Below are 56997 nucleotides of genomic sequence, written 5' to 3'. Positions count from 1 at the left end.
TGAAACAGCCTGCAGGCAGACAAGCACGAACGCAATGATCCATCCCCAGTAAATAACGCGCTGGTTTTGATAATGCCTTACCGCTTTAAAGGTGATATAAGCAATCCAGACAAAGATGAGGAGTGCCGCCGTCCGGTGCCCCATCTGCACCCATTCGAACCGGTTTGCGGGCAAGGAAGGGTCGCTGTTCACACAAAGCGGGAAATCCCGGCAAACAAGGCTTGCATTCATATGGCGGACAAGCGCGCCCGTATAGACGACGATAAAGCTGTAAACGGTCACGCCGATCGTATGCCATTTCATGCTTTTTTCAAGGACAAGCCGGCCTGCGTCAAATTTCTGGTCCCATTCAAAAACCATCAGCGTTAGCATCAGCACGGACGCAAACGAAATGAGCGAAACGCCGAAATGAAGCGCCATCACAAGATCGGATGAACCCCAGACGACTGCCGCCATACCGAGAAATGCCTGCAGAAGCAGAAAAATGACGGAAATAATGGATAAAAATTTCGTTTCTCTTTTATGGCCGATTGCAAACCATGACCAAATGGCAAGCGCAAAGACAAGAAACGATGCGATGCCCGTGCAAAACCTGTGCAGCCACTCGATCAGCGACTCGACAGTGAGCGGATCAGGAAAAATTTTGCCGTTACAAAGCGGCCATTGGCGGCCGCAGCCAAGGCTTGAACCGGTATTGGTGACAAGTGCCCCGCCGATTAAAACCACCATCATCGATAAAGTTGTCACTACTCCGAGCCATTTTAAAGTTGTGCGCAATTGTTCCACCTTCTTTAATCTCATTTGTAAACATGTATCACAAGCCACGAATGCAACATACAGTCCCGCATCATTGCAACCGTTCATATAGTAGAAAATCCGTTCGGCAAGGTGCTTCCAACTATCATCTTATCGTAAAACAGTCTGAAGGAAAAATATTTATTTCCCATGACACAAATTTGCCATAAAAATGTGTCGAAAATATCACACCTTCGCGGTAATTTATGATTAAATATAATATAGGCAGGTATATTTCGGAATTCCGCATATTTACATGTTGGGAAACTTATAAATGATCTTAGTATGACGATATCGTTACATACAGTTTTGATTAATAGCCAAAAAGGAAAAGATGGATTATAGTTGTAGTATACCGTTTTCCTTATTGGCAGCGTAAAAACATTTACAAAAGGAATCCGCCGACAACGTGTCAGGCCATTTTTTTTGAACGGTTTTGAAAAATTGGAAGGAGGGACTATCGTGGCAGATAGTCGGACGATGGATACAACAACAAGGGTAAAAGCTGCAGACGCCTCTGCGTTGAAAGATTTCTTATCCTTGATTAAAATTGGAATTGTAAACTCAAATTTAATTACGGCATTTACCGGAATGTGGCTTGCATTGGAACTGACAAACAGGCATTTTTTGCAGTCGCTGGACATTATGGTCCTTGCGATGGCGGGAACTGCGCTGATTGTCGCCGGGTCGTGCAGCCTGAACAACTGGTATGACCGGGATATTGATGTCATTATGAAAAGCAAAAACTTCAGGCCAACGGTTACAGGCAGATTTTCAAACGCGAAAGTGCTTACAATTGGCCTCGGATTTGTGGCACTCGGCACAATGCTATTGTTTATGACCACTCCAATGGCGGGGTTGATCGGGCTGTTTGGCGTATTCAGCTATGTCGTGCTGTATACAATGTGGTCAAAACGAACTCTTGTCAGCAATACCGTGATCGGCAGTTTTGCCGGCGCTGTTCCCCCGCTGATCGGCTGGGCGGCTGTTGACCCGCATCTCGGGATTGTGCCATGGATGCTATTTTTGCTTATGTTTATCTGGCAACCACCGCATTTTTATGCGATTGCGATGAAAAAATGCGATGAATACAAGGCAGCGGGCATTCCGATGCTTCCGGCTGTCAAAGGGTTTCAAATCACAAAATGGCATATGCTCATATGGGTGGCATTGCTTCTTCCGGTGCCGTTTTTCCTGAAACCGCTCGGCATTGGTTTTATTATCCTTGCGACATTGTTTAATCTGGGCTGGCTGGCATTAAGCCTGTCCGGTTTTAAAATGAAGAATGATTTAAAATGGGCGAAATGGATGTTCATTTATTCGCTGAACTATTTAACGATCTTGTTTGTAGCAATGGTAATCGCTACGCTTTTCTAAAGGGAGTTCTTTCTTGCAAAAGAAATCCAATAGATTGCATCCTTGTTCTGACAGAAAGATACAGGAAAGAGGGGATTGGTAGAGCGATGAAACAGCGGCTGCAAAAGGGGAGTTTGCTTTTTATTGTCACTTTGTTTATGGCCGCGCTTTCGGGCTGTGGCAAGCCATATTTGTCGGCACTTGATCCTGCCGGCGAAGTGGCCCGGAAGCAGTATGATTTGATGATGTGGAGCGTTTGGATTATGGTGTTCGTCATGGTTGTCGTATTCGCCGTTTTCCTTACCGTTCTCATACGGTTCAGGCGGAAAAAAGGGGACGAATCCATTCCAAAACAGGTGCCGGGGAATCATAAGCTTGAAATCTTATGGACCATTATTCCGATTGTTTTATTGATTTTAATTGCCATTCCGACCATCAGCCAGGTCTTCAGCCTCGGAGATACGAAAGCGATGGATAAGAAAAAGGATGCCAAGCAAGGGGCGCTTATCGTTAAAGTTCGCGCCAGCCTTTATTGGTGGGAATTTGAATACCCGGGTTACGGTGTGGTGACAAGCCAGGAACTCGTTGTCCCAACAAACCAGAAAGTTTACTTCCAAGTTAAAGCCTCAGATGTGAAACACTCATTTTGGATACCGTCCGTTGGCGGGAAAATGGATGCCAACACAGATAATATCAACAAATTCTGGCTTGAAATTGATGATCAGAAGGCAGAGGATGCCGGAAATGTGTTTTATGGAAAATGCGCCGAATTATGCGGCCCTTCCCATGCCTTAATGGACTTCCGCGTGAAAGCGGTGCCACGGGATGAGTTTAAGGCGTGGATCAGCAATATGAAAAATGCAAAAGAAACAAAACCGGCGTCCGCTCTCGCACAGGAAGGGCAGGATGTATTCAAAAAAAGCTGCATCAGCTGCCACGCGGTCACGCCGAATGACACACGGCCGGAACAGGCACGGACAGCTCCCAATCTGGCAACCTTTGGCGAAAGGGAAAAAGTCGCCGGCATTTTGGACCATAATGAGGCCAATCTCAAAAACTGGATAAAAGATCCGGAAAAATATAAACCGGGGTCAAAAATGCCCGCCTTCGGGGATAAGCTTTCCGACCGGCAAATCGATGCGCTTGCGGCTTATTTGATGCAATTGAAAGCTGGTGAATAAAACAAAGGGGATATTCGAAAGCAAAGGGGAGGTTAAAGTGAGCGTAGGAACAAAAAAGGCAGGTTTTGGCGCCACTGTCTATGAATATCTCACAACAGTGGATCATAAAAAAATCGGCATTTTGTATTTGATTACAGGGGGATTGTTTTTTGTCATCGGCGGGATTGAAGCGCTGATGATCCGCATACAGCTGGCGGTGCCGAACAATCATTTTGTCGGCGCGGATACGTACAATCAAGTCATGACAATGCACGGCACGACCATGATCTTTCTTGCGGCCATGCCGCTCTTGTTTGGTTTTATGAATGCGATTGTCCCGCTTCAGATCGGTGCCCGTGATGTGGCTTTTCCGTTTTTAAATGCATTGGGGTTCTGGTTGTTTTTCTTTGGCGGTATTTTCTTGAATTTATCCTGGTTTCTTGGGGGCGCGCCCGATGCGGGGTGGACTTCCTATGCTTCACTGTCCCTCGCATCTGGCGGACACGGGATTGATTTTTATTCACTCGGGCTGCAAGTTTCAGGTTTCGGTACGCTCATTGCTGGGGTGAATTTCCTTGTGACGATTATGAACATGCGGGCGCCGGGAATGACGTACATGCGCATGCCGATGTTCACATGGACGACTTTCGTTGTGTCCGCCCTTATTCTGTTTGCGTTTCCACCACTTACAGCCGGTTTGTTCTTGCTAACATTTGATCGGATGTTCGGTGCGAAATTTTTTGACGTGGCCTTCGGAGGAAATACCATCATTTGGGAACATCTTTTCTGGATTTTCGGGCATCCGGAAGTCTACATTTTAATTTTGCCGGCATTTGGCATTTTCTCTGAAATTTTTGCACATTTTTCTAAAAAGCGATTATTCGGATACTCTTCCATGGTATTCGCCGTTATTTTAATTGGGTTTTTAGGCTTTATGGTGTGGGCCCACCATATGTTTACAACCGGCCTGGGCAATGTAGCCAACGCCATTTTTGCCGTGTCTACAATGACCATTGCGGTGCCGACGGGCATTAAAATTTTCAACTGGCTGCTTACGATGTGGGGCGGGAGCATCCGGTTTACAACGCCGATGCTTTATGCGGCTGCTTTCATCCCGTCCTTTACATTGGGCGGTGTTACCGGGGTGATGCTCGCGGCTGCACCTGCTGACTACCAATATCATGACAGCTATTTTGTTGTAGCCCACTTCCACTATGTTATTGTCGGCGGTGTTGTTTTCGGGTTGCTTGCGGCACTGCATTATTACTGGCCGAAAATGTTCGGCACGATGCTGAATGAGACAATGGGGAAAATCACATTCTGGCTATTTTTCATTGGTTTCCATTTAACCTTTATGATCCAGCACTGGCTCGGATTGCTCGGGATGCCGAGAAGGCAGTGGACATATCTGCCGAATCAAGGCTGGGATACGGATAACCTCGTCAGTTCATCCGGCGCGGTGTTGATGGCGGCAGGTGTGCTAATCCTCGTGGCCAATATTGTTGTCACGGCCGTCCAGAACCGGAAAGTCGGAAACGATCCGTGGGAGTTTGGCAGGACGCTCGAATGGTCGATTTCCTCTCCGCCGCCGGAATACAACTTTGCACAAACACCGCTTGTCAGAGGAATTGACACCTGGTGGCTCGAAAAAATGGAAGGGAAAAAACAGGTGACACCAGCAGAGCCGATCAAAGACATCCATATGCCGAACTCGTCCATCTTGCCGTTTTTTATGGCATTCGGTTTATTTATTGCCGCGTTCGGCGCAATGTATCATGCAAACCATACCAAAGCCGGCATCACGATCCTTGTCATCGGCTTGGCGATTACCCTTGGATCGATGCTGATCCGGTCGGTAAAAGATGATACGGGATACCATATTAGGAAGGAAGCCTTAATGGAACGCGAAGAAAGGGGGGCCGGGGCGTAATGGAAATAGAACAAAATTTTACGGCGAAAACATGGCCAGAGTCCCCGGAGCGGGCGACGCTTGAAGGCAGGAATAAATTTCTCGGTTTTTGGCTGTTTTTAGGCGGCGAGACGGTCCTTTTTGCTTCCTTGTTTGCAACCTACCTGGCGCTGAAAGACAAGGGCCCGGCATCAATGGTGCATGCAAAAGACTTATTTGAACTGCCGCTAACCTTTTTGGCCACGGTTTTTCTGTTAACGAGTTCCATTACAAGTGTGTATGCCATTTATCATATGAAAAATTTTGCTTTTAAAAAAATGCAGGCCTGGTTTTTGATTACCGTTTTGCTTGGTGCTTGTTTTCTTGGGCTTGAAGTCTATGAATTCCATCATTATGTGACGGAATACCATCATACATTTACAAGCAGCGCATTCGGTTCCGCGTTTTATACGCTTGTCGGGTTCCACGGCGGCCACGTGGCGTTCGGGCTGTTATGGATTACGACACTGATGGTGCGGAACGCGAAACGGGGATTGAATTTGTACAATGCGCCGAAATTTTACGTGGCAAGCCTGTATTGGCACTTTATTGATGTCGTCTGGGTGTTTATCTTTACGGTTGTATATTTGATGGGGATGGTGGGATAAGATGGAACACAATGCACAAATGGACAGACGCCATGTTGAATACGAATACAGGCGCCGCAAAAGCGCGGAGGAAATGAAGTACCAGGTCGTCAGTTTTATTTTGATGATGTTTTTGACTATTGTTGCATTCTGGGCCGTCCATGCCCATTTGTCCAAATGGTTTACCATTCCGGTTATCCTGCTTTTGGCTGCGATCCAGGTCGTATTTCAGCTGTTTTATTTCATGCATATGAACCATAAGCACCATGAAGGCCCGAAACTTTTCATCTTTGGCGGCACACTCGTCGCATTTGTCACAGTACTGGCATTCCTCACCATCATCTGGTGGTGAAAAGAAAAGCGGAGGGCGTTTGCCCGTCGGCGTATGAATTTCATAGTCCCCGAACTGAGATAAAGGAAACACGGCGAGGAACGAGCCGATGTTGACTTATCGTAGGGGAGGGGACTGGAAATTCACTAGCCGACAGCGCCCGGAGCTAGACAAAGAAAAGCGGAGGCGACTGCTTAGCCCCGACAGGCGAATGTTCCGGCCGGGATGAAGCCTTGGCTTCAGGACGGACGGGTTATTCGACCCGAGGGGCTAGGAGCCGCAGCTAGACAAAGAAAAGCGGAGGGCGTTTGATTATCGGCTGCTAGGAGCCAGAGCTAAAAGTAAAGCGGAGGGCGCTTCTTGGGCGCCCCCGCTTTAAATCGATTTGCAATGGTGCGGAAAGGAGTGGTAATGGTGCCGCTTGAAATATTCGGATTTCGTGCACTGTGGAGCCCTTATTTTTTTATCACGATCTTACTGTTTGTTTTTCTTTATTTTCTGCTTGCGTCCTTATGCAAAAGGTCTTATTTGAACGCAATGCCGCCGAGTCCGGTGCAGTCTGTTTCTTTTTGTACAGCGATGGTATCGCTTTACATCGTCAAAGGCTCTCCTGTCGATCTTATCGGGCATATCCTGTTTTCCGTCCATATGCTGCAAATGTCTATCCTTTTTTTCATTGTCGCACCGCTGTTTTTGCGTGGGATGCCGGTGTGGATATTGGAAAAGGGGATGCAGCTTCCGGTTGTCGCGCCCGTTGTCCGGTTCTTTACAAATCCGGTGCTTGCCGTTATCACCTTTAATATCATTTTTTCCCTGTACCACATTCCGGCCGTTTTCGATCAGGTCAAGGTCACTCCGTTTCTCCACAGCATCTACACCATTGTGCTGTTTCTTTTAGCCATAGCGATGTGGTGGCCGATTTTGTCGCCATTGCCCGGGCAATATGCGCTGGGCGGCCTGAAAAAAATCGCTTATTTATTTGCAAGCGCCATGCTTTTAACCCCTGCATGCGCCTTAATCATGTTCGCCAATCATCCGGTTTACAGGAGCTTTTCCGACGGAACGATGTGGCTTTCGTCCATGCATTTATGTGTGCCTGCTGACATGCTCTCCGGAGTGGCGCGTTACGGCTCCCCGGCACTTTTCTCACCGCTTCCTGTACTGCAGGACCAGCAGCTTGGCGGTGTGGTGATGAAAATCATGCAGGAAATCGTCTACGGCATCATGCTTGCCCGCATTTTTTTCCAATGGGCAAGGACAGAACAGGAAGATGGCAGTACGGAAAAGAATCCGGTTGCCGGAGAACAGCGGAGGCTAATGGAACAGCATTAAAAAAAGGCCGCTCTCTATGGCCCACCGTTTTAAGGGGCCACAGGAGCGGCACATTTTATTCAGCAAATACAACCAAGTCTTCTTTAAGCGCTTCCAAAATTTTTCTGCAATACTTGACGAGATCATGCGGAAAATACTCGTCATCGCCGTATTCCACACCATGCGGATAATAATATTTTCCTAAAATAGGCGCCTTTAACTGAATCACGGCATCAAACGAATCCACATCCCCCTCGGTTGCAACTCCCTGCACGCGAAGATAATAGGTGCCTTCCTGAATCGTAAATTTTCTATCATATGTGACGCGTTCATAATCCCATTGCCCGGCACGTACCATCTTGTGCCGCTCCATTACATCATCCAGCCGCGTCAGATCCACTTTCATATTTTCCAAACCCGTGTCATCAAACCGCAAAAATACCCCTCCCGTCCGCGCAATTAAAATCTTTCAATTTTATCTTATCTGAATACAAACATTTATGCAATGCAAATGTTCATACCCGCAAAAAAACCGGCCGCACCGGCTGCCCTTCGAGGAGGTGATTGAAAAAATTGGTGCTTTTCTGCTTAAAACTGTAAAATATATAATAAAATGAATTAAAGGAGAAAAAATTTACGGAACATCAAGAGAGGTGAAGTCACCTGCGTACCTTTTTAAAAACAGCCGCGATCCTTGTGATCATATTTCTGATCGGACTTTATGTCCAGCTTCGTCCTGAAAACGGCGTACTGCAAAACCATTCCTCTAACAAGAAAATGGATAACAGTTCTGACATTCATGACCACAGCAAGGATCAAACGTACAGCCGTCCGGATCATGGCATGTCGGTATATATCGGGAAACCTGTGAAAACGTTGACCACACATTTCGGAAAACCACAAAGGGTGGATCCGTCTCCATATGGTTATGATTGGTGGATTTATAAGAAAAAATCGACCGGTTATTTTCAGGCCGGCGTGAAAAATGGCAAGGTTACGACCATTTACGCTGTCGGAACCCGTTTAGACGTAGCCCCGTTTGAGATTGGAGAAAATGTAGAAAAAATTTACAGTTCCATTTTAATGGATACGGATATGACGGTGCAAACAAATGAAGGCACATACCGCTTTGAATTGTCGGAAGAAGATTTGAATATCCGCCCGCTTGTCCGTCTTGGGGATATCTATGCCCAGCTGGCGCTTGATAAGTTCAGCGGCAAATTGCTGTTTATCCGTTTTATGGATAAAAACACACTGACGATGCTGCATCCATATGAAATGGTGTACCACGGAGAACTGCCCGAATCCGTTCCGGAGGATGATCCGAAATGGGTTGACGTAGAAAAGGCGAACGCCAGGCAAATTTTTGACCTTACAAACATTGTCAGGGCACGATTCGGTTTAAAAAAACTGGCCTGGAATACAGCTCTTTCCGAAGTGGCGTACAATCACAGCAAAGACATGGCTGACGACCATTATTTTTCGCATGTCTCCCCCAAATATGGAGACTTAAAAGAAAGATTAAAGAATGGGCATGTTTCTTATGCTGCGGCTGGGGAAAATATTGCCGCCCACTATACGGATGGTCCGGCTGCTGTGGAGGGATGGCTTAATTCAGAAGGCCACCGGAAAACATTGCTGGAGAAAGATTTCACCCATCTTGGCGTCGGGGTGTACCAGAAATACTATACCCAGGATTTCATGAAGGCACCATAGCCGGATACCGTTCCAGCCTAAGCTGGAGAGGGGTCCGGCTGATGTATGCATATAAGGCAGGCGGGCTGCCCGGGGCTTTTGAAAGGGTATTTCCGGCTTCTCATTTCAAAATGAAAAAAGAACCCGTGCAATGGGCGATCTTTGTCCCGTCATCCCGAAAGGCAGTTCCTTCCAGCACCATCGTTTGCGTGCCGCGGTGGATTACCTTTGCCTTCGCTTTTAAGCGGCTTCCCGTCCCCGGGGCAATATAATGAATGGTGAGATTGGATGTAACAGCCTGCTGACCCGCCGGCAACAGGCGATTTGCCATCACGCCCATTGCTGTATCAAGCAGGGTTGCCGTTACACCGCCGTGAACGATGGAAAAGTTATTGTAGAGTAACGGCGTAACTGGAATGGTCACCTCGCATTCTTCCCCATCGAAGTCCGCTTCCATCAAAAAGAGATCCTTGAAATATGTACGTTCGTTCCCGGCTTGTTTATTGGAAAGTCCATTTAACATTTGCTGCAATACGATTAAGTCTTCTTCCGTTGCCGCTTGGACCACTTTTTCAAAAGTATGGTGTATTTCTTCTTTCATCTCCTGATACCTCTTTTAACGCGTTTTTTTAAAAGCATACCCATATCGTATCAAAATTCACGGGAAATGAAAACCTTCACACCTGCTTACTGCCGGCATATGCTGGATATGAGGAAGGTATGTGAACGTAACAGAAAGCCAACGTTCGAAAAAAATGTCTTCTCGCGGGGTGAGCGGAAATGGGAACGAAAAAATTGCATCCTTCCGTAGAAAAGTTTAAAGCTTTTACAAAAACCCATCCTTTGATTTTAAAAGAAGTCCGGGGCGGAAAAAAGTCTTTACAGGATTTCTTTGAAGAATGGTATATACTGGGCGAAGACGACCCGGTCTGGGAAAAATACGCGGCAGAAGGCAGTGAAACGAAGGAAAAAACGGGCGGGAGAAGCAGCTGGCTGAACCAGCTCGGCGCGATGCTCGAGAACCTGGATCCAGCACAGGTTCAGGGCCACTTGCAGCATTTGACGGAAGCGATTGCCGCCGTCCAAAATGTGATCACGCAGTTTACAGGGGGGCAGACGCCACAATCCCAGGCTCCCCAGCCGAAGGGCCCGTTTTCATTCAGAAAAGACTAGAGAGGGGCTGCACATATGCGGAACGAAGTAATGGAAGTCATCCGGCAGTCGAACGAATGGAAAACTTTTTTAAGGGAGCAGCCGGCGTGGTACCGGAAATTGTCAAGGCATCCCGAGGAACTGGAGCAGTTTCAAATTGCCGCGCTCCATTATTACCAGAAAACGATCCCGCAGCGGGTTGAAAAGTTTGCAAACGGGTTGCAAATGGCACAAATGATGATGCATATGATGCAGTCCATCTATGAACAAGGATGATTTCCGAAAAAATTTGCGTTTTTTGAGTAAATCAGCGCTTTCTTGCGGAAAATAACCGCAAGGAGTGATCGAAATGAAAATGGCTGCAGGATTCCTTGCTGTATGTTTGCTGTTTGCCGGCTGCAGCGGGCATATGCCGCGTAAAGAGCAGCGGGAAGCGGATGCTGCTTCCGCGGCGGAAAATCAGGCATCAGTCCGGTATTTTGTAAAAGACCGGGATTTGTTCGTGGAATGTATGATTCCAAGCGTCACCTTTTCAGGCAGCCGGCATGCCAAACCGGCAAAAATCAAAGTTTATGTGGATGGTGTATGGAAAGGCGAGTACAATACGGCTGCATTTGTTGTAAAAGGGCTTGATAAAGGGGTACATGCCGTGCAGCTTGAAGTGGTGGACAAAAACACAGGCGCCCGCTTAGGCATTCACAGGCAGTTTTATATTTCTGTCAGCTGATCGGGCAAATTCGCAAAGCTTGCGGAAACATGGTAAAATCATCATGTGGAGGTGAGCTTTTTGCTTGCAACATTGGAAAGCGCGGAAATTTTGTCTGAAGCTGAAGCACTGGCGAAAATGGTCATTGCCTCGGATATTGCCGAAAATTACCGGGACTGCTATAACAGGATGTATCATGATCCAGCCACACAGCAGAAAATCCGGAAATTTGCACGCCTGAAAGAACAGTTTGAGGAAGTCCAGCGCTTTGGCAGGTATCACCCTGATTATAAACGCATCAACAAAGAAACAAGGGAAGCCAAGAGGGAAATGGATCTGGATGAGAACGTCGCAAGATTCAGGCGGGCGGAAAATGCCCTCCAGGATCTGCTCGACCAAATCAGCCTGATGATTGGCAAATCTGTTTCTGAACATATAAAAGTGCCGACCGGAAATCCGTTTTTTGATGCCTCTTGTTCCGGCGGCTGCGGAACCGGCGGCAGCTGCAGCTGTTCCGCATAAATCGTGATAAGGCCGCAATCCGCGGCCTTTCCTTATTGTTCCGTGAAAAAAGGTATGGTACACTCATTAAAAAAAGCACGAAGGGGAAACGCTATGTTATCAGATCGGCAGGGCCTCATCATTTGGCTGTATCAGATGAAGCATACGAAACATTTACGAAGATTTGGCAATGTCCATTATGCGTCAAAAAGGATGAAGTATGCCGTCCTTTATTGTGACCGCAAAGAGATAGAGCAGGTAAAAGCGAAAATTGAAAATCTTCCGTTTGTAAGGAAAGTGGATTATTCCATGAAGCCGTTTTTAAAAACGGAATATGAAAACGCAAAACCGGACAAAGCAAAAGAATACGACTATAAAATAGGGCTATAAAGGCGCCGGGTTTGCATGCTAGCATTCCCTGCGTGTGCATCACCGCAAATCCGCCGTGCCCAAAAAAGCGTTGCTGCCCGGAAGCTCCGTCCCGCGCATTTTAAATCAAGCACATCCGGCTGCACTCTGGCCGAAATATTTATTGCAGCGGCGGAATCAGCCGGTTCATTCTTAATATGCCGATTAAATATTGATAAAAAAGGTTTTTGTCGGAAAAAGACGAAGATGGCCGGACTTCGAGTTCCACAATGTCCGCTCCTAAAGCAGCTGCGGTTTCGGCAAACAGGCTGTACCGTTTGTTTGGCTGCACCCTCGGATCCGGAATCCCTTCAAGGCAAACGTATAACGCCTGAAATTCCCCCGGATCGGTCGGTTTTAAAATGAGCACGGGCGAAGTGACAGCTTGATCCGCAACGATGGTATGAAGGGCAAGCATGCCGTGCAGCCGGTGCCGGTTTGCTTTTGCCAGTTCGATCAGTTCAAATAAATCTGTATATCCGTTTCCTAGTTCAATAAATCTTTGTTGCATCTTCATTCCTCGCTTACAAACAAATTTGCTGCTTCTATTCTACTGCACTTCTTTTTATTCGGAAAGTATTTCTGCAAAATAAACCGGGGGAGATGCCGGCCGGCTTTTTGAAACGACGTGCCCGGCCAAGATGCGGAAAATAAAAAACCCTGCAGCCAATACTGCAGGGCCCTTCTATATCCTTATTCCGGACAGAAGGCAAAGGGAGAGGAGAAACCGGAGGAAGAACTTATGGGGAAACGTAAGTCTTCTCCGCGGTTGGCAGCAACATCTTTTGATGCTGCTGGTATCATTATGGCCAACTTTTCCTGAATTATACTTTTGCTTTAAATTTTGGTGAAAAACTTTTCCACCCGGCCGGAAAATATGGTAGGATAAGATGGAAATCTGATGATACGTGGTGACCAGCATGAGAGTCATTTCAGGAAGCCAAAAGGGCACTGTTTTAAAAGCCGTTCCGGGAATGGGAACGAGGCCTACGACAGATAAAGTAAAAGAAGCGATTTTTAATATGATCGGCCCGTATTTTGAAAAAGGCCTGGGCCTCGATTTATATGCAGGGAGCGGCGGGCTCGGGATCGAAGCCTTGAGCAGGGGTATGGAGAAAGTGATTTTCGTTGATAAGGAGATCCAGGCGCTGCAAACCGTCCGGGCCAACCTGGAAAAATGCGAATTTTTAGGCCGGAGTGAAGTATACCGGAATGATGCCGGCCGTGCATTGAAAGTGCTGGCGAAACGGGGGCTTGCCTTTGATACGGTATTTCTCGACCCGCCTTACAAAAAGCAAAAACTAACCGCGATGCTGAAATTTATCTCGGCAAACGGCCTTCTCCGTGAAAACGGTTACGCTGTTTGCGAGCACGACGCCGGACTGACCTTACCGGAAAAAGCGGGCAATCTTTTTACATATAAAACAGCACAGTACGGCATCACCGGCATCACGATTTACACGAAAAAGGGGGATGAAACCCGTGGGGAAGACCGCGATCTGCCCGGGCAGCTTTGATCCGATTACAAACGGGCATTTGGATATTATTAAAAGAGGGGCAAAAGTATTCGACAAAGTCTATGTGGCAGTGCTGAACAATATTTCAAAACAGCCGCTTTTCGATATTGAAGAAAGAAAAGCGCTGATCCGGGAAGTGACAAAAGAGATCCCGAATGTGGAAGTCGATTCCTTCCAGGGGCTTTTAATGGAATATGCAGAATCAAAAAAAGCGGATGTGATTATCCGGGGCTTACGGGCTGTTTCGGATTTTGAATATGAATTGCAGCTGACATCCATGAACCGTGTGCTGAATGACAGAATTGAAACCTTTTTTATCATGACAAACAACCAGTATTCTTTTCTCAGCTCAAGCATTGTGAAAGAAATCGCCAAATACCACGGCAATATTGCGGAACTGGTACCACCGGTTGTGCATGAGGCATTGAAAAAGAAATTTCAGGGGCAATAGAAAAGCGGGCGGAACCGGACATTCCGGAAGAGCTGGACGAACACAGAAGTGTTGATACAATAGAAAAAGCAATGGGAACCGGACATACCGGCCGTACATAAAGTGCCGGAAAATCCCGGGCTGGGCCGGATGTACATTTTAAACCGGCTCCCCAAAACCGGACATGCCGTTTATACACCGCACTAAAAACTTTAAAAACAGGCCCGGTTTATTTATTGAAAAATTTGCGAAGGCATCAGAAAAAGCGGGAATGCTCCCCGCTTTTTTGCGCTTTTTTCAGGCCCGGTCCGCCCGGCAGGCACGATAATAAAGAAAAATGTACAGTACAAGACAGGACAGGGTAAACAACGGCCCGTAGATTTCAAGCCAATCTGTCACACGCGCGTACAAGCTGCGGCCTCCACCTGGCATACCAAAAGCTTCCTGCCACGCGCTTTTTTCAGCAAAAAAGCGTAAGTAGACCGGATTCCAAACGAGCCGGATGATCACAGCCGACAGAAAACCGTGCAGCAGGCGGGCAAGAAAAAACGGCCGGAAACGGATATCCGTCTGGGCAAGAATACTGGCCACCTGTGCCTGGATGCTGAATCCGCCAAACCCGAGGATGAAGCTCGCGGCGATGGCCTGCTGAAGCAGCGAGGATTCCTGCACTTCACTGATCATTTGGATTCCGAGCGTTACTTCGAAAAGGCCGGAAATGAGCGGGATGCTCAGCTTTTCCGAAAAATGCGCAAGGTGAAGCAGCTGGGAGACAAACATGCCGAATACGGACGTGACATGCATATACAGAAGCAATTTATTAAAGACTGAAAACAGGATGATAAATCCGCCGATCATCAGAAGCGTCTGGATGGCGGACATGACAGCGTCCCCGAGCAGCTTCCCGATCGGCTTGCTGTTTTTAATTCTTGTCGCATGCAAAACGAGAAGCGCTTCTTTTAAAAGAAAAGTATGTTTCTTTTTCGGCCCTCTTGTATCCTCGCCGGTTCCGTAAAAACGCATCACCAGGCCGACAATAATATTGCCCGCATAATGCGCCGCGGCAAACAGAAGGCCGAGAGAAGGATTATGGAAAAAGCCGACAGCGACCGCCCCGAAAATAAAAAGGGGGCTGGAAGAACTGGTGAACGCTACAAGCCGTTCTGCTTCAACCCGGTCAATCTGTTTTTCCTGACGGAGACGGGCGGTCAACTTCGCCCCTGAAGGATTGCCGGAAGCAAGCCCCATGGCCCAAGTAAACCCGCCAACACCGGGAACACGGAATAATGGCCGCATCAACGGCTCCAAGAGAACACCGACGAAGCGGACCACTCCGAAGCCGATCAGCAGTTCAGAAATGACAAAAAAAGGAAAAAGTGAGGGGAAAACGACTTCCCACCACATATTTAAACCTTGAATGGAGGCTTTAAAAGATTCATCCGGCAATACAATCATGGAAATCGCCATTATCGAAACGCTGAAGGCCAAAATGGCGCTTTTGAGTTTAGACTGGTACAATCTGTGTTCCTCCCCTGTCTTTCAATCCGCAGCACTTGCTCGCTTGTCCCTATAAATCAAATATACTCATAGGTCTGTAAATTAGACCATAAACTGTACGAAAGAAGGACACGAGGAGGGGGACAATGGCGGGTCGCCCAAAAATCGGATTGGCGCTCGGATCGGGAGGCGCCAGAGGCTTTGCGCATATCGGCGTATTGAAAGTTTTTGAAGAGGAAGGCATTCCGGTGGATATGATTTCCGGCAGCAGCATTGGGGCGCTGGTTGCGGCGCTGTACGGGGCGGGGCGGACTGTCCGCGAGATGGAGCTGCTTTCCGGTGCATTTAAACGCAAATATTATTTGGACTTTAAAATTGGCAAGATGGGCCTGATTTCGGGGAAAAGAATTGAAGATCTGATCCGTTTGCTCGTTCATGGGAAAAAACTTGAAGAATTGAACCCACCTGTTGCCGTTGTCGCCGCAAATCTTTCAAACGGCGAAAAAACGGTGTTCAAAAAAGGGCCGGTTCAAGAAGCGGTGCGCGCCAGCATTTCCATCCCTGGCATTTTTGTCCCGAAAAAAATTGGCGGCCATCTTTTTGTGGACGGCGGTGTGGTGGACCGCGTCCCGGTGTCCGTTGTAAAGGAAATGGGGGCGGAGCTTTTGATCGGGGTGGATGTTTCCGTCATGAAAAAAGAAGCGGAAATCCGCCATATTTATGATGTGATTATGCAAAGCATCGATATCATGCAGATGGAACTGGCCGAAAGCCGGAAAACGGAAGCCCATGTTTTGATCCGCCCCGATGTCTCGATGTACAGTTCAATGGCTTTTACAAATGCCGGACAAATCATTAAGATAGGGGAAGAAGCAGCAAAACAATCCGTAACTGAAATACAGCAATTGCTGGAAAAATGGAAGGAGCCCGACAAATGAAACACCGAAACATCCGGCGGCGCATATTGATTGTGGCAGTGCTGATTCTTGCCCTCCTGTCCTTTGTGCCGCTGCCTTATTATATTGAAATGCCGGGGAGTGCCATGCAGCTTGCCCCGCTGATCAAAGTAAAGGGCGGCTATCCTGAAAAAGGCCAATTGATGCTGACGACTGTCCGTATGGGCCGCGCGAATCCGTATACGTATCTTTGGGCAAAAATGAGAAAACACGAGGATGTCGTACCGGTTCGTGAAATTATGGATAAAAATATGACGGACGAGGAATACAATGTCTATCAGCTTTATTTAATGGAATCAGCAAAACATAATGCCATCCAGGCTGCTTTTAAGAAGGCAAAAAGGCCGTTCAGCTCCTATTACGAAGGGATTTATGTCCTGAATGTATATGACGGGATGCCGGCCGCAAAAGTGCTCAAAGCCGGGGACAGAATTACAAAAGTGGACGGCCATGCATTCAAGTCTTCCAAACAGTTTATGAACTATGTCGCAAAGAAAAAAGCCGGGGACAAAGTGAAATTGGACTATATGCGTCATAAAAAGGCGAAGATGGCAACCGTTGCACTTGCAAAATTCAAGGAAAACCATCATAAAACGGGAATCGGGATCAGCCTTGTCGATGACCGGACCGTCAAATCCGACCCGGCTGTGAAAATGGATACCGAAAAAATCGGTGGCCCTTCCGCCGGGCTGATGTTCACATTGGAAATCTACAACCAGCTGACCAAACAGGACATCACAAAAGGCTATAAAATTGCCGGAACCGGAACCATTTCGCCAAACGGGGAGGTCGGCCGCATCGGCGGGATTGATAAAAAAGTGATTGCAGCGGACAAAGCAGGGGCGGACATTTTCTTTGCTCCAGATGATACGATTACACCTGAAATGAAAAAAGCCGAGCCTGGCATCAAGCCGAATTACGAAGAGGCAAAAGCGGCGGCGAAAGAAATCGGGACGAACATGAAAATTGTACCGGTCAAAACACTGGATGATGCACTCGCCTATTTAAACGGCCTGAAACAAAAATAACCGGAAAGCCGCTTGTTTTAGCGGCTTTTCCCTGTAAAGAAGGGGGAAGGCCGTCACGCATCCCGGGCTTTTGCCTGCAAGTCTGAAATGTAATGTGGGTTCCGGTTTTTCGCCTGCAAAAAGCTGAAAATCATGCGTTTCATCGGTTTTTCGCTTGCAAAAAGGAGAACAGCCTAAGTATGCGGCTTTCTCGTCTGCAAAAAGCCGTGCTCATACAATCATGCGTTTCATCCGGCTTTGCCCCAGCTGCATACGCGAAGCTTTCCGTCTGTAAAAAGGCAGAATCAAGCGTCACGCGCCATCCGTTTTTTCGTCTGCAAAAAAAGGTGGCTTGCTGAATTCCCGGATCATTAAGTGTTCCCGTTCGTTTGCCGGAAGCGGGAGGGCATATATCCGCGCGGCTCTTATGTCCGGTGCAAGCAACGGGGCAGTTTGCAGCGAAAATTTTGAAATAATAGGAACCGGTACCGTTTTTTTCACGCTGTTCAAATAGCGCCTTCCCGTTTCGTTCATGGCGAGCAGCCGGATATACGACGGTTTTGCCGCATGTTTTTTGATTTCTGCTTTTTTGGCATTGGTTAACAAATGGGTGCAAATTCGCTGCAGTCTTGTCCACGTGTATCGTTTTGTTTTCACTTTTTCCATGAAGTCGGGAAAACTGTTGGCAGATGCCGCGGCTTTTTTTAAACGGTATTCAATGCCTTCTTCCACTTCATAAATGGCGCGTAATTCTTCTTCAGATGAGGAAAGCAGCCGGTAGTGCAAAAAAGGCCAGTAAAGCGCCCAATGCAGGAAGTGCCCGTTGTTGTTGCGGTGCCGGCTCAGTACATGAAATGCTGGTTCCGGCAGCACCGGGCGGGCAGCGTGCAGATCTTCGGTTTGCAAGATGGTTTTTCTGATGGCGCTTGCACTTGCAATTTCACCGGTTATCGCGACGTCATGGTGCCCAGCCGCTTTTCTCTGGACGGTAAAAGCCTCCATCGCCGGGTTTTGCCTTGCTGCCGCGAGCATATAATGGAAGCCGAGAATATTATTGGGTGAGCTTAAATCGAGCGTACTGTCGCCTGGTGCGAGCTTCTGAAAGCTGTTTGATAGCGCTGCCGGATAGCTGATCCCTTTTTTGACCTCGCGCTTGACGGATGCGTTAAATGCCGCTTCGTTTTGAAGCAGGACGGCAGCCGCCTGGCGGAATGCTTCGATGTCGCCGGATTCGCTGCCGAAGCAGAAGCTTTTGCACTGCAAAGCGTCCAAAATGGCAATCCCGCCTGCCGCAAATTTTTCGGCGGGCTGGACGGCAAATGCATACGGCAGTTCGACAACGAGATCCGCGCCCGATAATACGGCCATCTCCGCCCGCGTCCATTTTGAAACAAGCGCCGGCTCGCCCCGCTGCATAAAATAGCCGCTCATTACGGCAATGATACACTCTGCGCCTGTCATCCGCCGCGTCTCGCGAAGATGGTGCAAATGGCCATTATGAAAAGGATTGTACTCCACAATGATGCCGGTACTTTTCAATTGTGATTCCCCTTTCCGGAAGATTTGGATGTTTAAAAGCACCCGTTTGGGATAAGTTATTTTTAACATAACCGGCAAAAAAAGCAATCCTGCCTGCTGCAAAATTTTTTTGAAAAAACGGGGAGTCTTGAAGATGAAAGCGTAAAAAGGACGCGTCTTAAACAAGCCCGGGCCGGTTTCTGGTTTGAAGAAAAATTTTCGTTTTGGACATCATGGTTGTAAAGCAAAAAATATTGACAAAAGGTATGAGGGAAGCTATAATTACCTTTGTTGTCTTGGGGTGATGAAAGTGAAATGGTCTGCCATTCAATTGCAAAAATTTCGGGACAAGCGCTTTGAGATAGATGAATCGGTTGATATTACAAAAGATTTAATGGAAACTGATTCCGAGATCCGCGGGGCTTCGCCTTTCCACGTAACGGGAACGGGGAGTGCTCAGCAGGGCAGGGTGACGTTTGATCTTCACATTGAAGGAACGCTTGTGCTGCCTTGTGCCCGGACGCTTGTTGATGTACATTACCCGGTAGACTTGAAATCGACAGAAACGTTTCTTCTCGAGCCTTCCGATTATGAAGGCACTGAAGATGAAGAAGTGCATGTTGCCGAAAATGAGGTCATTGATTTGATCCCGGTTATGAAAGAATTGATTTTGCTCGATATTCCCATGCAGGTTTTCAGTGAGGAAGCCAAAAAAGGAGAACTGCCGCATACGGACAACTGGCAGGTGCTGACGGAGGACGAGTATCTGGAAATGGAGCAGAAGGCGGAAAAAGCGGTAGACCCGCGTATGGCCGACCTTGCGAAATTTTTTGACCAGGATTCTGAATAACCGCCATCTTCGGCTAAATGATATGCTGATCTCTTATAAGGAGGTGGGAAGAATGGCTGTACCTTTTAGAAGAACTTCTAAAACGGCAAAAAGAAAACGCCGCACACATTTTAAATTGCAAGTTCCCGGCATGATTGAATGCCCGCGATGCGGTGAAATGAAAATGGCACACCGCGTATGCCCATCTTGCGGTTATTACAAAAACAAAGTTGTGGTAAATAAATAATAAAAGAGCACGGCGCAAACCCGTGCTTTTTTATTTGCCTTCAAAACGCCATCCCTTTCCGCCAAAAGCCTCTGTCTGTTCTTCCTTTTTTCCTCAAAATTTTGCAGCGTCTTTTCGTCTATCTTTTCTATCAACGGCATATGAATAGTATTAAAAAGGATGGGGGGAAAGATATGCCGGCAGTCAGACAGGATGCCTGGACACAGGAAGAAGATTTGCTGCTATCGGACATTGTGTTGCGCCATATCCGCGAAGGCAGCACGCAGCTCCGGGCGTTTGAAGAGGCAGGGAAGCGGATGAACCGGACCGCAGCGGCATGCGGGTTCAGGTGGAATTCTTATGTGAGAAAGCAGTACGCCTCAGAAATTGAAGCCGCAAAAAAAGAAAGAAAGGAAAAAAAGCAGCTCGTCCGAGATTCCGGGAGAGCACCGGCTGAAGAAGGGCAGCAGACAGAAGCAACGCTGTTTGATGCCATCCGTATCCTTCAGCAGCTTGCGGAAAAAAGCAGGCACGAGAGTGGGCAGTTGTCCGCATCCCGGCGCGGTACAGAGGAATGGAAAAGCAAATATGAGGCGCTGCTTCAAAAGTATCTTGAAGAAAAGGAAAAGCATGAGCAGCTGCAAAAAGAATACAGTGCGCTCCTTTCCATTATGGAAAAAGCACGGCAGTTGTCTGAACAAGATTAAAGCGGCGGCACATCCCCTGGACCTTAAAAGGCAGGGGACATTTTTTGTTCGTAAAAGGCAAAAAAAGAACCGGAATCCGGTTCTTTAAGAAGAGGTCGTTTTTTTGTCCTGTTTTGCGTCTTTCAGCTTCACGCCGTGCGGCAACCAGACAAACGGGTTTTCACTCAAATCGCGTTCGACATTATAAGGAACAGGTTTGAACCCCATTTTTTCCCAAAATCCTCGCGACTTCAGGCGGGCGTTTGTTTTAATCGGCAGCCCGAAGCTTTTGGCAAAATCAACAAGCGCCCGGCCGTAATTCTTATATTGATAGTTCGGGAGCACTTCCAGCTTCCAAAGTTCCAAAAATGTTTGCGGGGGGTCAAAATAGAGATCGTATTTTGCATCCCGTTCGTAAAGGCTCATGCGCGCAACGAGTTTATCGGCAAAATAAATGCCGTAAAATGGCGAGTCGGCGTTGTCTTCAATAATATTGTCCTGCAAATCTTCAAGCATGGACAGTTCCTGCTGCCCGTACTCTTTAAACTGCTTGAATTCTTCGAGCGTTTTGTAGTTCACTTTCAGCCTTTCCACTTGATAAGCCATATCAATTCCCCCATCCCTCTTTATATGCTGTGTCGCAGCAGCATGGCGGCGATTCTTACATAAAACCGGTTGATATTATCATTATATAACAAACAATTGGAAGAATGAAAGAAATACGTGTAAACGGTCGCACACCATTTGTCTGGAATTTTCTTTTCCATTCCCTTATTGCCTGTTAAAATGGAGCAAAGAAAATGGAAAGGGGCGGGCAAAATGAAAATTGGGGTGATTGGCGCTGGTGCGATCGGTTTATTATACGGGGGTTGGCTTGGTAAGTTGCATGAAGTGACCTTGTTTCCAAATACGAAGGCGCAGACCGTAGAGCTGAATGAAAAAGGGATTACCGTAAAAGACGGCGCATCTTCGTTCAGGACGATTGTCAAAGCGGATGACACGTTCTCTTCGCTTTCCTCCCAGGATCTAGTCATTGTTGCCGTCAAGCAATATGACCTTCCTGCTGTGACAACCGTTTTAAAAAACGAAGATGGCGGGGTGACGATCTTGTTTTTGCAAAACGGCATGGGCCATCTTGTTCTTCTTGAAGAATTGCCGCAAAAAACGATCCTTGTCGGTACGGTAGAGCACGGCGCATCCCGGCTTGACGGCACAACGGTGAAGCATAATGGGCACGGCAAAACGAATATCGCCGTCTACCGCGGGAAATGGGATGAAAGCGTGCATTTGCATACGGATGCTTTCCCGTTCACGGTGCAGCCGGATTATGAGCTGATGCTTTTGCGCAAATGTTTTGCCAATGCCGTCATCAATCCGCTCACAGCCGTTTTAAAGGCAAAGAACGGGGAACTGATCAAAAACCCGCATTATGCCCGTGTGTTCCGCGCCGTATTTGAAGAACTGGCGGCGCTTTTCCCAAAACTTTCGCGGGAAAAGATGTGGGAGGAAGTCACCGGCATTTGCAAAAATACGTGCGAAAATGAATCGTCCATGCTGAAAGATGTGAAAAAAGGAGCACGGACCGAGATTGACGCGATTCTCGGTTACATGCTGGAAACGGCTGCCCGTCAAAACAGCCAGGTTCCGCTTGCGTCCGCCCTTTATGAAATGGTGAAAGGGATGGAGGATAAGGGGTGAGGCACGTTCCGTGTGTTGCCGCCGTGCCCGCAGCGGCCGGAAACAAGGTTTCAGTTGTTGCAACGAGCAGGCAGGCTTTTTTTTTTTTTTTCACAAAAATGCTATACTCAATGAGAAAATCAATGAAAACGAGAAAGGAAGAATCATTTGATGGAACTGGAAAACTTTTCAATTCCAGCAACGAATCGGTTCGCTTCCCTCTATCTTGCGCAAAAATCTCCTGTAAAGGATTTTTTTCATTATGATATAACGGATGCTTCTGTTTTCCATAAAAGAGTGGAAGATTTAAAAAAACGGGCTTTTAACCGGGAAGGGCTGGCAGATTGTATCGGGCACTATATGGAAAAATTTGGAATCTCCCCGGAGACGGCCCATTCCTTGGAAAAATTAAGGCAGCCGAACGCTGCTGTTGTGATCGGTGGCCAGCAGGCAGGGCTATTAACAGGGCCGCTTTATACGATCCATAAACTGATTTCGATTATCCGGCTTGCCAGTGAGCAGGAAGAAGCCCTGCAAATTCCGGTTGTACCTGTTTTCTGGATCGCGGGCGAGGACCATGACTATTTGGAAGTGAACCATATTTATGCCGAACAGGAAAGGCGTTTAAAAAAATTTAGTTATGCTGAAGGGCCGCTTGAGAAAAAAATGATCTCTGATACCACACCGGATCCTGCCCATTTAAAAAAATGGATACATAAAGTTTTTGAAGCATTTGGCGAAACCGAACATACCAATGCCCTTCTTTCCAAGCTGGAGGCGTTTGCAGACAGGGCACAAAGCCTTTCTGACCTGTTTGCCTGCATGATTCACGATCTTTTCAAGGCATACGGGGTGCTGCTCATCGATTCGGCTGATGCACACTTGCGGAAGATCGAGGCGCCGTTTTTTGAACGGATGATCCAGGATTATGACAAGATTACGGAAGCGGTCCTCTGGCAGCAGCAGGAAATCGCGCAGTTTGAGTTTCCAAAAGCGATTGATATTTCCAGGCGGGCGCTGAATCTTTTTTATTATGACGGCAAGGAACGGATTTTGCTGGAGTACAGTCCGGAGCAAGGCGGATTTACCGGAAAAGGCGGCAGCCCCTTTTTTACAGAGGAAGCGTTGTGCGCGCTTTGTGCGAAAAGCCCTGAACGGCTGAGCAATAATGTTGTCACAAGGCCGCTTATGCAGGAATGGCTCTTCCCAACCCTTGCGTTTATCGGCGGGCCGGGCGAAATTGCGTACTGGGCCGAGCTGAAGCGGGTGTTTGAAGAAATGGGGATTCTGATGCCGCCTCTTGTGCCGCGACTCAATATCACGTTGCTTGAGAGAGCGGTCCAAAGGGATATCGAGGAACTGGAACTCGATATCGGGCATGTATTAAAATACGGGACCCGGAAAGAGCGGGAAAAATATTGGAATGACGCAAAAGATGAGAATATGGACGCGCTCATTGCAGAAACGGAAAACATGCTGAAAATGCAATACGATAAAATTTTTGCCGCAATTGGAAAGGGGTTGGAACCGCTTGCCCGCAAAAATCTCGATTTTCACCTGGGGCAGCTTGCGTTTTTGCAGCGGAAAGTGGATGAAGAGATTGCGGGAAAACATGAAAACATCCTTGAAAAATACGCGCGGGTCGAACGTGCCTTGCGCCCGGACGGCAATCCCCAGGAAAGGGTCTGGAACCTTTTTTATTTCCTTAACAAATATGGGGCGGACTTTATCCACACCCTTGCCGCCCTGCCGTTCACATTTGACGGCACCCATAAACTCGTCAAAATTTAACCGGCTGACAGCGGCCGGCTTTTTTTATGCAAAAAAACAGGGGGTTTTGGTTCACGATGCTTTGTTGGAAAAATGAATTGTAAAGACGCTTCCCGCACGATACCGACGTGGTTTTGGTTCATGATGCTTTTTTGAAAAAATAATTGCAAAGCGAAAAAGCGGGTTGCCGGGACTCACCATGTTGGAACAAGGCTTTACGGCAGGCAAGTTTTAAATTGATTTTTTCTTGCAAAAAGCAGGAAAACGGAGCTGCGAGGAGAATATAAAAATTAAAGTGGTGAAAGGTGGGGGATTGTGGTAAATTATTAATATGAAGTGGGAAGCGGGGGGCACGCGCCAATGTTCATGGGAGAATACCGGCACAATATCGATGTAAAAGGCCGTTTGATTGTACCGGCCAAATTCCGTGAACAGCTTGGCGATACGTTTGTCATTACCCGCGGGCTTGACCGTTGCATTTTCGGTTACCCTGCGGATGAATGGAAACAGGTGGAAGAAAAACTGAAGTCCCTTCCGTTAACGAAAAAAGATGCCCGCGCATTCACACGATTTTTCTTTTCGGGGGCGACCGAATGCGAGTGGGACAAGCAAGGGCGCATTCTTATTCCCGCACCGCTCCTTTCCTATGCGAAACTCGAAAAAGAATGCGTGGTGCTCGGCGTTTCCAATCGAATTGAGATTTGGAGCAAAGATTTATGGGAAGAATATTTTCAGGAATCGGAGGCTTCTTTTGCTGATATTGCGGAAAACCTCATCGATTTTGACCTTTAACATGTTCGATTGGATAGGAGATTCAGTATGTTTCAACACAAGACCGTTTTGCTGAAAGAAACCGTTGACGGGCTACATATTAAACCGGACGGGATTTATGTTGACTGCACGCTCGGTGGCGGGGGCCACAGCGCCTATTTGCTTCAGCAGCTTACCGGCGGGCATTTATACGCTTTTGACCAGGATGAAACGGCGATTCAGCATGCCAAAGAAAAGTTTGCCCATGACCAAAACAGGATCACTTTTATTAAAAGCAATTTCCGGTATTTAAAATCAGAATTGAACGCGCGCGGTGTGCAGGCTGTCGACGGCATCTTGTATGATTTGGGCGTTTCCTCCCCCCAGCTTGATACACCGGAACGGGGATTCAGCTATCAGCATGATGCACCGCTCGATATGCGGATGGACCTCGATACGCCGCTTACCGCTTATGAAGTCGTCAATGAATGGCCGTATGAAAAACTGGTCCGGATCTTTTTCCGGTACGGGGAAGAAAAATTTTCAAAACAAATTGCCCGCAAAATCGAGGCGTCCCGTGCCAAAAAACCGATCGAAACAACCGGTGAACTGGCCGATTTAATTAAAGAAGCGATTCCTGCACCCGCACGAAGAAAAGGCGGGCATCCGGCAAAAAGGGTCTTTCAGGCGATCCGGATTGCCGTGAACGATGAATTATCTGCTTTTGAAACGTCTTTAACGGATGCCATTTCGCTTTTAAAACCAGGCGGGCGGGTCTCTGTCATTACATTTCATTCCCTGGAAGACCGCATTTGTAAAAATATATTGAAAGAATACAGCAGTGCAGGAGATTTGCCGCATGGGCTGCCTGTCATCCCAAAAGAATACGAGCCCGTATTAAAACTCATTACGAGGAAACCCATTGTCCCGAATGATGAGGAAGTGGGCGAGAACAACCGGTCAAGGTCGGCTAAACTGCGCATTGCGGAAAAACGCTAAGAAAATAGAGGAGGGAGTTTTTTGAGTAATTTAGCAAGGCAGCCGAAACGTGCGCTGGAACAGCAACAACAGATTGAAAAAAGAGTAGCACCGGCCACAAGACGCGCGCAGATCACTTTAGGGGAAAAAATCATCGCAAGCCTTTTTGCTTTGTTCGTGTTGATTATGGCCGTGAAGATCGTATCGACGGAAGCTGCAATTTATAATGTCAACCGGTCGATTGAAGATACAAAAACCACGATCCAGAACAAAAACAAGGTGACCGATGATTTGAAAATGCAAGTAAGCGAATTGAGCCGCTACGACCGTATTTACGAAAAGGCAAAAAAACTCGGCTTGAAATTGGACGAGAATAATGTCAAGGTTGTTGAAAATAAATGAAGTCCAGAAAACTGAATACAAACAGGGGGGCAGCGATATTATTTATCATATTCGGTCTGTCCTTTTTTATTATCGCCGTAAGGTTTTTGACGATTGAAATCACAGGGCAGGCAGACGGGAAAGTGCTCGCGGCAAAAGCGGCGAAAAAATATTTGCGGACAAGCGCCATTCCCGCTTCCCGCGGCAATATTTACGATGCAAGCGGGGAAGTGATCGCCGAAAATGTTGTTTCGTACAATCTGGTCGCCGTTTTGGACCCGAAAGTCACGATTGATCCGGAACATCCGAAACATGTTGTCAACCCTCGAAAAACCGCCCAGGCCCTTGCGAAATATATTGACATGCCCGAATCAAAAATTTATTCGCTCCTGACACAAAAAGGGCGGTTTCAAGTGGAGTTCGGGAAGGCGGGGCAGGATATTCCGTATAACGTAAAAAATGAAATTCAAAAACAGAACTTGCCGGGCATCCAGTTCGAAGCCGTGCCGAAACGCACGTATCCGAACGGTTCGTTTGCCTCCCATCTGGTCGGCTATGCGCAGAAAAATGAGACAGGCGGCCAAATGGCAGGTGTAATGGGAATCGAAAAAAGCATGAATGCCGCTTTGGAAGGCAAAGACGGAAAAATCAGTTATGAAGGCGACTTTTGGGGATATATTTTGCCAAACGCGCATAAAAAAGTCACCAAACCGAAAAACGGGGAAAATGTCTATTTAACGATTGACAAGAAAATCCAGTCTTTCGTTGAAGATGCGCTTGGCAAAGTCCAGAAACAATACAATCCGAAAAAAGCGTTTGTTGTCGTGGCCGATCCGAAAACGGGCAAGATACTGGCAATGGGGCAGCGGCCGACATTTGATCCGGAAACGCGGAAAGGTTTGAGCGATGCTTGGCAGGACGATCCAGTCGAAACCGCTTATGAACCGGGCTCAACGATGAAAATTTTTACCTTGGCGGCGGCCGTCCAGGAAGGCGTTTTTCACCCGAATGCGACCTATAAGTCAGGAGAATTCCGGGTGAAAAATGTGCCAAACCCGATTAAAGACCATAATGGCGGGGTCGGCTGGGGCAGGATCACCTTTTTAGAAGGGCTGCAGCGTTCTTCTAATGTTGCATTTGCCACATTGCTGGATTATATTAAGCAGGATAAATTTAAGCAGTATTTGGAAGCGTTCGGGTTCGGGAAACAGACGAAAGTCGGCTTGCCGAATGAAGCTTCCGGCAAAATTTTATACGATTATCCGATTGAACGGTATACGTCGACATTCGGGCAGGGTACAACCGTTACCGCGATGCAGATGATTCAGGCGGCAACAGCTATTGCCAATGACGGGAAAATGATGAAACCGTATGTAGTCGAGAAAGTGGTCAATCCCGCAACCGGAAAAACGGAAAAAACAAAACCAACCGTTGCCGGCAACCCGATCAGCGCGGATACCGCGAAAAAAGTCCGGGATTATTTGCGGACGGTTGTGACGAATAAAAAAACCGGAACCGGCACGGCCTATAACATTCCGGGCTACGAGGTGACCGGCAAAACCGGTACCGCCCAGATCCCGAATCCGAACGGCGGCGGATATTTAACCGGTACCGATAATTATATCTTTTCTTTTCTCGGTATGGCGCCGAAAGACAATCCGAAACTAATCGTTTACGCCGTTGTCCAGCAGCCGCATTTAAAAGCCGGTGAGCTTGGCGGCGAACCGGTTAAAGCGCTGTTTAACCCGATTATGAAGAACAGCCTGCAATATTTAAACATTAAACCGGCAAAAGGGAAGACCGTACGCCTTGCCAAACTTCCTGATTTTACGGGTGACAGCCGGTCAGAAGCGACATCTGCCGTAAAAGCATTGGGGCTTTCCCCTGTTGTGCTCGGCGATGGCGATGCCGTAACGGCCCAGGAACCCGGGGCACAGGAACAACTGCTGCCGGGCGCAAAAGTATTTTTGAAAACAAATGGCAATAAAGTAATGCCGGATATACGCGGCTTTTCGAAACGCGACGTGGCGGGCGCTGCCAAACTGCTCGGCCTCCGCCTGACCATAAGCGGGGAAGGTTATGCCGTGTCCCAAAGCATTCCGGCAAAATCAAAGGTGAAATCCGGACAGGCCCTTACTGTAAAATTCAAGAATCCATAGGCGGGGGCCAGAAGGAATAGCGAAAAAAAGCAAGCATAAGGCTTGCTTTTTTTCATGCGCGTGAAAAGGTACTAGCCGGATGCGTACAAGCATATAAATGGGTGTAAAGGCAACAAAGGGCATTTTATGCGCCCGGAGCGGATTTTTCAGGGTTAAAGGAAACCAAGAGAAGGCTGAAATCTTTCATCTTTCCTGCACCAGGGATCTGCGGCTTTGAGATTTAAATGAAGGAGGCGCGCTCGTGAAACGTGTATCCAATGTTACGGTGAGAAAGCGGCTTGTTTTTATATTGCTTTGCGGGATTGTCATTTTCAGCATTATAGATGTGCGGCTCGGCTATGTCCAGTTCGGGCTCGGGGATATGTTGACGAACAGGGCAAAAGCGCTATGGAGCAGAAGCATCCCTTTTGAAGGGGAGCGGGGAAAAATCGAAGACAGAAACGGTGTGCCGATCGCCTCCAACCAAAGTGCCCCGACGATTTTTATCATTCCGAGGCAGGTGAAGGATCCGGCAAAAACGGCTGAAAAACTGGGGGACGCCCTTGATGCAGATAAAGAAAAGCTTTATAAAGAAATTACACAGGTCAGATCGATTGTCAGAATAAAAGAAGGGCGGAAAATCAGCAATGAAAAGGCAAATGCCGTACGCCGCCTTGGGCTTTTAGGGGTCTATATCGCGGAAGATTCCAAGCGGTATTATCCATTCGGCCGTTATCTTTCGCATGTACTCGGATTCACTGGTGCCGACAACCAGGGGCTGACCGGGCTCGAACTGTATTATGATGATGCGCTGAGCGGAAAAAAAGGGGCAGTCGAGTTTTATACGGACGCAAAAGGGAAGAAAAAGATGAAGGATATGGCAGATGAATATGAACCGCCAAAAAACGGGCTTGACCTGAAACTAACGGTTGATACAAAAGTCCAGACGATTATTGAACGTGAACTCGATAATGCTGAAAAAAAATATCATCCGGACGGGCTGATTGCGATTGCCATGGACCCGGGCACCGGGGAAATTCTCGGGATGTCCAGCAGGCCGAGCTATACGCCTGACAATTATAAAAATGTGCCACAGGAAGTGTATAACCGGAACCTGCCGATCTGGAGCACATACGAACCGGGCTCGACATTTAAAATTATCACACTTGCCGCCGCCCTTGAAGAAAAGAAAGTGAATTTGACAAAAGACAAATTTTACGATTCCGGCGCGGTTGAAGTCGGAGGCTCGACGCTGCACTGCTGGAAAAGGGGCGGGCACGGCAGCGAAACGTTCCTTGAAGTCGTCCAAAATTCATGCAACCCGGGCTTTGTCGAACTTGGCGAGAGGCTCGGAAAAAATACATTATTCAAATACATCCGCAATTTCGGGTTTGGCACAAAAACGGGTGTGGATCTATCCGGCGAAGCTTCCGGCATTTTGTTCAACCTTGACCGCGTCGGGCCGGTTGAACTGGCGACAACGGCTTTCGGGCAGGGGGTTTCTGTTACGCCGATCCAGCAGGTGGCAGCGGTCTCGGCTGCCGTAAACGGCGGGATTCTTTACAAACCGTATATTGCAAAGGAACTCGTTGACCCTAAAACAGGGGAAACGGTCATGCGGAAAAACCCGGTTGCCAAAAGAAGGGTGATCTCGGAAAACACATCGAAACAAATCCGCCATGCGCTTGAAACAGTTGTCACACAAGGGAGCGGAAAAAATGCTTATGTGGACGGTTATCCGGTCGGCGGGAAAACCGGGACGGCGCAAAAAGCCAAAAACGGCCGCTATCTCGAAAACAATTATGTTTTATCCTTTATCGGTTTCGCCCCGGCCAATGATCCGAAAATCGTCGTCTACTTGGCGGTCGATAATCCGAAAAATACGATCCAATTCGGCGGCCAGGTGGCAGCCCCGATCGCGGGCACGATCATCGGCGACAGCCTGCGTGCCATGGGCGTCAAGCCGGTGAAAAACCAGGCGGAAAAAGAAAAAAGTTATTTTGAAACGCCAACGGTAAAAGTGCCGAATTTAATCGGAGAGACGAAAAAAGAGATGATGAACGACCAATACAATCTCAAACTTGATGTCAGCGGATCCGGAAACAAGGTGATCCGGCAGTCCCCTGAAGCAGGCGTGAAAGTGGAAGAGGGCTCAACGATCCGGGTTTACATGCAGTAAAATAGATTCACCAATTCCGGAATGGGCCCCGCTAGGCTCAACAATCCGGATTTGCATGCAGAAAAACAGGGCGGCGCCGTATGTCCGGCCGCCCGTGTTTTTGTTTCAAGAGGCATAAACAAGCTCTTTCGGCGTACATTTTAAAAATCAACAGGACTTCATAGCTTAATGGCCGTTTTTTTTGTACAATAGAAAAGGACTGTATTTACATGTATACACAAAGAAGATGCAGCAACAAGGGTTTGGAACAGGAAGGGTTGGAAGCAAAATGAAGTTACATACATTGTTAGAGGCATTACCATTTGTGAAAATGCCTGCAGTGAATCCGGAAATTACGGAACTTGTCCAGGATAACCGGCTTGTCACGAAAAACAGTCTGTTTATTTGTATCAAGGGCTATACGGTTGACGGGCATAAGTTTGCCGTTGATGCGGCCAAACGGGGTGCAGCAGCCATTTTAGCCGAAAAGCCGGTCGATGTGGATATACCAGTTATTATCGTCCGCAATACAAAACGGGCAATGGCGCTCCTTGCAGACCGGTTTTACGGGCAGCCGTCCCGCAAGTTTCGCCTTGTCGGAATTACCGGCACAAACGGAAAAACAACTACGAGCCATATTATCGAAAAAATATACCGGGATGCAGGCAGAACGACCGGCCTGATTGGCACGATGTATATGAAAATCGGCGATGAAACACTGGAAACGAAAAACACAACGCCGGACAGTCTGACATTGCAAAAAACATTCCATGAAATGAACGCGCGCGGTGTCACCGATTGTGTGATGGAAGTTTCTTCGCATTCGCTTGTTGAAGGCCGGGTGCACGGCTGCGACTATGATATTGCCGTTTTCACAAATCTCACGCAGGATCATCTCGATTATCATAAAACGATGGCGGAATACCGGCGCGCCAAAAGTTTATTGTTTTCGCAGCTCGGGAACTCCTGCCCGCAAGATAAGCCGAAATATGCCATCTTAAATGCAGATGACGCCGCATCAAAGGAATTTGAACAAGTAACCGCGGTGCCTGTCATTACGTACGGGATCGACCATGATGCGGATTTTATGGCCGAAAACATTGACATGCACGCCCGCGGGACAACATTCACGCTTGTGACGCCTTTTGAGAAACGGGAAGTTCGGCTCAAGCTCGCCGGGAAGTTCAGCGTCTATAATATGCTTGCAGCGATCGCAGCCGGAGTTGTTTCCGGGGTGCCGCTTGATTCGGTCATTAAAACGGCGGAAGCGATGGAAGGCGTACGCGGCCGGTTTGAACTCGTAAACGGCGGCCAGGATTTTTCCGTGATTGTCGATTACGCGCACACGCCCGACAGTCTGGAAAATGTCCTGAAAACGATCCGGCAGTTTGCCCGCAAAAAAATCTTTGTCGTTGTCGGCTGCGGCGGCGACCGCGATAAAACAAAGCGGCCGGTGATGGCGCAAATTGCTTGCAAATATGCGCATTATCCGATTTTTACATCGGATAATCCGCGCAGTGAAGATCCGATTGCCATTTTGCGCGAGATGGAAAAAGGGGTAGAAGGTGAGCAATATGAATGCATCCCCGACCGGAGGGAAGCAATCAAAACAGCCATTTTCCGTGCAGAGGCGGGGGATGTTGTCCTGATTGCCGGAAAAGGCCATGAAACGTATCAAATCATTGGAAATGAAGTGCATCATTTTGATGACAGGGAAGTTGCACTGGAAATGATAAAGGAGCGGTGAAGCATATGTTATCATTCGGGGATACAGCCCGCCTTTTCAGTTTGGGCCGCGGCATGGAGATGGCGCTCGAATTTGCCACAGTCAGCGTGTTTGCGGATGTAAACCAGCCAAAGGGATTATACGTCCCTTTTTCTGAACCGGACATTAACCGGGCAATTGCACACGGGGCAATCGCGGCGCTTTGGAAAAACGATGCACCCGTGCCCCGCTATATACCGAATGATTTTCCGCTGTTTATGGCAGAGGATGTTTCTGTTGCTTTTACACAACTGGTACAGTTTTATCTAAAAAAAATGGAAAGCAAGGATTTGGATATGAAGACAACTTTTATTTTTTACGGACCGGAATTGCGGGAAAAAAACCCTCATACATATGATTTGGCGGATGCGGAAAACAGGAAGCGGCTGCTTTGTGCATGCAGGCGCCACGGGAGGGAAAAAGCATGATCGAGCAAGTGATTTTTTTTACAACGCTGATGGCTTTTTTGATTTCCGTGCTGCTTTCGCCCGTTTTTATCCCTTTTTTAAGGAGATTGAAATTCGGCCAGAGCATCCGGGAAGAAGGCCCGAAATCGCACCAGAAAAAATCCGGGACGCCGACAATGGGCGGCTTGATTATTTTGGTATCGATCATTGCATCCACACTGATCATGGCCGGTAAATTCGCAGAACCGACTGTAAGAATTTACCTTTTGCTGCTTGTGACGATCGGATTCGGGCTGCTCGGATTTTTGGACGACTTTATTAAAGTGGTGATGAAGCGGAATCTTGGCCTTACATCAAAGCAGAAACTGCTCGGCCAGATTCTCGTTGCCATCATTTTTTATGTCGTTTTCCGCCACTTCCATTTATCTTCGGAAGTCTCGATTCCGTTTACGGACAAATCGGTCGATTTCGGCTGGTTTTACTTTGTTATCATTCTTCTCTGGCTTGTCGGGTTTTCCAATGCGGTCAATCTGACGGATGGGCTTGACGGCCTTGTATCCGGGACGGCAGCGATTGCTTTCGGGGCATTCGCCGTTTTGGCATGGAACCAGTCACAGGCGGATGTCGCCCTGTTTTCGGTTGCCGTTGTCGGGGCCGTGCTCGGTTTTCTCGTCTTTAATGCCCATCCGGCAAAAGTTTTCATGGGGGACACCGGCTCACTTGCATTGGGCGGAGCGATTGCCGCCATTTCAATTCTGACCAATCTTGAGATTCTTTTAATTGTGATTGGCGGCGTTTTTGTCATTGAGACTTTGTCTGTCATTCTCCAAGTGATATCATTTAAGACAACAGGAAAAAGAATTTTTAGGATGAGCCCGCTGCACCACCATTATGAGCTTTCGGGCTGGTCGGAATGGCGTGTTGTCGTGACGTTCTGGGCGGTAGGCCTTTTGTGTGCGATTTTAGGAATTTATATCGAGGTGTGGATGTAACATGAAAAATATCACGGAATATGAACATAAAAAAGTATTGGTACTCGGGCTGGCGAAAAGCGGGGTGAGCGCGGCCTCCCTGTTGCACCGGCTCGGGGCGTTTGTGACGGTGAATGATTATAAACCGCTTGAAGAGAACCCGGAGGCGCAGGGGCTTTTGGAACAGGGGATTAAAGTCATTTGTGGCAGCCATCCAATTGAACTATTGGATGAAGGCTTTGAACTGATTGTGAAAAATCCGGGCATCCCTTATTCGAACCCGCTTGTTGCGGGGGCGATTGAAAAAGGGATCCCGGTCATTACCGAAATCGAGCTGGCTTATAAAATTGCAGAATGCCCGATGGTCGGCATTACGGGAACGAACGGGAAAACGACGACTACCACGTTGATTTATGAAATTTTCCAGGCGGATCCGCATCTTGATCCGTTAATTGCCGGAAATATTGGCAAAGTGGCCTCCACGGTGGCGCAAAGAGCACGCGCGGACCAGCAGATGGTGGTGGAGTTGTCTTCTTTCCAGCTGATGGGCGTGCAAACATTCAGGCCGCATATTGCCATCATCACGAATATTTATGAAGCCCATCTCGACTATCACGGGACAAAAGAAGCTTATGCAAAAGCAAAATCAAATATTACCCGAAACCAGACAGAGGATGATTTCCTGATTCTGAACCATGCCCAGCCGGAACTGTGGGATCTGGTCTCCTTCACGAAAGCAAAAATTATTCCTTTTTCAACGAAGGAATATGTTGAAGACGGCGCATCGGTAAAAGACGGCAGCATCATGTGGAAAGGCGAAAAAATCATGGACCGCGCTGACATTGTGCTGCCGGGAGACCATAATCTGGAAAATATTTTAGCCGCTGTCGCCGCTGCCAAGCTGATGGGAGCAAGTAATGATGCCATCAGCGGGGTGCTCGGAACGTTTAAAGGCGTGAAGCACCGGACGCAATATATCGGCGAAATCAAAGGACGGAAATTTTATAACGATTCAAAAGCGACCAATATCCTCGCCTGCAAAGCCGCGCTTGCCGCTTTCCATCAGCCGGTCATTCTGCTTGCCGGCGGGCTTGACCGTGGCAACGGCTTTGATGAACTGATCCCGGCTTTGAAATATGTAAAAGCATTGATTACTTTCGGAGAAACCGCGCCGAAGCTGGAAAGCACCGCGAAAAAAGCAGGCATTCCGGTCATCCGCACGGTGGAAAACGTGGAAGAAGCGGTCCCGGTCGCATGGGCATTATCCGAACCGGGTGATTGCATTTTGCTGTCGCCGGCATGTGCCAGCTGGGACCAATATAAATCTTTTGAAATTCGTGGTGATATTTTCATCGACGCCGTGCATAAGTTAAGATAAGGGCTTGGCCCGCTTTTAGCCGGTGCGGGTTACCGGTTTTTGCGGGAAGTTCTAAATCTTTTCTGGGGTGGGCGCGGATGCCGTCGAAAAAAACGAATCCCGATTTTTTATTAATCATTGTGACCGTGGCGCTGCTTGCAACCGGGCTTCTGATGGTGTTCAGCGCGAGCGAAATCGTGGCGGAATACAAATTTAACGATGCATTTTATTTTTTGAAGCGGCAGCTGCTTTTTGCCGGGCTCGGCGTGGCAGCGATGTTTTTCGTGATGCGCATTGATTACTGGACGTGGCGGGCATGGGCGAAAACGATCCTGGTCATCTGTTTTGTGCTGCTCGTCCTTGTTTTGATTCCCGGCATCGGGCTTGAACGGAACGGGTCGCGGAGCTGGATCGGGGTCGGCGCATTTTCCATCCAGCCTTCTGAATTCATTAAAATGGCGCTGATCGCGTATTTGGCAAAATTTTTATCGGAGAACCAGAAATACATTACGACTTTTAAAAAAGGCATGCTCCCGGCGCTGGCGCTCGTTTTTGTTGCTTTCGGGATGATTATGCTGCAGCCGGACCTTGGAACGGGAACGGTGATGCTTGGGACATGCATCATCATGATTTTTGTTTCCGGCGCCCGCATTGCCCATTTTGTCATGCTCGGGCTCCTTGGAGTGGGCGGTTTTGTCGCTCTTGTTTTATCGGCTCCATACCGGATTGCACGGATCACCTCTTTCCTTGATCCATGGTCCGATCCGCAGGGGAAAGGATTTCAAATTATCCAGTCGCTCCTTGCGATCGGTCCAGGCGGCCTGTTCGGCATGGGGCTTGGGGAGAGCAAACAAAAATTCCACTATCTGCCGGAACCGCAAAATGATTTTATCTTTGCCATTCTTTCCGAGGAGCTCGGTTTTATCGGCGGGACTTTTGTCCTGATTTTGTTTGCGCTATTGCTCTGGCGCGGCATCCGGATCGCACTTGGCGCACCCGATCTGTACGGAAGCCTGCTCGCAGTCGGCATTATTTCCATGATCGCGATCCAGGTGATGATCAATATCAGCGTTGTCATCGGCCTGATCCCGGTTACAGGCATTACGCTTCCGTTCATCAGTTACGGCGGCTCTTCTTTGACGTTGATGCTTGTCTCAGTCGGCGTGCTCTTAAACATCAGCCGCCATTCCCGGCTGTAACGGAAGGAGAACCTCATAAAGGGGTTCTTTTTTCGTTTGACAACAAGTTAACATTTTGGTAATAATCGTTTTACTGTGCACCCATTGTCGTTTAAAATATAGTAATATAGAAAAATGAATGTTTCAAACATCATATATTGATACCCGTGCAACCTAGCACGGCGTCCTGAGGTGGAAAAACATGAAAATCATTGTCAGCGGGGGCGGAACAGGCGGGCATATTTATCCGGCCCTGGCATTGATCAGAACGATCAAACAGAAACATCCTGACACGGAATGTTTGTATATTGGCACGGAAAAAGGGCTCGAATCCCGGCTTGTGCCGCGGGAAAACATTCCGTTCAAATCGATTCATATTACGGGGTTTAAACGCTCCCTTTCGTTTGAAAATGTCAAAACGGTTGTCCGCTTTCTAAAAGGGGTAAGCCGGTGCAAAAAAATCATCCGCGAATTCAAGCCGGATGTGGTCATCGGAACAGGCGGGTATGTATGCGGTCCGGTTGTCTACGCTGCCGCCAAACTGCACATCCCGACCATCATTCACGAACAAAACAGCGTGCCGGGGCTGACGAATAAATTTTTAAGCCGGTACGTTGACAAAGTGGCCATTTGCTTTGAATCTGCAAAATCTTTTTTTGATGAGAAAAAAGTGGTGCTGACCGGCAATCCGCGCGCATCGGAAGTGATCGGGGACAAAAGGCGCGGCGTCCTTTCCGGTTTCAACCTGAAAACAACGCTTCCAACCGTTCTCATTTTCGGCGGGAGCCGCGGGGCACGCCCGATTAATGAAGCGGTTGTGAAATCTTTTTCCAATTTTGCACAAAAAAATTACCAGGTCATTTATGCGACAGGGGATGTGCATTATGAGGCCGTCAAAAAAGAAATTGCATTGATCGGCGAAAAAGGAAATATCAAGGTGGTACCGTTTATCCACAATATGCCGGAAGTGTTGCGAGCGGTGGATCTTGTCGTCTCAAGGGCAGGGGCAACCACATTGGCCGAACTGACGGCGCTCGGTTTGCCAAGTATCTTAATCCCGAGCCCTTATGTGACAAACAATCACCAGGAAAAAAACGCGAAAACACTCGTGGAAAACGGCGCAGCTTTTATGCTGCTTGAAAAAGATTTATCTTCCGCAAAGCTCGTATCCTTGATTGATAAAATTTTGCTGGATCGGGAACAGATGGAGAAAATGCAGGCGGCCGCCCGCAAGCTCGGTATTCGTGACGCTTCATGGCGGCTTTATGAAGTGATGGAAAATCTGGCCGCAAAAGCCAAATCGTGATGCGGCAAATAAAAAAGGGAGGAACAAAATGGCGCGGTCTGACAAAAACATCGTTTCGCTGGAAGACCGGATCCCGAAATTAAAGCAGCAGCGCCGCCGAAAAACGAACCGGCGGCTCATCATGCTGCTGACGGTTTTTTTTATGCTGGTGATGCTGATCATCTACCTCGAGTCCCCGCTGAGCCGCGTCCACCGCATTCAGATAGAGGGAAATGAGGCGGTCAGCAAGCCGTACATTTTGAAAAAAAGCGGCATTGCCACGGGTGAGAATATATGGAATATCCGTAAAGACGCAGTCCGGAAAAGAATCGCATCCATCCCTGAAGTTGATTCGGTGAAAGTGGGCATTTCCTTGCCGAATACGCTTTACATAAAAGTGAAAGAGCATCAAAAAATCGGGTATTTACAGCAGAAAGGCGGTTTTTTGCCGGTTTTGGATAACGGTTCGGTCGTCAAAAGAACAGTGAAAGAAATTCCGGCCGCAAGCCTGATATTTACCGGTTTCAAACAGGATACGCATTTGCATGAAATGATCCGCCAGATGCAAAAATTGCCGGATTCGATCACAAATGCCATTTCGGAAGTCCGCTATACCCCTTCAAACGTTGACCGTGACCTTGTCACCCTGTACATGAATAACGGTTTTGAAGTGCGCGCAAGCATTCCGTCGTTCGCAGAAAAGATGGCGCATTACCCTTCGATCATCAGTCAGCTTGACCCGAAGAAAAAAGGTGTGATTGACCTCGAAGTCGGTTCGTATTTTAAAGCTTACGATTCGAAGTAGACATGAAAAAATTTCGCTTTTCTCCGTGTCCATCTTAGTGTAGACTTATGATGAAACCAAATTTTAGGAATTGCTATATTTTGAGACTGGAAATATTTTGATCACCAAAAGAAAATGAAAAAAGTCCGATTGAAAAAAAGGGAATTTGATTATGACGCAGAATACTTTGTTTATAATCACCTTTTTGAATGGAGGCTTCTGGCGGACTCACGGACGGAACGGCAAAAAGAGCCCGCCTCAGAAGAGACGAATTGGGAAAAATGGCGCTTTAACATAGGCGGATTGCGTTTGATCGAAAGGCAAAGGGAGGTGCCGCAGTATGAACAGCAGTGAAATATATGTGAGTCTTGACATCGGTACATCTGCCACGAAAGTCATCATTGCCGAAATGGGCAATGATTCATTAAATATTATTGGGGTTGGCAATGTCAGGTCCGAAGGCATTAAAAAAGGATCGATTGTAGATATAGATGAAACCGTCCTGTCCATCAGGCGGGCAATTGAACAAGCGGAAAGAATGGTCGGCATGAAAATTGACCACGTGATCGTCGGCATTGCCAGCAATCATGTGATGCTGCAGCCGTGCCACGGGGTGGTGGCGGTCCAGAGCGAGAACCGGGAAATTACGGATGGGGATGTACAAAGAGTGATGGATGCGGCGCAAGTGCTTTCTATTCCTCCCGAAAGAGAGATTGTGAATGTCATTCCGAAGCAATTCATTGTGGACGGTTTGGATGAAATACATGATCCTCGCGGGATGATCGGTGTCAGATTGGAAATGGAAGGCATCATTGTCACGTCTTCCAAAACGATCTTACATAATACATTGCGCTGTGTTGAAAAGGCCGGCCTGACCATCGCGGAAATTGTTCTCATGCCGCTTGCAGCCGGTGCCATTGCGCTGTCAAAAGATGAAATGGAACTCGGGACGGCACTCGTTGACATCGGCGGCGGGTCGACGACGCTGGCTGTTTTTGAAAACGGCCATATCCGGACAACGAGCGTGCTGCCCGTCGGCGGGGACCATATCACAAAAGATTTGTCCATCTGTCTAAGGGCTTCAACGGAAGATGCGGAAAAAATCAAACTGAAGCACGGGCACGCGTTCAGCCAGGATGCGCTCGAAGACGATGTTTTTGATGTACAGATCATCGGCAGTGAACAAAAAGAACAATTTAACCAATTACAAATTTCTGATATTATAGAAGCTAGATTAGAAGAAATCTTTTTGTTTATCCAGCAGGAACTGAGGAAGATCGGCGTCCATGATTTGCCGGGCGGGATTGTGCTGACAGGGGGCACTGCAAATATGCCCGGTGTACCGGAGCTTGCAGAAACGGTCTTTCAAAACCGCGTAAGAGTTGCCATTCCGGATTATATCGGTGTCCGTGAGCCGCAATATACGACGGCGGTCGGCCTGATCCAGTACGCTGCGAAAAATGCGCGGCTGGAAGGGAAAAATGTCAGCTCCCGCCTGGTGGCAGCCGGAATGGAGTATGCGGAACCGAAACCGGCGAAAAAGCCGCAGTCCAAACCAAAACAAGCTTCCGGTCAGGAAGAAAAAATGTCATCGAAAATGAAAAAATTCTTTGGTTTGTTTTTCGAATAGCCTGCCGGCATCATGTGCGAAAAAACCGGAGCCCGTCCGGCAGCAGGACCGGGATAAGATACGCAATACGAATTAGGAGGATTAGTGAATGTTAGAGTTCGATACCAATGTAGACGCTTTGGCAACGATAAAAGTTATCGGCGTTGGCGGCGGCGGCAACAATGCCGTGAACCGTATGATTGAACATGATCTGCAGGGCGTTGAATTTATTGCCGTAAACACGGATGCCCAGGCATTAAACCTTTCCAAAGCTGAAATTAAAATGCAAATTGGCGCAAAATTAACGCGTGGCCTCGGTGCCGGCGCAAATCCGGAAGTCGGGCGGAAAGCGGCCGAAGAAAGCAAAGAACAAATTGAAGAAGCGTTAAAGGGTGCGGATATGGTGTTCGTGACAGCCGGGATGGGCGGCGGCACCGGAACAGGGGCGGCGCCGGTCATTGCCCATATCGCAAAGGAACTCGGGGCGCTGACGGTCGGTGTGGTTACAAGGCCGTTCACATTCGAAGGCCGCAAACGGGCAAACCAGGCGGCCGGCGGCATCAGTGCCATGAAAGAAGCGGTCGATACGCTGATCGTGATCCCGAATGACCGCCTGCTGGAAATTGTCGATAAAAGCACACCGATGCTAGAAGCATTCCGGGAAGCGGATAATGTGCTGCGCCAGGGCGTACAAGGGATTTCCGACCTGATCGCGGTACCGGGCCTGATCAACCTGGATTTTGCGGATGTCAAAACAATTATGACCAATAAAGGTTCAGCATTGATGGGAATCGGGATCGCTTCCGGGGAAAATCGTGCGACAGAGGCGGCAAAAAAAGCCATTTCGTCGCCGCTGCTTGAAACGTCTATTGACGGTGCACAAGGCGTGCTGATGAACATTACCGGCAGCGCAAATTTAAGTTTGTATGAAGTGCAGGAAGCGGCCGATATTGTCGCCTCCGCATCAGACCAGGAAGTCAATATGATTTTCGGGTCCGTTATCAATGAAAGCCTGAAGGACGAAATCGTGGTTACGGTCATTGCAACCGGCTTTAATGAAGAAGCGCAGACCCAGAGCAAGCAGCGCCCGTCGCTCGGACAATCAAGGCCGGCCTTGAACCAACAGGCAAAACGCGAAACAAAGCGTGAAGAACCCCAGTCTGAACCGCAACGCGCCGTTCAGTACAGTGAAGATACACTTGATATTCCGACTTTTTTGCGAAACCGGAACAGAAGAAAATAATGAAAGAGCCCGTCTCTGCTTTCCAGGCCATTGCCTGAAAGCAAAGATGGGCTCTTTTTGCGTTTGAAAATCTTTTTAAACCCGTTTTGGATTTGCAGATGTTGTCTGCTTATCCAGCCGGGTTTTTTCTTTTCGGTGAATACCGGTGTGACAGCGGGACTATCCGGCAAGCACGCTTGACACTTTTCGGCTAAAAAAATGAAAAGTTCTGTTTTTTTGCCAGCAGAAACTGACACACTTTAATACTCCGGGTGCGTTATACTAGCCATAAATCAAATCAAGAAGGACAGATGCAGCAATCGAGCAAAGCGGTCCGCCTGGAAACCGGAACATGCCGGAACTGCGCGGACCGGTTTGCGCCATGATTCATTCACCGGATTGGCGTTCTTAAAGCCGCAGCAGATGCACCTTTCAGCAACAATCACCGGGTAAAGCCTTAGTCGATGTACCTTTCAACAACGTTACCGGGTTAGTATACGAAAACCGGCACAGGATGCATTGCGGCAAGCATTCCGCAGCCTCGGGCACGCGGCCCGGGCAAAAGCGGCCGTTTTGGCGGGACGGCTGCGGATTCATTTGAGGCGGAGACAGGGGGGATGCGTTTGGTTGTATATATGGATGCCATCTGGCTTTTGAATTTTCTTGCCGACAGCCTGCTGTTGTGGCTGACAAGCATTGCCTTAAAACGGCCGGCCCGCCTGCTCCGGATTCTTGCAGGCGGGCTCATCGGTTCAGCGATCATCATCATGGGCTTTATGCCGCAGCTTTCTTATTATGCCGGTAATCCGGTTGTAAAGCTGCTTTTTTCCGGCATCATGGTATTTGCAGTTTTCGGCTATAAGCGGTGGCGCTATTTTTTTTCAAATCTCCTAACCTTTTATTTTGCCACGTTTCTGATGGGCGGCATTTTAATGGGGGCCCACTACTTTTTAAGCTTTCACTTCGACATGCAGGTGAAAATGCTTAAAGCTGCGGCGGGGGGATTTGGCGACCCGGTCAGCTGGGCGTTTGTTGCGCTCGGTCTTCCGGCGGCATGGCTGTTTTCAAAGAACCGGATTCAGGGGCTTGAAATGGCGAAAATCAAGTATGACCAGCTTGTCGATGTTTATATTCGCATCGGGGAAAGTGATTTTACAGTAAAAGGGCTGGTGGATAGCGGCAACCAGTTATATGATCCGCTGACAAAGCTGCCAGTGATGATCCTTTCCATCCTGCCCGTCCGTGAGCATCTCCCCGAAGAAATTGCGGTGCTTGCGGAAGATGCGACCCGTCTTTTGAACGGAAGTGCTACACTTCCTGACGAATGGGCCGGCCGCGTCCGGTTCATCCCGGCAAAAACAGTCGGGAAACAATCGCTTCTTTTAGCGTACAAGCCGGATGAGGTACAACTGACGAGCGGAAACCGGACATGGCCTGTAAAAAAAGTGCTGATTTCTTTTTCGGCACAACGTTTATCCGGGGATGATGCATTCAGCTGCATTGTTCACCCGCAAATGATGGCAGAAGCTGCGCAATCCGCCTGATGGTGACTTTAAAGGAGGATGAATATGAAACATTTACGGTTAAAACTCGCTTATTTTTGGTACAAACTCCTATTCAAGCTCGGGCTGAAAGCGGATGAAATTTATTATATCGGCGGGAATGAAGCCCTGCCGCCCCCGCTTTCCAAAGAAGAAGAAGAAATGCTGTTAAAAAAACTGCCGGCAGGGGATAAGGCAGCACGTTCGATCCTTATCGAACGCAACTTGCGCCTTGTCGTTTACATTGCGCGCAAATTTGAAAACACCGGCATCAATATCGAAGACTTAATCAGCATCGGCACAATCGGCCTCATTAAAGCCGTGAATACGTTTAATCCGGAAAAGAAGATCAAACTGGCGACTTACGCTTCCCGCTGTATTGAAAATGAAATTTTGATGTATTTAAGGCGGAACAATAAGCTCCGGTCCGAAGTTTCGTTTGATGAACCGCTAAATATCGATTGGGACGGCAATGAACTGCTGCTTTCGGATGTGCTCGGCACGGATGATGATATCATTACAAGGGATCTTGAAGCGAACGTCGATAAAAAATTACTTTACAGCGCCCTGCACTGTTTGTCGGATCGGGAAAAGCAGATTATGGAATTGCGTTTCGGCCTTAAAGGGCAGGAAGAGAAAACACAAAAAGATGTTGCCGATATGCTTGGTATTTCCCAGTCCTATATTTCGCGGCTTGAGAAAAGAATTATTAAAAGATTGCGTAAAGAATTCAATAAAATGGTATAGCAGGAAAATTTGCAGGCGGGCGGGAAGCAGGAACGGCAATGTCCGGGCATCTTCCGCAGGCAATTCCCGCTTTTTGCGCAGTGCATAAATTTCCCACCCGGGGAGATACTGTTTTTTGAACAGCAGCTCCTGAAGTCCTGAAGGGGGGAAAAGATTTGAAGCGCAACAAAGTGGAAATTTGCGGGGTGGATACCTCCAAGCTTCCCGTTTTGAAAAATGAGGAAATGAGGGATCTTTTAAAGAAAATGCATGCCGGCGATGCGTCTGCAAGAGAAAAGCTGGTCAATGGCAATTTACGCCTTGTGCTGAGCGTCATTCAGCGCTTTAACAACCGTGGCGAATATGTGGACGACCTGTTTCAAGTCGGCTGTATCGGACTCATGAAATCCATTGATAATTTTGATCTGAATCAAAATGTCCGCTTTTCAACGTACGCCGTGCCGATGATTATCGGCGAAATCCGGCGTTATTTACGGGATAATAATCCGATCCGCGTATCGCGCTCCTTGAGGGATATTGCTTATAAAGCCCTGCAAGTAAGGGAAAAGCTGATGAGCGCCACTTCGAAAGAACCGACAACAGAAGAAATCGCCAGAGAGCTGGATGTTCCGCACGAAGACATTGTATTTGCACTTGATGCCATTCAGGATCCCGTATCACTGTTTGAACCGATTTATAACGACGGAGGGGATCCGATTTATGTCATGGACCAGGTGAGTGACGAAAAAAACAAAGATTCGCAATGGATTGAAGAAATCGCCTTGCAAGAAGGAATGCGGCGTCTGAACGAACGGGAGAAAATGATCATCCGCAAACGGTTTTTCCAAGGAAAAACACAGATGGAAGTCGCAGAAGAAATCGGCATCTCCCAAGCCCAAGTCTCCCGCCTCGAAAAAGCAGCCATCAAACAAATGAACAAAAATATACAGTAGTAAGAAAAGCGGAGGGCGCTTGCTCGTCGGCGTATGGATTTCCGCCCCTTTATTAAAGGGGGCTTTGAAATCCTTGTCCGGCAACGCCTCCGCTTTTCTATTCGTAAAAACCTCCCCCCGTGCATAAACTTGTATTACATGGCGGAAAGACAGCAGGGGGGAGAGCAGATGGTCCGAATTTCGGATTTTCAAGTGAAAGATGTTGTCAGCATATCGGACGGCAGAAAACTCGGAAACGTGGAAGATATTGATATCAATCTGGATAATGGCACAATTGAAAGCATCATTGTCGGCGGCTCATCGGGGAAAATGTTCGGCTTATTTGGAAAAGAGGACGAAGTGGTCATCCCGTGGAGCAACATCGTCAAAATCGGCGCCGATGTGATCCTCGTCAGGTTTAAAGAGTCGGCCTATACACAGCAGCAACTGCAGGAACCAAGAAAATAAGCGCGGCCTGACAAAGAAAAAAACGGCCGCGCAGCCGTTTTTTACTTATACACTTTAATTGTCACCGTTTTGCGGCCCCACTGGAGGGCTTTCTTTTTACTTGAAATAAAGACATCAATTTTTTTCCCTTTGATAGCCCCGCCGGTATCACTGGCAACAGCCATCCCGTAACCCGGAACGTACACTTTCGAACCGAGCCGGATCACCTTTGGATCGACCGCAATCACTTTTGCGGAAGGATGTTTTTTTAAGTTGAAGCCGGTCGCCGTAATCCCGCCGCCGGAACCCGCTGTATAAGCTGTTGCTTTCACCGTTATCGTGCGGTAAGAAGAAGACGAAGATGAAACTTTTTTTGCAGGCGTTTTCGTCTGGATTTTCAGCTTCTGCTTCACCCGGATCACATTTGACCTCAAGTGGTTCCAGCTTTTCAACTGCGCCACGGTCACATGATATTTACTGGCGATTTTATATAATGAATCTCCCGGCTTCACCGTATATGTCGTTGTTGCTGCAAATGCATGGCCCGTCCCAATTGACAACATACAAACAGTCAGTAGTGATACTAAAGTTTTCTTCAAATTCATTACCTCTGTTATGTAAGTGATTTGTTATTGATAGAATAGCAGTCTAATATAACAGAAAGGTAACATCTGTTTATTAGTTGCGTTACAAACCTGTTACATCCGGGGGATTTCCGGATGATCCCCGTTTTCAAGCTAAAAAGTAGAGAATTTTGATGAAATTTGCTATAAATAAAATCAGTACGGAAAAAAACGTATTGAATGCTAAAATCTATAGAAGACATATGGATAAAAAGGTATAATAGTACAAAAGAGAACCGGGTGAGGGTGAGATGAGAGAACCGTTTATAAAAACACAGGCCGTGTATTATACTGTCGGCGCTTGGCAAAAAAACGGGATATGTGCCGGATTTACAGTGAAAAACGGCGGCGCAAGCACAAATTTTCCCGGCAGTTTAAACCTTGCTTTCCATGTGAACGACGATCCTGAATCGGTCAGGAAAAACCGGGAGATCATTGCAAGTGCGGCCGGATTCCCTTTATCAAACTGGATCGGCGCCGAACAAACGCATGAAGACCATGTGCAACGGGTCACGCGCAAAGACGCCGGCAAGGGGGCGGCTGATTACCGTTCCTCTTTTCCGCATACGGACGGATTGTACACCGATGAAAAAGAAATATTGCTTGTGCTGGCGTTTGCGGACTGTGTGCCGGTTTTCTTTTTCGCACCGAAGTACGGGCGCGTCGGGATCGCACATGCCGGGTGGAAAGGAACCACCCGCGGGATTGCGGCTAAAATGGTTGAAAAATGGGTAAAGGATGGCGTGCCGCTTGATGAAATAGAAGTCGCCATCGGGCCGTCCATTTGCGGCGAATGCTATCTTGTTGATGACCGTGTCATCCAGGCTGTCCGCCCTTGGACTGGCAAAGAAGAAAAATTACCGTACGTGGAAAAATCACCCGGCCAGTATGCACTTGATTTAAAGCAGTTAAACAAAATCATATTACAGCAGGCAGGCATTCCGGAAAGCCGGATCGCAATCAGCAGCCTGTGCACAAGCTGTTGTGAAGAAGACTTTTTTTCGCACCGGCGCGATCACGGCGCTACCGGGAGAATGCTTGGCTTTATTGGGATAAAAGGAGCACCGGAGAAATGAAAGTATCGGAAAACCTCGCGCGCATCAACGAAAAAATTGAAAAAGCGTGCCAAAGGGCAGGAAGAAGCCGCGGGGATGTGGAAATCATTGCAGTAACGAAATATGTCACAACAGAAAGAGCAAAAGAGGCACTGGAAGCAGGCATTCAGCATTTAGGCGAGAACCGCGATGACGGTCTTCTAAAAAAATACGAGGCGCTCGGAAACCGTCCCGTCTGGCATTTTATCGGGACGCTGCAGACAAGGAAAGTCAAAAACATTATTGATAAAGTCAGCTACATACACTCTTTGGACCGTCTGAGCCTTGCAGAGGAAATCGAAAAAAGGGCGGCAAAATTGGATAAAGAAATCAATTGCTTTATTCAGGTGAATGTTTCCGGGGAAGAATCGAAACACGGGATGGCGCCCGGGCAAGTGGTGGATTTTGTCCGCAAACTGAAGGATTTTCCGCATATTCGCGTTGCGGGTCTGATGACGATGGCGCCGCTTACGGAAGATGAGGACGTCATCCGGCGCACATTCCGCGGGCTGAAACAACTGCAGCAGGACATTGAATCACTGCATTTGGATTACGCTCCGTGCCGCGAATTGTCGATGGGGATGTCCAACGACTTTGAAATTGCAGTAGAAGAAGGGGCGACTTTTGTCAGAATCGGCACTGCGCTTGTCGGATAAGGGAAAACAAACGGAGGTGTAATGGAATGGGACTGAAAACGAAATTTAAGTCATTCTTTTTGCTTGATGATGAATACGAAGACCAGGAAGAAGAAATGATGGAAAAAGAGTATGAAGAACCCGAGCAGCCCGCTGAGAAACCGGTCCGGCATGCGCGGCAAAATGTGGTCAGCCTGCAAAGCGTCCAAAAGTCTTCAAAAGTCATTCTGGTGGAACCGCGGGTATATGCCGATGCACAGGAAATTGCCGACCATTTGAAAAACAGGCGCGCGGTGGTCGTCAATTTGCAAAGCATGCCGCATGACCAGGCGAAGCGGATTGTCGATTTTCTGAGCGGAACGGTGTATGCCATTGCAGGCGATATCCAGAGAGTCGGCAGCAATATTTTTCTTTGTACGCCGGATAACGTAGAAGTTTCCGGAAAAATTTCTGAATTCCTGCAGGGACAGGAATATGACGATACGAGGTGGCCATAAACCGGATGGATCCAATTTTATTTTCAATTTTAAAGATCATTCTGCTTCTCATGAGAATTTACTCTTACATTCTCCTGATTTATATCTTTATGTCGTGGTTTAATCTCAGGGACACCGACATCGGGCGTTTGTTTGCGCGCGTTTCGGAACCTTATCTCGACCCTTTCCGCAGAATCATTCCACCGATCGGCATGATTGATATTTCTCCGATCGTCGCTTTTTTTGTCCTGGATTTGGCAAGAGCCGGCATTGCGGAAATTTTTTCATGGTTCATGTAAAAAGAGCCATTTTCAGAAAAAGGGACTGTGCAGTTCCTTTTTTTAAAAGGAGTCAGACAAATGGAATCGATTTACCAGCATTTCCGGCCGGATGAAAAGGAATTTATTGACCAGGTGCTGACCTGGAAACAATACGTGGAAGATGCGTATGCCCCTGAACTGACGGATTTTTTGGATCCGCGCATGCAGAGAATTGTCAACACGGTGATCGGAAACCACGGCGCAGTCTCTGTCCGGGCTTTTGGCGGATACAGAGAGAGTGAGCGGAAAAGAATGCTGCTTTTTCCTGACTATTTTTCTCCGGATGAGGACGACTTCCATCTTGCCTTATTCGAAGTCCATTACCCTGCCAAATTTGTTTCCTTTGAACATAAACATGTGCTTGGTTCGCTGATGGCGCTCGGCCTGAAACGCGAAAAATTCGGGGATATTTTAATCGGGGAAGGGCGCATTCAGTTTTTCGTGGCAGCGGAACTTTCGGACTTTATTCAAATGGAATTCCGGCAAATTGGAAAAACGCCGGTTACCCTTACGAAAATGCAGTTGGGCGAGGCCATCGGGCAACAGCAACGCTGGCTTGAAAAACAGGCCACCGTCAGTTCGCTCCGCCTTGATGCGATTTTATCCGCCGTTTACAATATTTCAAGGCAAAAAACGCGGGCGCTGATTGAGCACGGGCTTGTAAAAGTGAACTGGAAAACAGTGGAAGATCCGGCATTCCAGTGCGAGGAAGGTGATACTTTTTCAGCTAGGGGGTACGGGAGAAGCCGGCTCATCCGCGTGGAAGGCAAAACGAAGAAAGAAAAGTGGCGAATGGTGGCAGGGATTTTAAAATAATTTGATGGATTAGCAGGATTTTCCCAAAAAATCGTCGAATTCCATTATAATATAAAAAAGAAGGGGAATCTTGCAATCGAAAGGCAAATTGAACAGGAGGTGGCCACATGCCTTTAACGCCTTTAGATATACATAATAAGGAGTTCAGCAAAGGGTTTCGCGGCTATGATGAAGATGAAGTAAATGAATTTCTTGACCAGCTGATCAAAGATTATGAAATGCTGATCCGCGAAAAGAAAAACCTGGAAGATAAGGTGGCATCATTAAACGAACGCCTGAGCCATTTTACTTCCATTGAGGAAACTTTAAATAAATCGATTGTTGTTGCCCAGGAAGCGGCGGAAGAAGTCAAGGGCAATGCCCAGAAAGAAGCGAAACTGATCATCCGCGAGGCGGAAAAAAATGCCGATCGGATTGTCAATGAAGCCCTTTCGAAAGCAAGAAAAATTGCGCTCGAAATCGAAGAGCTGAAAAAACAGTCGAAAGTCTTCCGGACGCGCTTTAAAATGCTGATTGAGGCGCAGCTTGACCTGATTGATAGCGACGATTGGGAAAAGCTGATGGAATTTGAAGTCGATGCTACGGAGTTTGAACTGGAAGAAGAAGAAGCAAATCAAACTTGACGAATCCGAACACGGTCCACTATAATGGAATACATTCAATACTGTATACGAAAAAACGATGACAGGGCAGTAGGGTTGTGAAAGCTTTCCAAGCGAACCGGGGACAGTGCGAGCCCGGCAAAGCGCGCAGCCTGAACATCCCCCTTGAGTTCTTGCCTTGAACGCCGAAAAGGCCAGTAGAGTTAAGCGGGACCTTCCACGTTACGGATGTCGAGCGGGCATATTGGATGCCTACTAGGGTGGTACCGCGGGAACCTTCTCGTCCCTATTTTGGGGATGGGAAGGTTTTTTTATTGGATTTTTGGCAAGGCTGAACATAACGAAAAATTCAAAATACAATATGCAAAAGGCAGGAGGATCAGCATGGATTACAAAGATACACTTTTAATGCCGAAAACGGATTTCCCGATGCGTGGAAATTTGCCGAAAAAAGAGCCGCAAATCCAGGCAAAATGGGAAGAAATGGATATTTATCAAAAGGTGATGAAACGCACGGAAGGAAGGCCGCTGTTTGTGCTCCACGACGGGCCTCCGTATGCAAACGGCGATCTCCATATGGGCCACGCCCTGAATAAAACATTGAAAGACATCATCAACCGGTTCAAATCGATGACGGGTTACCATGCCCCTTATGTACCGGGCTGGGATACGCACGGGCTGCCTATTGAGCAGGAACTGACAAAAAAAGGCGTAGACCGGAAATCAATGTCGGTTGCCGAATTCAGGAAACTGTGCGAAAAATATGCCCATGAGCAAATCGATCGCCAGCGGACAGCGTTTAAACGGCTCGGCGTGCGCGGCGACTGGGAAAATCCGTATTTAACGCTCCGGCCCGCATATGAAGCCGAGCAAATCAAAGTATTCGGGGAAATGGCGAAAAAAGGCTATATTTACAAAGGCCTGAAGCCGGTATACTGGTCCCCTTCCAGCGAATCCGCGCTTGCAGATGCAGAAATTGAGTACAAAGACATTAAATCGCCATCGATTTATGTTGCGTTCGACGTAAAAGACGGAAAAGGCGTGCTTGATACGGATACGAAAATCGTCATCTGGACGACGACCCCTTGGACCATTCCGTCAAACCTCGGCATTGCCGTCAATCCGGAGATCAACTATGTGGTCGTAAAAACGGGCGGCAACAAATATCTGGTTGCCGAAGCCCTGCTTGAAGAAGTAAGCAGCGTTTTGGAATGGGAAAACGCGGAAGTCGTTCAAACGGTTCCGGGGAAAAAGCTGGAGTACATTGTTGCAAAACATCCGCTGTACGGTCGCGATTCGCTCGTTATGCTCGGAGACCACGTCACAACCGACAGCGGGACCGGCTGCGTCCACACCTCACCTGGACACGGGGAAGATGACTTTCTCATCGGCAAAAAATACGGGCTTGATGTGATTTGTGCTGTAGATGACAAAGGCATGATGACAAAAGACGCGCCCGGTTTTGAAGGGCTGTTTTACGACAAAGCCAACAAACCGATCTGTGAAGCACTGGATCAGGCAGGTGCGCTTTTGAAACTGAAGTTTTTAACGCACTCGTACCCGCATGACTGGCGGACGAAAAAACCGGTAATTTTCCGGGCAACATCGCAATGGTTCGCATCGGTTGACATGTTCCGCGATGACATTTTGAAAGCCGTTGAAGAGGTCAACTGGACGCCTGTTTGGGGCGAACTCCGGATGCATAACATGATCCGCGACCGCGGCGACTGGTGCATCTCCCGCCAGCGTGCATGGGGCGTGCCGATCCCTGTTTTTTACGCGGAAAACGGCGAAGCGATCATCACGGAAGAAACCATCCGGCATGTGTCCGACCTGTTCCGCAAACACGGATCAAACGTCTGGTTTGAACGGGAAGCGAAAGACCTGCTTCCGGAAGGCTTTACGCACCCGGGCAGCCCGAACGGCGTATTTAAAAAAGAAACGGATATTATGGACGTCTGGTTCGATTCCGGTTCTTCCCATCAGGGCGTGCTGGCTGCACAAGAAGGCTTGAAACGGCCGGCTGATTTGTACCTTGAAGGCTCCGACCAGTACCGCGGCTGGTTTAACTCGTCGCTCATTACCAGTGTGGCGGTAACAGGGCGCGCCCCGTACGACGGCGTTTTAAGCCACGGGTTTGTGCTGGACGGCGAAGGCCGGAAGATGAGCAAATCGCTCGGCAATACGATTTTGCCTGGCAAAGTGGTTGAACAGCTGGGGGCTGACATCATCCGCTTGTGGGTCGCTTCCGTTGACTATCAGGCAGATGTCCGGGTTTCCAATGAAATTTTAAAACAAGTGTCCGAAGTCTACCGGAAAATCCGCAACACGTTCCGGTTTATGCTGGGCAATCTGAACGACTTCGACCCGGCCCGGCACCAAGTTGCCTATGAAGAGTTGCGCGAGGTCGACCGGTTTATGCTTGTCAAATTGAACAAGCTTGTAAAAGAAGTGCGGGAGGCTTATGAGCGGTACGAATTTGCCACCATTTACCATGCGGTGAACAATTTCTGTGCCACAGACCTCAGTTCGTTCTATATGGATTTTGCAAAAGACGTGCTGTACATCGAGCTTGCAGACAATCCGGAACGCCGTGCGATGCAAACCGTTTTGTATGAATGCCTTGTTTCCTTAACCAAGCTGTTGTCGCCGATTTTGCCGCATACAGCCGATGAAGTCTGGCAGTATATTCCGGGTGTCGCGGAAGAAAGCGTCCAGCTGACCGATATGCCGGAATATGTGGATTTGCCGGATGCTAGTGCGCTTGAAGAAAAATGGAATGCGTTTATGGCGCTCCGCGGAGACGTTTTAAAAGCATTGGAAGAAGCGCGGAATGCAAAAGTAATCGGGAAATCGCTGACGGCGAAAGTGACCTTGTATGTGAATGAGGAGACGAAAGCACTGCTTGACAGCATTTCGGAAAGCAAAAAGCAATTGTTCATTGTATCGGGATTTGAAGTGGCAGGCGCCATTGAAGACGCGCCGGAAAATGCGCTGAAGCTTGAACACGCGGCTATTGTCGTCGAAAAAGCGGAAGGCGAAACATGCGAACGGTGCTGGGTTGTAACGCCGGAAGTCGGCCTGGACCATGACCATCCGACGCTCTGCCCGCGCTGTGCACAAGTTGTGAAAACATTGATGCGGGAAGTGTGAAGCTTTAAGCCGGGGCTTGCATGAAGACATGCAGCGCCGGCTTTTTTAACGGATTTCAGCCCATTGCCAGCGCCGGATTTTAACTGGCAAAAACCGTTTGCCGCTGCATGATTTTGTTACTTTTAGAAAACGTTTTTCCGCAAACAAGCCTTGCCTGCGGGAATGCTAAAACCAACAAAGAAGCGGGGAGGCTGTTGGAAGATGCGTAAAGATCCGAAAATTTGGCTGCAATCGCTACGGGCTGAATTATCCGTATACGAGGCGAAACATGAGCTTGTGCAACATCTGGTTCAGGAGGAATTGAAAGAGATTGAGGCGGCATTGGACGGGTTCCACGGCACCCGGAAAGTTGACCCGGGCCTTGCGGAAATCCCTGCCCTGTTGCCTGCGGACCGGCAAACCATCCTGTCATACGGCAAAGTAACCGTCCCGTACGATCTTATTCACTAGAAAAGGGAGAAAGAAATGTCAAAAAGGCATTGCTTTTGCGCAACTTCAATCAGCAAAAATGGTTTCCGCCTAAAAGAAGCTGGCAGGAACGGGCGGACCGGATCCAGCCGTCCGTTCTTTTCACTTCCTGCTGTTTATGCTAAAATGCAGAAAGAAATATATTCCGGACCAGGCGGTATTTTGCGCCTGCCGTAAACACAGGCGGAGGAAAAGCGATTGGTTATTTTTTATTATGCGGTTGCACTCATTGTGATCATCTTGGACCAGCTGGCCAAATGGCTCGTTTTAAAAGGGATGGCGCTCGGGGAAAGCATCGAAGTGATTCCGGGTTTCTTTTTTCTCACATCGACGCGCAACACAGGCGCTGCCTTCAGCATACTGGAAGGGCAGATGTGGCTATTTTATCTCATTACCCTAATTGTCATTGCCGGCATTCTTTATTACATACAAAAATATGCGAAAGATAGGGCGCTAGTCGGCATCAGCCTCGGCCTTATATTAGGAGGGGCAATCGGCAACTTTATTGACCGCCTGTTCCGCGGCGAAGTGGTTGATTTTGTCCATTTGCGTTTCGGCAGTTATGATTTTGCCATTTTTAACGTGGCGGATGCCAGTTTAACGATTGGCGTTGTATTGTTGCTGATTTCAATGCTTTTGGAAGACAGAAAGACAAAGGAGAAAACCGATGGAAAAAATGGATCACACCATTCTTGAACACGAAGCAAATGAACGGCTTGATAAAATGGTCTCTTCTATCCGGGAAGAATGGTCAAGATCACAAGTTCAGCAATGGATTAAAGATGGTGACATTACCGTAAACGGCAAAAAAGAAAAAGCAAATTACAGATTGCAAACAGGCGACTTGGTTGAAATTGAGGTGCCGGAGCCGGAATTGCCCGATATTGAACCGGAAGACTTGCATCTTGATATCTATTATGAAGATGCCGATGTGCTTGTTGTCAATAAACCAAAAGGCATGGTTGTCCATCCGTCAAATGGGCATTTTACAGGGACGCTTGTGAACGGCCTGATGTACCACTGCAAAGATCTATCGGGTATTAACGGCGTGCTCCGCCCCGGGATTGTCCACCGGATTGACAAGGACACATCCGGGCTGTTAATGGTGGCCAAAAACGATTACGCGCACGAAAAGCTGGCGGCGCAGCTCAGCGAAAAAACGGTAACCCGCAAATATTTTGCGCTTGTCCACGGCAATATTCCGCATGAAGCCGGCACCATTGACGCCCCGATCGGAAGGGACCCGGCTGACCGCCAGCGGATGGCCGTGGTCGATAACGGAAAAGACGCGGTGACCCATTTCCACGTGCTGGAACGGTTTGACCGGTATACATTTATCGAATGCCGGCTTGAAACGGGGCGCACCCACCAGATCCGCGTCCATATGAAGTATATCGGCCATCCTTTGGCAGGCGACCCGAAATACGGGCCGAAAAAAACGATTGATTTCGGCGGCCAGGCGCTCCACGCCGGGGTACTCGGTTTTTGCCACCCGCGCACCGGCGAAACGCTCACATTTGAAGCGCCGTTGCCGGATGATTTCGCGCATCTTTTAAACACAATGAGGCGCGGTCTGTGAACATCACGGTATAAAAAATATTGACAAACGGATGAAAAACGGGTAAGGTAAAAATAACTTCATAAGCCTTTTAAAAACAGTCCCGTGAGGCTGGCAAGGGAACGTTCATTTTACAAAGCCTTCCTGCCTTCGGTGCGGAAGGCTTTGATTTTTCCCGGGAGGAGACACCATGGCCCAAAAAGCGGTAGTAATGGATGAAATCATGATCCGCAGGGCGTTGACGCGGATCGCCCACGAAATCATTGAACGGAATAAAGGCATTGAAGACACGATGCTCATCGGGATTAAAACGCGCGGCATTTATCTCGCTGATCGCCTGGCGGAAAGGATTGAGAGAATCGAAGGGCGCAAAGTCGAAGTCGGCGAGCTGGACATCACGCTGTACCGCGATGATTTATCGAAAAAAACGGTAGACGGCGAACCGGAAGTGAAGGGCGCGAACCTGCCATCCAGCATCACCGGTAAAAAGATCGTGCTTGTCGATGATGTGCTCTATACAGGCAGGACAGTGCGCGCGGCGATGGACGCGCTGATGGATATCGGCCGCCCGAGCCGGATCCAGCTCGCGGTGCTCGTTGACCGCGGCCACCGGGAATTGCCGATCCGCCCCGACTTTATCGGAAAAAATATCCCGACGAGCCAGTCGGAAAGAATCGTTGTACAATTGACGGATGTGGACGGGCGGGACCTGGTCACAATCCACGATGTGTAATCCTTTTAAGCAAGCCCTGTGAGGTTTGCAAAGGAGGTTTGAAAGCCCCTTTGTACCCTCACGGCAAAGGGGCTTTTTCATTGAAATGAATACGGAACACCTTTTAACTGCAAGTCCGGAGAGGCTTGGAAGGGTGCCGGCCGCGCAAGGCTTTTGACTTGCCGTGCCATTTCACGCACCCTGCCATAAGCAGGGTGCTTTTTTGGCTGAAAAACAAAGGAGGATGGAACATGCAGCATTTTCTGACGATATCCGATTTGGGCAATGAGGAAATTTTGGAACTTCTGGAAGAAGCCGATGCCTTTTCAAAAGGGGCCGTATGGAAAGCGCCGGAGCCGGTTTTTGCAGCCAATTTGTTTTACGAGCCGAGCACGCGGACAAAATGCAGCTTTGAAGTGGCAGAACGGCGGATTGGCCTTGAGCTGCTTCCGTTTGAAGTCGGGGCATCAAGCGTGCAAAAGGGTGAAACATTGTACGACACGGTGAAAACATTGCAGTCGATCGGCGTCAAAGTGGTGGTGATCCGTCACCAGGAAGATGAATATTACAGGCAGCTCGCAGGATTGGCGCTTTCGATTGTCAATGCGGGAGACGGCAGCGGTCAGCATCCGTCCCAATGCCTGCTTGATCTTTTGACGATCAAACAGGAATTCGGCGGCTTCCGCGGCTTAAAGGTGTGTATCATCGGCGATATCGTCCACAGCCGCGTTGCCAGATCAAACGCCGAAGCATTGAAAAAGCTTGGTGCCACCGTCACGTGTTCGGGGCCTGTAAAATGGTTTGACCCAACCATGCATCTCCCGTACGTTCCGGTCGATGACGGCGTAGCGGAAGCAGATGTCGTCATGCTGCTCCGCATCCAACATGAACGCCATCAAGAAACTGCCCATCTGACAAAAGAAGCGTACCACCGCGCATACGGGCTGACGGTGGAACGGGAACGGATGATGAAACCGGGCAGCATCATTATGCACCCGGCGCCGGTCAACCGCGATGTCGAGATTGCAACTAGCCTCGTGGAATGCAGCCGGTCGCGGATTTTTAAACAAATGGAAAACGGCGTGTTTGCACGGATGGCGATTTTAAAAACGATTTTACAGAAAGAAAAAGCGGTTTTCCAGACAGCTTGAAAAATGAAAATTGCTATGGATCGCGCTATTTTGACAAAACAGAAAAGGTGGTTTGCCAAGTGGACTGGTTAATTAAAGGCGGGATGGTTTTAGATGAAAAGGGAGAATCGGTAAAGCGGGATATCCGGATCAAAGATGGAAAAATTGCGGAAACCGGCTCGGAACTGAAAGAAGCGGGCGAACAGGTATATGATGCAACGGGGCTTACGGTTCTCCCCGGGTTTGTCGACTTGCATGTGCATTTGCGGGAACCGGGGTTCGAACAGAAGGAAACGATCCGCACCGGGACGATGGCCGCGGCAAAAGGCGGGTTTACAACGGTAGCGGCGATGCCAAACACCAAACCGGTTACCGACCGGCCGGCGCGCCTTTTGTCTCTAAAGGAAAAAATCAGCCGGGATGCAGTTGTGCGCGTGCTCCCTTATGCTGCCATCACCCTTGATGAAAAAGGCGGCGAACTCGTGGATTTTGCCGGTTTAAAAGCAGCAGGCGCCTTCGCGTTCACGGATGACGGCGTCGGCGTGCAGGAAGCGGGGCAGATGCTAGCTGCGATGGAACAGGCAAAAGCACTCGGTATGGCGGTCGTCGCCCATTGTGAAGACAATTCGCTCATCCGGGGCGGCTGCGTGCATGACGGATCTTTCGCGGCGGCGCACGGGTTAAAAGGGATCCCTTCCGTATGCGAGTCGGTGCAGAT

General features: G+C 48.2%; 60 protein-coding genes and 1 other annotated feature (2 of these 61 running past the window's edge). Of the genes, 52 read left to right on the top strand and 8 right to left on the bottom strand.

What is annotated here, in order from left to right; genetic code table 11:
• Nucleotides 1-777 carry the 5' portion of a COX15/CtaA family protein gene (locus tag ABR335_RS11800; protein ID WP_071451847.1) on the bottom strand. 171 nt of this gene lie to the left of the window's left edge, so 777 of the gene's 948 nt are visible here — the first part of the coding sequence; the start codon lies at nucleotides 775-777; its stop codon lies beyond the left edge, outside the window.
• A 480-nt stretch (nucleotides 778-1257) separates the two neighbouring features.
• On the opposite strand from ABR335_RS11800, the gene cyoE reads away from it, so the two are divergent.
• The 6 genes from cyoE (at nucleotide 1258) to ctaG (ending at nucleotide 7509) form a co-directional block, all read left to right on the top strand.
• Nucleotides 1258-2172: a heme o synthase gene (gene cyoE / locus ABR335_RS11795; RefSeq protein ID WP_026684623.1), complete on the top strand. Its 915-nt coding sequence runs from the start codon at nucleotides 1258-1260 to the stop codon at nucleotides 2170-2172.
• 86 nt (nucleotides 2173-2258) lie between these two features.
• Nucleotides 2259-3332, top strand: coding sequence for a cytochrome c oxidase subunit II (coxB, locus tag ABR335_RS11790; protein WP_026684622.1), 1074 nt, complete (start codon nucleotides 2259-2261; stop codon nucleotides 3330-3332).
• 37 nt (nucleotides 3333-3369) lie between these two features.
• Nucleotides 3370-5241 carry a cytochrome c oxidase subunit I gene (gene ctaD / locus ABR335_RS11785; RefSeq protein WP_017552179.1) on the top strand — a complete coding sequence of 624 codons (1872 nt, stop codon included), beginning with the start codon at nucleotides 3370-3372 and terminating at the stop codon, nucleotides 5239-5241.
• Complete coding sequence (locus ABR335_RS11780; RefSeq protein ID WP_014095592.1) at nucleotides 5241-5867, top strand: cytochrome (ubi)quinol oxidase subunit III; 627 nt, start codon at nucleotides 5241-5243, stop codon at nucleotides 5865-5867. Before ctaD ends, ABR335_RS11780 begins: the two co-directional genes overlap by 1 nt.
• A 1-nt stretch (nucleotide 5868) precedes the next feature.
• Nucleotides 5869-6198 carry a cytochrome c oxidase subunit IVB gene (ctaF, locus tag ABR335_RS11775; protein ID WP_017552180.1) on the top strand — a complete coding sequence of 110 codons (330 nt, stop codon included), beginning with the start codon at nucleotides 5869-5871 and terminating at the stop codon, nucleotides 6196-6198.
• Nucleotides 6199-6537: 339 nt separating this feature from the next.
• Nucleotides 6538-7509: a cytochrome c oxidase assembly factor CtaG gene (gene ctaG / locus ABR335_RS11770; RefSeq protein ID WP_326244469.1), complete on the top strand. Its 972-nt coding sequence runs from the start codon at nucleotides 6538-6540 to the stop codon at nucleotides 7507-7509.
• Nucleotides 7510-7564: 55 nt separating this feature from the next.
• Here the strand turns inward: ctaG and ABR335_RS11765 are convergent, their stop codons facing one another.
• Nucleotides 7565-7924 carry a YugN family protein gene (locus tag ABR335_RS11765; protein WP_017552182.1) on the bottom strand — a complete coding sequence of 120 codons (360 nt, stop codon included), beginning with the start codon at nucleotides 7922-7924 and terminating at the stop codon, nucleotides 7565-7567.
• A gap of 260 nt (nucleotides 7925-8184) precedes the next feature.
• Here ABR335_RS11765 and ABR335_RS11760 point away from each other — a divergent pair, with 260 nt between their 5' ends.
• Nucleotides 8185-9204 (top strand): CAP domain-containing protein, encoded by a 1020-nt coding sequence (locus tag ABR335_RS11760; protein ID WP_017552183.1) that lies wholly within the window; start codon nucleotides 8185-8187, stop codon nucleotides 9202-9204.
• A 100-nt stretch (nucleotides 9205-9304) separates the two neighbouring features.
• On the opposite strand, the gene ABR335_RS11755 is transcribed toward ABR335_RS11760, so the two are convergent.
• Nucleotides 9305-9784, bottom strand: a complete 480-nt coding sequence (locus ABR335_RS11755) for a PaaI family thioesterase (protein WP_014095587.1) — start codon at nucleotides 9782-9784, stop codon at nucleotides 9305-9307.
• 179 nt (nucleotides 9785-9963) lie between these two features.
• Between ABR335_RS11755 and ABR335_RS11750 the strand changes: the two genes are divergently transcribed.
• From ABR335_RS11750 to ABR335_RS11730, 5 genes are all read left to right on the top strand, one after another.
• A complete protein-coding gene (locus tag ABR335_RS11750) occupies nucleotides 9964-10356 on the top strand; it encodes a YlbD family protein (RefSeq protein WP_014095586.1) in 393 nt (130 codons plus the stop codon).
• A gap of 15 nt (nucleotides 10357-10371) precedes the next feature.
• Nucleotides 10372-10611, top strand: coding sequence for a YlbE-like family protein (locus ABR335_RS11745; protein WP_328229499.1), 240 nt, complete (start codon nucleotides 10372-10374; stop codon nucleotides 10609-10611).
• Between the two features lie 73 nt (nucleotides 10612-10684).
• Nucleotides 10685-11062, top strand: a complete 378-nt coding sequence (locus tag ABR335_RS11740; protein ID WP_350346175.1) for a hypothetical protein — start codon at nucleotides 10685-10687, stop codon at nucleotides 11060-11062.
• 60 nt (nucleotides 11063-11122) lie between these two features.
• Nucleotides 11123-11563 carry a YlbF family regulator gene (locus tag ABR335_RS11735; protein WP_014095583.1) on the top strand — a complete coding sequence of 147 codons (441 nt, stop codon included), beginning with the start codon at nucleotides 11123-11125 and terminating at the stop codon, nucleotides 11561-11563.
• A gap of 93 nt (nucleotides 11564-11656) precedes the next feature.
• On the top strand, nucleotides 11657-11932 hold the full coding sequence (locus ABR335_RS11730) for a YlbG family protein (protein WP_014095582.1): 276 nt from the start codon (nucleotides 11657-11659) through the stop codon (nucleotides 11930-11932).
• Nucleotides 11933-12071: 139 nt separating this feature from the next.
• Here the strand turns inward: ABR335_RS11730 and ABR335_RS11725 are convergent, their stop codons facing one another.
• Nucleotides 12072-12461 carry a DUF7147 family protein gene (locus ABR335_RS11725; protein ID WP_014095581.1) on the bottom strand — a complete coding sequence of 130 codons (390 nt, stop codon included), beginning with the start codon at nucleotides 12459-12461 and terminating at the stop codon, nucleotides 12072-12074.
• A gap of 409 nt (nucleotides 12462-12870) precedes the next feature.
• Here ABR335_RS11725 and rsmD point away from each other — a divergent pair, with 409 nt between their 5' ends.
• Nucleotides 12871-13467, top strand: a complete 597-nt coding sequence (gene rsmD / locus ABR335_RS11720; RefSeq protein ID WP_017552186.1) for a 16S rRNA (guanine(966)-N(2))-methyltransferase RsmD — start codon at nucleotides 12871-12873, stop codon at nucleotides 13465-13467.
• Entirely contained in the window at nucleotides 13424-13918 is a 495-nt protein-coding gene (coaD, locus tag ABR335_RS11715; protein WP_205421937.1) for a pantetheine-phosphate adenylyltransferase, read from the top strand. Before rsmD ends, coaD begins: the two co-directional genes overlap by 44 nt.
• A 276-nt stretch (nucleotides 13919-14194) precedes the next feature.
• On the opposite strand, the gene ylbJ is transcribed toward coaD, so the two are convergent.
• Nucleotides 14195-15415 carry a sporulation integral membrane protein YlbJ gene (ylbJ, locus tag ABR335_RS11710; RefSeq protein ID WP_017552188.1) on the bottom strand — a complete coding sequence of 407 codons (1221 nt, stop codon included), beginning with the start codon at nucleotides 15413-15415 and terminating at the stop codon, nucleotides 14195-14197.
• Nucleotides 15416-15540: 125 nt separating this feature from the next.
• Here ylbJ and ABR335_RS11705 point away from each other — a divergent pair, with 125 nt between their 5' ends.
• Complete coding sequence (locus tag ABR335_RS11705; protein WP_014095577.1) at nucleotides 15541-16332, top strand: patatin-like phospholipase family protein; 792 nt, start codon at nucleotides 15541-15543, stop codon at nucleotides 16330-16332.
• On the top strand, nucleotides 16329-17378 hold the full coding sequence (locus ABR335_RS11700; RefSeq protein WP_026684618.1) for a SepM family pheromone-processing serine protease: 1050 nt from the start codon (nucleotides 16329-16331) through the stop codon (nucleotides 17376-17378). The genes ABR335_RS11705 and ABR335_RS11700 overlap by 4 nt, the downstream gene beginning before the upstream one ends.
• A gap of 291 nt (nucleotides 17379-17669) precedes the next feature.
• On the opposite strand, the gene ABR335_RS11695 is transcribed toward ABR335_RS11700, so the two are convergent.
• The gene (locus ABR335_RS11695; protein WP_035189218.1) at nucleotides 17670-18896 is read right to left on the bottom strand and encodes a nucleotidyltransferase; all 1227 of its coding nucleotides are present in this window, start codon (nucleotides 18894-18896) and stop codon (nucleotides 17670-17672) included.
• Between the two features lie 283 nt (nucleotides 18897-19179).
• On the opposite strand from ABR335_RS11695, the gene ABR335_RS11690 reads away from it, so the two are divergent.
• The 3 genes from ABR335_RS11690 to ABR335_RS11680 all read left to right on the top strand — a co-directional run bounded on the left by ABR335_RS11690 (nucleotide 19180) and on the right by ABR335_RS11680 (nucleotide 20637).
• Entirely contained in the window at nucleotides 19180-19725 is a 546-nt protein-coding gene (locus ABR335_RS11690) for a YceD family protein (protein WP_014095574.1), read from the top strand.
• 52 nt (nucleotides 19726-19777) lie between these two features.
• On the top strand, nucleotides 19778-19951 hold the full coding sequence (gene rpmF / locus ABR335_RS11685; protein WP_014095573.1) for a 50S ribosomal protein L32: 174 nt from the start codon (nucleotides 19778-19780) through the stop codon (nucleotides 19949-19951).
• A gap of 173 nt (nucleotides 19952-20124) precedes the next feature.
• On the top strand, nucleotides 20125-20637 hold the full coding sequence (locus ABR335_RS11680) for an RsfA family transcriptional regulator (protein ID WP_014095572.1): 513 nt from the start codon (nucleotides 20125-20127) through the stop codon (nucleotides 20635-20637).
• Between the two features lie 84 nt (nucleotides 20638-20721).
• Here the strand turns inward: ABR335_RS11680 and ABR335_RS11675 are convergent, their stop codons facing one another.
• Nucleotides 20722-21222 carry an N-acetyltransferase gene (locus ABR335_RS11675; protein ID WP_013858962.1) on the bottom strand — a complete coding sequence of 167 codons (501 nt, stop codon included), beginning with the start codon at nucleotides 21220-21222 and terminating at the stop codon, nucleotides 20722-20724.
• A gap of 213 nt (nucleotides 21223-21435) precedes the next feature.
• Between ABR335_RS11675 and ABR335_RS11670 the strand changes: the two genes are divergently transcribed.
• From ABR335_RS11670 to ABR335_RS11575, 20 genes are all read left to right on the top strand, one after another.
• Complete coding sequence (locus ABR335_RS11670; RefSeq protein WP_014095571.1) at nucleotides 21436-22314, top strand: 2-dehydropantoate 2-reductase; 879 nt, start codon at nucleotides 21436-21438, stop codon at nucleotides 22312-22314.
• Between the two features lie 150 nt (nucleotides 22315-22464).
• Nucleotides 22465-24084, top strand: a complete 1620-nt coding sequence (gene bshC, locus ABR335_RS11665) for a bacillithiol biosynthesis cysteine-adding enzyme BshC (RefSeq protein WP_014095570.1) — start codon at nucleotides 22465-22467, stop codon at nucleotides 24082-24084.
• Between the two features lie 339 nt (nucleotides 24085-24423).
• Nucleotides 24424-24855: a division/cell wall cluster transcriptional repressor MraZ gene (gene mraZ / locus ABR335_RS11660; protein WP_013858966.1), complete on the top strand. Its 432-nt coding sequence runs from the start codon at nucleotides 24424-24426 to the stop codon at nucleotides 24853-24855.
• Between the two features lie 27 nt (nucleotides 24856-24882).
• Entirely contained in the window at nucleotides 24883-25812 is a 930-nt protein-coding gene (gene rsmH / locus ABR335_RS11655; protein ID WP_014095569.1) for a 16S rRNA (cytosine(1402)-N(4))-methyltransferase RsmH, read from the top strand.
• Between the two features lie 21 nt (nucleotides 25813-25833).
• Nucleotides 25834-26193, top strand: coding sequence for a cell division protein FtsL (gene ftsL / locus ABR335_RS11650; protein WP_014095568.1), 360 nt, complete (start codon nucleotides 25834-25836; stop codon nucleotides 26191-26193).
• A complete protein-coding gene (locus ABR335_RS11645) occupies nucleotides 26190-28331 on the top strand; it encodes a penicillin-binding protein (RefSeq protein ID WP_014095567.1) in 2142 nt (713 codons plus the stop codon). The genes ftsL and ABR335_RS11645 overlap by 4 nt, the downstream gene beginning before the upstream one ends.
• A gap of 241 nt (nucleotides 28332-28572) precedes the next feature.
• On the top strand, nucleotides 28573-30489 hold the full coding sequence (locus tag ABR335_RS11640) for a stage V sporulation protein D (RefSeq protein WP_014095566.1): 1917 nt from the start codon (nucleotides 28573-28575) through the stop codon (nucleotides 30487-30489).
• A gap of 268 nt (nucleotides 30490-30757) precedes the next feature.
• Nucleotides 30758-32215: a UDP-N-acetylmuramoyl-L-alanyl-D-glutamate--2,6-diaminopimelate ligase gene (locus ABR335_RS11635; RefSeq protein ID WP_014095565.1), complete on the top strand. Its 1458-nt coding sequence runs from the start codon at nucleotides 30758-30760 to the stop codon at nucleotides 32213-32215.
• Between the two features lie 5 nt (nucleotides 32216-32220).
• Nucleotides 32221-32661, top strand: coding sequence for a hypothetical protein (locus ABR335_RS11630; RefSeq protein ID WP_014095564.1), 441 nt, complete (start codon nucleotides 32221-32223; stop codon nucleotides 32659-32661).
• Nucleotides 32658-33632: a phospho-N-acetylmuramoyl-pentapeptide-transferase gene (gene mraY, locus ABR335_RS11625; RefSeq protein WP_014095563.1), complete on the top strand. Its 975-nt coding sequence runs from the start codon at nucleotides 32658-32660 to the stop codon at nucleotides 33630-33632. The genes ABR335_RS11630 and mraY overlap by 4 nt, the downstream gene beginning before the upstream one ends.
• A gap of 1 nt (nucleotide 33633) precedes the next feature.
• Entirely contained in the window at nucleotides 33634-34989 is a 1356-nt protein-coding gene (murD, locus tag ABR335_RS11620) for a UDP-N-acetylmuramoyl-L-alanine--D-glutamate ligase (protein WP_014095562.1), read from the top strand.
• Between the two features lie 77 nt (nucleotides 34990-35066).
• Complete coding sequence (spoVE, locus tag ABR335_RS11615; protein WP_014095561.1) at nucleotides 35067-36167, top strand: stage V sporulation protein E; 1101 nt, start codon at nucleotides 35067-35069, stop codon at nucleotides 36165-36167.
• Between the two features lie 181 nt (nucleotides 36168-36348).
• Nucleotides 36349-37452, top strand: a complete 1104-nt coding sequence (murG, locus tag ABR335_RS11610; RefSeq protein ID WP_014095560.1) for an undecaprenyldiphospho-muramoylpentapeptide beta-N-acetylglucosaminyltransferase — start codon at nucleotides 36349-36351, stop codon at nucleotides 37450-37452.
• Nucleotides 37453-37480: 28 nt separating this feature from the next.
• Nucleotides 37481-38236, top strand: a complete 756-nt coding sequence (locus ABR335_RS11605) for a cell division protein FtsQ/DivIB (RefSeq protein ID WP_014095559.1) — start codon at nucleotides 37481-37483, stop codon at nucleotides 38234-38236.
• Between the two features lie 319 nt (nucleotides 38237-38555).
• Nucleotides 38556-39845, top strand: a complete 1290-nt coding sequence (ftsA, locus tag ABR335_RS11600; RefSeq protein WP_350346174.1) for a cell division protein FtsA — start codon at nucleotides 38556-38558, stop codon at nucleotides 39843-39845.
• Nucleotides 39846-39933: 88 nt separating this feature from the next.
• Nucleotides 39934-41067, top strand: coding sequence for a cell division protein FtsZ (gene ftsZ, locus ABR335_RS11595; RefSeq protein WP_014095557.1), 1134 nt, complete (start codon nucleotides 39934-39936; stop codon nucleotides 41065-41067).
• 596 nt (nucleotides 41068-41663) lie between these two features.
• On the top strand, nucleotides 41664-42590 hold the full coding sequence (spoIIGA, locus tag ABR335_RS11590) for a sigma-E processing peptidase SpoIIGA (RefSeq protein ID WP_081092988.1): 927 nt from the start codon (nucleotides 41664-41666) through the stop codon (nucleotides 42588-42590).
• 24 nt (nucleotides 42591-42614) lie between these two features.
• A complete protein-coding gene (sigE, locus tag ABR335_RS11585; RefSeq protein WP_061087182.1) occupies nucleotides 42615-43334 on the top strand; it encodes an RNA polymerase sporulation sigma factor SigE in 720 nt (239 codons plus the stop codon).
• 155 nt (nucleotides 43335-43489) lie between these two features.
• The gene (sigG, locus tag ABR335_RS11580; protein ID WP_014095553.1) at nucleotides 43490-44266 is read left to right on the top strand and encodes an RNA polymerase sporulation sigma factor SigG; all 777 of its coding nucleotides are present in this window, start codon (nucleotides 43490-43492) and stop codon (nucleotides 44264-44266) included.
• 168 nt (nucleotides 44267-44434) lie between these two features.
• A complete protein-coding gene (locus tag ABR335_RS11575; protein ID WP_014095552.1) occupies nucleotides 44435-44713 on the top strand; it encodes a YlmC/YmxH family sporulation protein in 279 nt (92 codons plus the stop codon).
• 41 nt (nucleotides 44714-44754) lie between these two features.
• Here the strand turns inward: ABR335_RS11575 and ABR335_RS11570 are convergent, their stop codons facing one another.
• On the bottom strand, nucleotides 44755-45291 hold the full coding sequence (locus ABR335_RS11570; RefSeq protein ID WP_017552200.1) for a 3D domain-containing protein: 537 nt from the start codon (nucleotides 45289-45291) through the stop codon (nucleotides 44755-44757).
• Nucleotides 45292-45566: 275 nt separating this feature from the next.
• On the opposite strand from ABR335_RS11570, the gene pgeF reads away from it, so the two are divergent.
• The 13 genes from pgeF to ABR335_RS11505 form a co-directional block, all read left to right on the top strand.
• On the top strand, nucleotides 45567-46391 hold the full coding sequence (gene pgeF, locus ABR335_RS11565) for a peptidoglycan editing factor PgeF (RefSeq protein ID WP_014095550.1): 825 nt from the start codon (nucleotides 45567-45569) through the stop codon (nucleotides 46389-46391).
• A complete protein-coding gene (locus ABR335_RS11560) occupies nucleotides 46388-47065 on the top strand; it encodes a YggS family pyridoxal phosphate-dependent enzyme (RefSeq protein WP_014095549.1) in 678 nt (225 codons plus the stop codon). The genes pgeF and ABR335_RS11560 overlap by 4 nt, the downstream gene beginning before the upstream one ends.
• A gap of 26 nt (nucleotides 47066-47091) precedes the next feature.
• Nucleotides 47092-47541, top strand: coding sequence for a cell division protein SepF (locus tag ABR335_RS11555; RefSeq protein ID WP_013858990.1), 450 nt, complete (start codon nucleotides 47092-47094; stop codon nucleotides 47539-47541).
• A gap of 5 nt (nucleotides 47542-47546) precedes the next feature.
• Complete coding sequence (locus ABR335_RS11550; RefSeq protein ID WP_014095548.1) at nucleotides 47547-47819, top strand: YggT family protein; 273 nt, start codon at nucleotides 47547-47549, stop codon at nucleotides 47817-47819.
• 60 nt (nucleotides 47820-47879) lie between these two features.
• Entirely contained in the window at nucleotides 47880-48656 is a 777-nt protein-coding gene (locus tag ABR335_RS11545; RefSeq protein ID WP_014095547.1) for an RNA-binding protein, read from the top strand.
• Nucleotides 48657-48763: 107 nt separating this feature from the next.
• Nucleotides 48764-49279, top strand: coding sequence for a DivIVA domain-containing protein (locus ABR335_RS11540; RefSeq protein ID WP_014095546.1), 516 nt, complete (start codon nucleotides 48764-48766; stop codon nucleotides 49277-49279).
• A 49-nt stretch (nucleotides 49280-49328) separates the two neighbouring features.
• Nucleotides 49329-49549 (top strand) — a binding site (T-box leader).
• Between the two features lie 93 nt (nucleotides 49550-49642).
• Nucleotides 49643-52411: an isoleucine--tRNA ligase gene (gene ileS, locus ABR335_RS11535; protein ID WP_026104681.1), complete on the top strand. Its 2769-nt coding sequence runs from the start codon at nucleotides 49643-49645 to the stop codon at nucleotides 52409-52411.
• 201 nt (nucleotides 52412-52612) lie between these two features.
• Nucleotides 52613-52861, top strand: a complete 249-nt coding sequence (locus ABR335_RS11530; protein ID WP_014095544.1) for a hypothetical protein — start codon at nucleotides 52613-52615, stop codon at nucleotides 52859-52861.
• A 216-nt stretch (nucleotides 52862-53077) separates the two neighbouring features.
• Nucleotides 53078-53575 carry a signal peptidase II gene (lspA, locus tag ABR335_RS11525; protein ID WP_014095543.1) on the top strand — a complete coding sequence of 166 codons (498 nt, stop codon included), beginning with the start codon at nucleotides 53078-53080 and terminating at the stop codon, nucleotides 53573-53575.
• On the top strand, nucleotides 53547-54458 hold the full coding sequence (locus ABR335_RS11520; RefSeq protein ID WP_014095542.1) for an RluA family pseudouridine synthase: 912 nt from the start codon (nucleotides 53547-53549) through the stop codon (nucleotides 54456-54458). Before lspA ends, ABR335_RS11520 begins: the two co-directional genes overlap by 29 nt.
• Nucleotides 54459-54627: 169 nt before the next feature.
• Nucleotides 54628-55170 (top strand): bifunctional pyr operon transcriptional regulator/uracil phosphoribosyltransferase PyrR, encoded by a 543-nt coding sequence (pyrR, locus tag ABR335_RS11515; RefSeq protein WP_014095541.1) that lies wholly within the window; start codon nucleotides 54628-54630, stop codon nucleotides 55168-55170.
• A gap of 230 nt (nucleotides 55171-55400) precedes the next feature.
• On the top strand, nucleotides 55401-56300 hold the full coding sequence (locus tag ABR335_RS11510; protein WP_014095540.1) for an aspartate carbamoyltransferase catalytic subunit: 900 nt from the start codon (nucleotides 55401-55403) through the stop codon (nucleotides 56298-56300).
• Between the two features lie 59 nt (nucleotides 56301-56359).
• Nucleotides 56360-56997: the start of a dihydroorotase gene (locus ABR335_RS11505; RefSeq protein WP_014095539.1), read on the top strand. Its footprint extends 649 nt past the window's final position; 638 of the gene's 1287 nt are visible here — the first part of the coding sequence; the start codon lies at nucleotides 56360-56362; its stop codon lies off the right edge, out of view.

The sequence above is a fragment of the Heyndrickxia faecalis genome (assembly GCF_040267745.1).
GTDB lineage: Bacteria > Bacillota > Bacilli > Bacillales > Bacillaceae_C > Weizmannia > Weizmannia faecalis.
The sequence above is the reverse complement of the archived record's forward strand: the minus strand, read 5'-3'. Positions and strand labels throughout refer to the sequence as shown.

What these genes read in the sequence shown, in the direction of transcription:
- ABR335_RS11575 (WP_014095552.1), top strand. Translation starts at nt 44,435, where the DNA reads ATGGTCCGAATTTCGGATTTTCAAGTGAAAGATGTTGTCAGCATATCG.
- ABR335_RS11780 (WP_014095592.1), top strand. Translation starts at nt 5,241, where the DNA reads ATGGAAATAGAACAAAATTTTACGGCGAAAACATGGCCAGAGTCCCCG.
- ABR335_RS11530 (WP_014095544.1), top strand. Translation starts at nt 52,613, where the DNA reads ATGCGTAAAGATCCGAAAATTTGGCTGCAATCGCTACGGGCTGAATTA.
- ABR335_RS11630 (WP_014095564.1), top strand. Translation starts at nt 32,221, where the DNA reads ATGTTATCATTCGGGGATACAGCCCGCCTTTTCAGTTTGGGCCGCGGC.
- sigE (WP_061087182.1), top strand. Translation starts at nt 42,615, where the DNA reads ATGAAACATTTACGGTTAAAACTCGCTTATTTTTGGTACAAACTCCTA.
- ABR335_RS11690 (WP_014095574.1), top strand. Translation starts at nt 19,180, where the DNA reads ATGAAAGTGAAATGGTCTGCCATTCAATTGCAAAAATTTCGGGACAAG.
- ABR335_RS11545 (WP_014095547.1), top strand. Translation starts at nt 47,880, where the DNA reads ATGGAATCGATTTACCAGCATTTCCGGCCGGATGAAAAGGAATTTATT.
- ABR335_RS11675 (WP_013858962.1), bottom strand. Translation starts at nt 21,222, where the DNA reads ATGGCTTATCAAGTGGAAAGGCTGAAAGTGAACTACAAAACGCTCGAA.
- spoIIGA (WP_081092988.1), top strand. Translation starts at nt 41,664, where the DNA reads ATGCGTTTGGTTGTATATATGGATGCCATCTGGCTTTTGAATTTTCTT.
- rsmH (WP_014095569.1), top strand. Translation starts at nt 24,883, where the DNA reads ATGTTTCAACACAAGACCGTTTTGCTGAAAGAAACCGTTGACGGGCTA.
- ABR335_RS11705 (WP_014095577.1), top strand. Translation starts at nt 15,541, where the DNA reads ATGGCGGGTCGCCCAAAAATCGGATTGGCGCTCGGATCGGGAGGCGCC.
- ABR335_RS11740 (WP_350346175.1), top strand. Translation starts at nt 10,685, where the DNA reads ATGAAAATGGCTGCAGGATTCCTTGCTGTATGTTTGCTGTTTGCCGGC.
- ABR335_RS11670 (WP_014095571.1), top strand. Translation starts at nt 21,436, where the DNA reads ATGAAAATTGGGGTGATTGGCGCTGGTGCGATCGGTTTATTATACGGG.
- coaD (WP_205421937.1), top strand. Translation starts at nt 13,424, where the DNA reads ATGAAACCCGTGGGGAAGACCGCGATCTGCCCGGGCAGCTTTGATCCG.
- ABR335_RS11730 (WP_014095582.1), top strand. Translation starts at nt 11,657, where the DNA reads ATGTTATCAGATCGGCAGGGCCTCATCATTTGGCTGTATCAGATGAAG.
- ftsZ (WP_014095557.1), top strand. Translation starts at nt 39,934, where the DNA reads ATGTTAGAGTTCGATACCAATGTAGACGCTTTGGCAACGATAAAAGTT.
- ftsA (WP_350346174.1), top strand. Translation starts at nt 38,556, where the DNA reads ATGAACAGCAGTGAAATATATGTGAGTCTTGACATCGGTACATCTGCC.
- rsmD (WP_017552186.1), top strand. Translation starts at nt 12,871, where the DNA reads ATGAGAGTCATTTCAGGAAGCCAAAAGGGCACTGTTTTAAAAGCCGTT.
- mraZ (WP_013858966.1), top strand. Translation starts at nt 24,424, where the DNA reads ATGTTCATGGGAGAATACCGGCACAATATCGATGTAAAAGGCCGTTTG.
- pgeF (WP_014095550.1), top strand. Translation starts at nt 45,567, where the DNA reads ATGAGAGAACCGTTTATAAAAACACAGGCCGTGTATTATACTGTCGGC.
- mraY (WP_014095563.1), top strand. Translation starts at nt 32,658, where the DNA reads ATGATCGAGCAAGTGATTTTTTTTACAACGCTGATGGCTTTTTTGATT.
- pyrR (WP_014095541.1), top strand. Translation starts at nt 54,628, where the DNA reads ATGGCCCAAAAAGCGGTAGTAATGGATGAAATCATGATCCGCAGGGCG.
- ABR335_RS11700 (WP_026684618.1), top strand. Translation starts at nt 16,329, where the DNA reads ATGAAACACCGAAACATCCGGCGGCGCATATTGATTGTGGCAGTGCTG.
- ABR335_RS11560 (WP_014095549.1), top strand. Translation starts at nt 46,388, where the DNA reads ATGAAAGTATCGGAAAACCTCGCGCGCATCAACGAAAAAATTGAAAAA.
- ABR335_RS11520 (WP_014095542.1), top strand. Translation starts at nt 53,547, where the DNA reads ATGGAAAAAATGGATCACACCATTCTTGAACACGAAGCAAATGAACGG.
- ileS (WP_026104681.1), top strand. Translation starts at nt 49,643, where the DNA reads ATGGATTACAAAGATACACTTTTAATGCCGAAAACGGATTTCCCGATG.
- ABR335_RS11635 (WP_014095565.1), top strand. Translation starts at nt 30,758, where the DNA reads ATGAAGTTACATACATTGTTAGAGGCATTACCATTTGTGAAAATGCCT.
- ABR335_RS11510 (WP_014095540.1), top strand. Translation starts at nt 55,401, where the DNA reads ATGCAGCATTTTCTGACGATATCCGATTTGGGCAATGAGGAAATTTTG.
- murD (WP_014095562.1), top strand. Translation starts at nt 33,634, where the DNA reads ATGAAAAATATCACGGAATATGAACATAAAAAAGTATTGGTACTCGGG.
- ABR335_RS11550 (WP_014095548.1), top strand. Translation starts at nt 47,547, where the DNA reads ATGGATCCAATTTTATTTTCAATTTTAAAGATCATTCTGCTTCTCATG.
- ctaF (WP_017552180.1), top strand. Translation starts at nt 5,869, where the DNA reads ATGGAACACAATGCACAAATGGACAGACGCCATGTTGAATACGAATAC.
- coxB (WP_026684622.1), top strand. Translation starts at nt 2,259, where the DNA reads ATGAAACAGCGGCTGCAAAAGGGGAGTTTGCTTTTTATTGTCACTTTG.
- ABR335_RS11555 (WP_013858990.1), top strand. Translation starts at nt 47,092, where the DNA reads ATGGGACTGAAAACGAAATTTAAGTCATTCTTTTTGCTTGATGATGAA.
- ABR335_RS11750 (WP_014095586.1), top strand. Translation starts at nt 9,964, where the DNA reads ATGGGAACGAAAAAATTGCATCCTTCCGTAGAAAAGTTTAAAGCTTTT.
- ABR335_RS11680 (WP_014095572.1), top strand. Translation starts at nt 20,125, where the DNA reads ATGCCGGCAGTCAGACAGGATGCCTGGACACAGGAAGAAGATTTGCTG.
- ABR335_RS11745 (WP_328229499.1), top strand. Translation starts at nt 10,372, where the DNA reads ATGCGGAACGAAGTAATGGAAGTCATCCGGCAGTCGAACGAATGGAAA.
- ABR335_RS11725 (WP_014095581.1), bottom strand. Translation starts at nt 12,461, where the DNA reads ATGCAACAAAGATTTATTGAACTAGGAAACGGATATACAGATTTATTT.
- ABR335_RS11540 (WP_014095546.1), top strand. Translation starts at nt 48,764, where the DNA reads ATGCCTTTAACGCCTTTAGATATACATAATAAGGAGTTCAGCAAAGGG.
- ABR335_RS11755 (WP_014095587.1), bottom strand. Translation starts at nt 9,784, where the DNA reads ATGAAAGAAGAAATACACCATACTTTTGAAAAAGTGGTCCAAGCGGCA.
- bshC (WP_014095570.1), top strand. Translation starts at nt 22,465, where the DNA reads ATGGAACTGGAAAACTTTTCAATTCCAGCAACGAATCGGTTCGCTTCC.
- rpmF (WP_014095573.1), top strand. Translation starts at nt 19,778, where the DNA reads ATGGCTGTACCTTTTAGAAGAACTTCTAAAACGGCAAAAAGAAAACGC.
- ABR335_RS11605 (WP_014095559.1), top strand. Translation starts at nt 37,481, where the DNA reads ATGGCGCGGTCTGACAAAAACATCGTTTCGCTGGAAGACCGGATCCCG.
- spoVE (WP_014095561.1), top strand. Translation starts at nt 35,067, where the DNA reads ATGCCGTCGAAAAAAACGAATCCCGATTTTTTATTAATCATTGTGACC.
- murG (WP_014095560.1), top strand. Translation starts at nt 36,349, where the DNA reads ATGAAAATCATTGTCAGCGGGGGCGGAACAGGCGGGCATATTTATCCG.
- ABR335_RS11645 (WP_014095567.1), top strand. Translation starts at nt 26,190, where the DNA reads ATGAAGTCCAGAAAACTGAATACAAACAGGGGGGCAGCGATATTATTT.